The organism is Thermostichus sp. MS-CIW-26 (genome assembly GCF_054059115.1).
Genome location: NZ_JBSSBV010000006.1, coordinates 1 through 57,671 on the forward strand (window position 1 = coordinate 1; position 57,671 = coordinate 57,671).

The 57,671-nt window shown below is 56.6% G+C and carries 46 protein-coding genes and 2 pseudogenes; 23 read left to right on the forward strand and 25 right to left on the reverse strand.

Features of this window, described 5'->3' with window-relative positions; translation table 11 throughout:
* Positions 1 to 108 precede the first annotated feature (108 nt).
* The 9 genes from rlmD to ACVWZU_RS03605 form a co-directional block, all read right to left on the reverse strand.
* On the reverse strand, positions 109 to 1,503 hold the full coding sequence (rlmD, locus tag ACVWZU_RS03565) for a 23S rRNA (uracil(1939)-C(5))-methyltransferase RlmD (RefSeq protein ID WP_011432153.1): 1,395 nt from the start codon (positions 1,501 to 1,503) through the stop codon (positions 109 to 111).
* A 151-nt stretch (positions 1,504 to 1,654) separates the two neighbouring features.
* On the reverse strand, positions 1,655 to 2,842 hold the full coding sequence (locus tag ACVWZU_RS03570) for a GNAT family N-acetyltransferase (RefSeq protein ID WP_414329285.1): 1,188 nt from the start codon (positions 2,840 to 2,842) through the stop codon (positions 1,655 to 1,657).
* A complete protein-coding gene (locus ACVWZU_RS03575; protein ID WP_457443404.1) occupies positions 2,827 to 3,015 on the reverse strand; it encodes a DDE transposase family protein in 189 nt (62 codons plus the stop codon). Before ACVWZU_RS03575 ends, ACVWZU_RS03570 begins: the two co-directional genes overlap by 16 nt.
* 68 nt (positions 3,016 to 3,083) lie before the next feature.
* Positions 3,084 to 4,142 carry an ATP-grasp domain-containing protein gene (locus ACVWZU_RS03580; protein WP_457443406.1) on the reverse strand — a complete coding sequence of 353 codons (1,059 nt, stop codon included), beginning with the start codon at positions 4,140 to 4,142 and terminating at the stop codon, positions 3,084 to 3,086.
* 36 nt (positions 4,143 to 4,178) lie between these two features.
* The gene (locus ACVWZU_RS03585; protein WP_457443408.1) at positions 4,179 to 4,934 is read right to left on the reverse strand and encodes an alpha/beta hydrolase-fold protein; all 756 of its coding nucleotides are present in this window, start codon (positions 4,932 to 4,934) and stop codon (positions 4,179 to 4,181) included.
* Between the two features lie 129 nt (positions 4,935 to 5,063).
* Positions 5,064 to 5,717 carry an LON peptidase substrate-binding domain-containing protein gene (locus tag ACVWZU_RS03590; protein WP_011432147.1) on the reverse strand — a complete coding sequence of 218 codons (654 nt, stop codon included), beginning with the start codon at positions 5,715 to 5,717 and terminating at the stop codon, positions 5,064 to 5,066.
* A 95-nt stretch (positions 5,718 to 5,812) separates the two neighbouring features.
* Positions 5,813 to 6,361 (reverse strand): crossover junction endodeoxyribonuclease RuvC, encoded by a 549-nt coding sequence (ruvC, locus tag ACVWZU_RS03595; protein ID WP_457394499.1) that lies wholly within the window; start codon positions 6,359 to 6,361, stop codon positions 5,813 to 5,815.
* Positions 6,336 to 6,854: a CDP-diacylglycerol--glycerol-3-phosphate 3-phosphatidyltransferase gene (pgsA, locus tag ACVWZU_RS03600; RefSeq protein WP_414329287.1), complete on the reverse strand. Its 519-nt coding sequence runs from the start codon at positions 6,852 to 6,854 to the stop codon at positions 6,336 to 6,338. Before pgsA ends, ruvC begins: the two co-directional genes overlap by 26 nt.
* Before the next feature lie 78 nt (positions 6,855 to 6,932).
* A complete protein-coding gene (locus ACVWZU_RS03605; protein WP_457443410.1) occupies positions 6,933 to 7,868 on the reverse strand; it encodes a nucleoside hydrolase in 936 nt (311 codons plus the stop codon).
* Positions 7,869 to 7,989: 121 nt separating this feature from the next.
* Here ACVWZU_RS03605 and ACVWZU_RS03610 point away from each other — a divergent pair, with 121 nt between their 5' ends.
* The 7 genes from ACVWZU_RS03610 (at position 7,990) to ACVWZU_RS03640 (ending at position 16,113) form a co-directional block, all read left to right on the forward strand.
* On the forward strand, positions 7,990 to 8,994 hold the full coding sequence (locus tag ACVWZU_RS03610; RefSeq protein WP_457388389.1) for a circadian clock protein KaiA: 1,005 nt from the start codon (positions 7,990 to 7,992) through the stop codon (positions 8,992 to 8,994).
* A 2-nt stretch (positions 8,995 to 8,996) separates the two neighbouring features.
* Positions 8,997 to 9,299 (forward strand): circadian clock protein KaiB, encoded by a 303-nt coding sequence (gene kaiB / locus ACVWZU_RS03615; protein WP_011430723.1) that lies wholly within the window; start codon positions 8,997 to 8,999, stop codon positions 9,297 to 9,299.
* A 28-nt stretch (positions 9,300 to 9,327) separates the two neighbouring features.
* Positions 9,328 to 10,953: a circadian clock protein KaiC gene (gene kaiC / locus ACVWZU_RS03620; RefSeq protein ID WP_011432142.1), complete on the forward strand. Its 1,626-nt coding sequence runs from the start codon at positions 9,328 to 9,330 to the stop codon at positions 10,951 to 10,953.
* A gap of 180 nt (positions 10,954 to 11,133) precedes the next feature.
* Positions 11,134 to 12,291, forward strand: a complete 1,158-nt coding sequence (gene pilM / locus ACVWZU_RS03625; RefSeq protein ID WP_457443412.1) for a type IV pilus biogenesis protein PilM — start codon at positions 11,134 to 11,136, stop codon at positions 12,289 to 12,291.
* Between the two features lie 60 nt (positions 12,292 to 12,351).
* Positions 12,352 to 13,059, forward strand: coding sequence for a PilN domain-containing protein (locus ACVWZU_RS03630; protein ID WP_457388386.1), 708 nt, complete (start codon positions 12,352 to 12,354; stop codon positions 13,057 to 13,059).
* Positions 13,059 to 13,760 (forward strand): hypothetical protein, encoded by a 702-nt coding sequence (locus ACVWZU_RS03635; RefSeq protein WP_011432139.1) that lies wholly within the window; start codon positions 13,059 to 13,061, stop codon positions 13,758 to 13,760. The genes ACVWZU_RS03630 and ACVWZU_RS03635 overlap by 1 nt, the downstream gene beginning before the upstream one ends.
* A gap of 262 nt (positions 13,761 to 14,022) precedes the next feature.
* A complete protein-coding gene (locus ACVWZU_RS03640; protein WP_457443414.1) occupies positions 14,023 to 16,113 on the forward strand; it encodes an AMIN domain-containing protein in 2,091 nt (696 codons plus the stop codon).
* A gap of 193 nt (positions 16,114 to 16,306) precedes the next feature.
* Here the strand turns inward: ACVWZU_RS03640 and ACVWZU_RS03645 are convergent, their stop codons facing one another.
* Entirely contained in the window at positions 16,307 to 16,873 is a 567-nt protein-coding gene (locus ACVWZU_RS03645) for a DUF2854 domain-containing protein (RefSeq protein WP_011432137.1), read from the reverse strand.
* A gap of 122 nt (positions 16,874 to 16,995) precedes the next feature.
* On the opposite strand from ACVWZU_RS03645, the gene ACVWZU_RS03650 reads away from it, so the two are divergent.
* Positions 16,996 to 18,537: an aminotransferase class I/II-fold pyridoxal phosphate-dependent enzyme gene (locus ACVWZU_RS03650; protein WP_457443416.1), complete on the forward strand. Its 1,542-nt coding sequence runs from the start codon at positions 16,996 to 16,998 to the stop codon at positions 18,535 to 18,537.
* A gap of 15 nt (positions 18,538 to 18,552) precedes the next feature.
* Here the strand turns inward: ACVWZU_RS03650 and ACVWZU_RS03655 are convergent, their stop codons facing one another.
* Together ACVWZU_RS03655 and ACVWZU_RS03660 are read right to left on the reverse strand one after the other, a co-directional pair.
* Entirely contained in the window at positions 18,553 to 19,995 is a 1,443-nt protein-coding gene (locus tag ACVWZU_RS03655) for a hemolysin family protein (protein WP_457443418.1), read from the reverse strand.
* Between the two features lie 211 nt (positions 19,996 to 20,206).
* A complete protein-coding gene (locus ACVWZU_RS03660; RefSeq protein ID WP_457443420.1) occupies positions 20,207 to 20,461 on the reverse strand; it encodes a PepSY domain-containing protein in 255 nt (84 codons plus the stop codon).
* A 674-nt stretch (positions 20,462 to 21,135) separates the two neighbouring features.
* On the opposite strand from ACVWZU_RS03660, the gene ACVWZU_RS03665 reads away from it, so the two are divergent.
* A complete protein-coding gene (locus ACVWZU_RS03665) occupies positions 21,136 to 22,056 on the forward strand; it encodes a branched-chain amino acid transaminase (RefSeq protein WP_011432133.1) in 921 nt (306 codons plus the stop codon).
* A gap of 65 nt (positions 22,057 to 22,121) precedes the next feature.
* Positions 22,122 to 22,640 carry a phosphoribosyltransferase gene (locus ACVWZU_RS03670; RefSeq protein WP_011432132.1) on the forward strand — a complete coding sequence of 173 codons (519 nt, stop codon included), beginning with the start codon at positions 22,122 to 22,124 and terminating at the stop codon, positions 22,638 to 22,640.
* Positions 22,641 to 22,663: 23 nt separating this feature from the next.
* On the opposite strand, the gene ACVWZU_RS03675 is transcribed toward ACVWZU_RS03670, so the two are convergent.
* Positions 22,664 to 23,992 (reverse strand): hypothetical protein, encoded by a 1,329-nt coding sequence (locus ACVWZU_RS03675; protein ID WP_457443422.1) that lies wholly within the window; start codon positions 23,990 to 23,992, stop codon positions 22,664 to 22,666.
* Positions 23,993 to 24,053: 61 nt separating this feature from the next.
* Positions 24,054 to 27,008 (reverse strand): O-linked N-acetylglucosamine transferase family protein, encoded by a 2,955-nt coding sequence (locus ACVWZU_RS03680; RefSeq protein ID WP_457443424.1) that lies wholly within the window; start codon positions 27,006 to 27,008, stop codon positions 24,054 to 24,056.
* A 285-nt stretch (positions 27,009 to 27,293) separates the two neighbouring features.
* Between ACVWZU_RS03680 and ACVWZU_RS03685 the strand changes: the two are divergent.
* The 4 genes and pseudogenes from ACVWZU_RS03685 to ACVWZU_RS03700 form a co-directional block, all read left to right on the forward strand.
* A pseudogene (locus tag ACVWZU_RS03685) lies at positions 27,294 to 27,422 on the forward strand (MerR family transcriptional regulator); the annotation flags it as partial.
* Positions 27,423 to 27,825: 403 nt separating this feature from the next.
* Positions 27,826 to 28,479 (forward strand): type IV pilin protein, encoded by a 654-nt coding sequence (locus ACVWZU_RS03690; protein WP_457443426.1) that lies wholly within the window; start codon positions 27,826 to 27,828, stop codon positions 28,477 to 28,479.
* A gap of 703 nt (positions 28,480 to 29,182) precedes the next feature.
* Positions 29,183 to 30,139: an O-linked N-acetylglucosamine transferase, SPINDLY family protein gene (locus ACVWZU_RS03695; RefSeq protein WP_457443428.1), complete on the forward strand. Its 957-nt coding sequence runs from the start codon at positions 29,183 to 29,185 to the stop codon at positions 30,137 to 30,139.
* 466 nt (positions 30,140 to 30,605) lie between these two features.
* A complete protein-coding gene (locus ACVWZU_RS03700; RefSeq protein WP_041436166.1) occupies positions 30,606 to 31,094 on the forward strand; it encodes a hypothetical protein in 489 nt (162 codons plus the stop codon).
* Here the strand turns inward: ACVWZU_RS03700 and ACVWZU_RS03705 are convergent.
* Positions 31,091 to 33,331, reverse strand: coding sequence for a serine/threonine protein kinase (locus ACVWZU_RS03705; RefSeq protein WP_457443430.1), 2,241 nt, complete (start codon positions 33,329 to 33,331; stop codon positions 31,091 to 31,093). The two genes, ACVWZU_RS03700 and ACVWZU_RS03705, sit on opposite strands and share 4 nt — an antisense overlap.
* Before the next feature lie 242 nt (positions 33,332 to 33,573).
* Between ACVWZU_RS03705 and ACVWZU_RS03710 the strand changes: the two genes are divergently transcribed.
* The 5 genes from ACVWZU_RS03710 (at position 33,574) to ACVWZU_RS03730 (ending at position 37,673) form a co-directional block, all read left to right on the forward strand.
* The gene (locus tag ACVWZU_RS03710) at positions 33,574 to 34,791 is read left to right on the forward strand and encodes an RNA-guided endonuclease InsQ/TnpB family protein (protein WP_457443432.1); all 1,218 of its coding nucleotides are present in this window, start codon (positions 33,574 to 33,576) and stop codon (positions 34,789 to 34,791) included.
* A 206-nt stretch (positions 34,792 to 34,997) separates the two neighbouring features.
* Entirely contained in the window at positions 34,998 to 35,966 is a 969-nt protein-coding gene (locus ACVWZU_RS03715) for an NAD(+) kinase (protein WP_457384971.1), read from the forward strand.
* A 45-nt stretch (positions 35,967 to 36,011) separates the two neighbouring features.
* Positions 36,012 to 36,650, forward strand: a complete 639-nt coding sequence (locus ACVWZU_RS03720) for a histidine phosphatase family protein (RefSeq protein WP_457384955.1) — start codon at positions 36,012 to 36,014, stop codon at positions 36,648 to 36,650.
* Between the two features lie 64 nt (positions 36,651 to 36,714).
* Positions 36,715 to 36,990, forward strand: a complete 276-nt coding sequence (locus tag ACVWZU_RS03725) for a patatin-like phospholipase family protein (protein WP_457384957.1) — start codon at positions 36,715 to 36,717, stop codon at positions 36,988 to 36,990.
* Positions 36,991 to 36,998: 8 nt separating this feature from the next.
* On the forward strand, positions 36,999 to 37,673 hold the full coding sequence (locus tag ACVWZU_RS03730; RefSeq protein ID WP_457384958.1) for a patatin-like phospholipase family protein: 675 nt from the start codon (positions 36,999 to 37,001) through the stop codon (positions 37,671 to 37,673).
* Positions 37,674 to 37,776: 103 nt separating this feature from the next.
* On the opposite strand, the gene ACVWZU_RS03735 is transcribed toward ACVWZU_RS03730, so the two are convergent.
* Entirely contained in the window at positions 37,777 to 38,820 is a 1,044-nt protein-coding gene (locus ACVWZU_RS03735; RefSeq protein ID WP_414398416.1) for a DUF58 domain-containing protein, read from the reverse strand.
* A 261-nt stretch (positions 38,821 to 39,081) separates the two neighbouring features.
* On the reverse strand, positions 39,082 to 40,239 hold the full coding sequence (locus ACVWZU_RS03740; RefSeq protein WP_457443486.1) for a DegT/DnrJ/EryC1/StrS family aminotransferase: 1,158 nt from the start codon (positions 40,237 to 40,239) through the stop codon (positions 39,082 to 39,084).
* Between the two features lie 194 nt (positions 40,240 to 40,433).
* Between ACVWZU_RS03740 and ACVWZU_RS03745 the strand changes: the two genes are divergently transcribed.
* Positions 40,434 to 41,447, forward strand: coding sequence for a glycosyltransferase family 9 protein (locus ACVWZU_RS03745; protein WP_457443435.1), 1,014 nt, complete (start codon positions 40,434 to 40,436; stop codon positions 41,445 to 41,447).
* Between the two features lie 379 nt (positions 41,448 to 41,826).
* On the opposite strand, the gene cysK is transcribed toward ACVWZU_RS03745, so the two are convergent.
* Positions 41,827 to 42,783 carry a cysteine synthase A gene (gene cysK / locus ACVWZU_RS03750; protein ID WP_011433569.1) on the reverse strand — a complete coding sequence of 319 codons (957 nt, stop codon included), beginning with the start codon at positions 42,781 to 42,783 and terminating at the stop codon, positions 41,827 to 41,829.
* A 243-nt stretch (positions 42,784 to 43,026) separates the two neighbouring features.
* On the opposite strand from cysK, the gene dxs reads away from it, so the two are divergent.
* Positions 43,027 to 44,973 carry a 1-deoxy-D-xylulose-5-phosphate synthase gene (gene dxs, locus ACVWZU_RS03755; protein WP_011433570.1) on the forward strand — a complete coding sequence of 649 codons (1,947 nt, stop codon included), beginning with the start codon at positions 43,027 to 43,029 and terminating at the stop codon, positions 44,971 to 44,973.
* A 13-nt stretch (positions 44,974 to 44,986) separates the two neighbouring features.
* Here the strand turns inward: dxs and ACVWZU_RS03760 are convergent, their stop codons facing one another.
* The 4 genes and pseudogenes from ACVWZU_RS03760 to fbp form a co-directional block, all read right to left on the reverse strand.
* Entirely contained in the window at positions 44,987 to 45,898 is a 912-nt protein-coding gene (locus tag ACVWZU_RS03760; protein ID WP_457443437.1) for a tetratricopeptide repeat protein, read from the reverse strand.
* 123 nt (positions 45,899 to 46,021) lie between these two features.
* A pseudogene (locus ACVWZU_RS03765) lies at positions 46,022 to 46,354 on the reverse strand (zinc ribbon domain-containing protein); the annotation flags it as partial.
* A gap of 73 nt (positions 46,355 to 46,427) precedes the next feature.
* A complete protein-coding gene (gene zwf, locus ACVWZU_RS03770; protein WP_457443439.1) occupies positions 46,428 to 47,981 on the reverse strand; it encodes a glucose-6-phosphate dehydrogenase in 1,554 nt (517 codons plus the stop codon).
* Positions 47,982 to 48,025: 44 nt separating this feature from the next.
* Positions 48,026 to 49,024, reverse strand: a complete 999-nt coding sequence (gene fbp, locus ACVWZU_RS03775) for a class 1 fructose-bisphosphatase (RefSeq protein WP_457441979.1) — start codon at positions 49,022 to 49,024, stop codon at positions 48,026 to 48,028.
* Between the two features lie 358 nt (positions 49,025 to 49,382).
* Between fbp and ilvD the strand changes: the two genes are divergently transcribed.
* Complete coding sequence (gene ilvD / locus ACVWZU_RS03780; protein ID WP_457441978.1) at positions 49,383 to 51,080, forward strand: dihydroxy-acid dehydratase; 1,698 nt, start codon at positions 49,383 to 49,385, stop codon at positions 51,078 to 51,080.
* A 114-nt stretch (positions 51,081 to 51,194) separates the two neighbouring features.
* On the opposite strand, the gene ACVWZU_RS03785 is transcribed toward ilvD, so the two are convergent.
* Positions 51,195 to 53,195 carry a PhoX family protein gene (locus ACVWZU_RS03785; protein WP_457443441.1) on the reverse strand — a complete coding sequence of 667 codons (2,001 nt, stop codon included), beginning with the start codon at positions 53,193 to 53,195 and terminating at the stop codon, positions 51,195 to 51,197.
* 159 nt (positions 53,196 to 53,354) lie between these two features.
* Here ACVWZU_RS03785 and ACVWZU_RS03790 point away from each other — a divergent pair, with 159 nt between their 5' ends.
* The gene (locus ACVWZU_RS03790) at positions 53,355 to 54,509 is read left to right on the forward strand and encodes an RNA-guided endonuclease InsQ/TnpB family protein (RefSeq protein ID WP_457443443.1); all 1,155 of its coding nucleotides are present in this window, start codon (positions 53,355 to 53,357) and stop codon (positions 54,507 to 54,509) included.
* 336 nt (positions 54,510 to 54,845) lie between these two features.
* Here the strand turns inward: ACVWZU_RS03790 and ACVWZU_RS03795 are convergent, their stop codons facing one another.
* Entirely contained in the window at positions 54,846 to 56,294 is a 1,449-nt protein-coding gene (locus ACVWZU_RS03795; protein ID WP_457443445.1) for a DUF2079 domain-containing protein, read from the reverse strand.
* Between the two features lie 218 nt (positions 56,295 to 56,512).
* Positions 56,513 to 57,646: an anhydro-N-acetylmuramic acid kinase gene (locus tag ACVWZU_RS03800; protein WP_457443447.1), complete on the reverse strand. Its 1,134-nt coding sequence runs from the start codon at positions 57,644 to 57,646 to the stop codon at positions 56,513 to 56,515.
* Positions 57,647 to 57,671 lie beyond the last annotated feature (25 nt).

Genomic DNA, 57,671 nt, shown 5'->3' on the forward strand with positions numbered 1-57,671 from the left:
CACATGGCCGACACTGCGTTTTTAAAGGGCGTCGGCTACGGTCGGCGCTATCCTTCCCCGCCCTGAAGGACGGGGCTTGCCGCGCCTTTTGGTCAGGGTGCGTACTCTTCAAACTCGCTCCAAAAAGGCCACCCCCTCCACATGCCCGGTTTGGGGAAAGAAGTCAGCCGCCCGCCATTGGGTAAGGCGATAGGATCCCTCTGCCAGTAGGATCTGCAAGTCTCGCGCCAAAGTGGCAGGGTGACAGCTAATGTAGACGATGCGTGGTGGTCGTCGCAGCTTTAGGGTCTCGAGCACTTGGCGGTCGCAGCCGCGCCGCGGCGGATCCAGCACCACAATGTCGGCAGGGGGCAGGGTCGGCAAAACCTGTTCCACCGTGCCCTGGAAAAATTGGGCTGAGGCGATACCGTTGAACTGGGCATTGTAGCGGGCTTGGGCGACCGCTTCCGGCAAAGCTTCCACCCCCATCGCCCGTTTCGCCCGTTGCGCCAGCAGCAAGGTTAAGGTGCCGATGCCACAGTAGGCATCCAGGATGGTTTCCTCTCCCCGCAGGTTCAGTTGGTCGGCTATCCAGGTAAAAAAGGCTTCTGCTTGCTCTGTGTTGACCTGGAAGAAAGAGGTGCTGTCGATCCAGAGGGAAAAACCGGCAAATTCCTCCCGCAAAGACCCCCGACCGGCAATCACCTCAGTCTCCGGGCCGAAGATGGCATTGGTGCGGGCCGAGTTGAGATTGAGACAGACCCCCACCAGGTCAGGGTAGCGCTGCATCCAGCGTTCGGCCCAGCTTTCCAGATGGGGCAGGCGACGACTGCAACTGACCAAGGTCAGGAGCACCTCGCGGGTACGGCGACCGATGCGCAAACCCAAGTGGCGGAGATGACCTTGGTGACGACTTTCGTCGTAGACACTCCAGCCCGTTTCTTGGAGATCCCGCTTGATTTCCCTCAGGAACACATCCAGCCGCTCGTCTTGCACGGGGCATTGGTTGAGGTTCACCAGGCGGTGGCTGCCCCGTTGGTAGTAGCCCATGCGCAAGGGCTGGCCCTCTGGTTTGGCCATGGGGTAGGTGACCTTGTTCCGATAGCGCAGCGGCTGCTGGGATCCCAAAATAGGGACAGGCTGCGGCAGAGTCAGACCGCCAATCCGCTCCAGTGCATCCCTGAGGATTTGCTGCTTGGTGGCCAACTGCTGGGCATAGCTGACATGTTGCCATTGGCAGCCACCACATTTGTCCGCCACAATGCAGGCTGGTCGCACCCGTTGGGGAGAGGGAGAAATCAGCGACCGAATTCGCCCGACCAAGTAGTTGCGCTTGATCTCGGTTATTTGGGCCACCACCTGATCCCCGGGCACCGCCTGGGACACAAACACCACTCGCCCTTGTCCAAGTCCTACCGTGTGGGCAATGCCATCTCCCTGGGGGGTCAGGGCCGTGACCTCCAACGCCAAGAGATCCCCAGGTTTAACGGGATCAGGAAGGCCGGAAGGGATCGGATGTTCCATTAGGCTGTTTCGCCGAAATTCGAAATAACTATAACCATAGGTCAGGTCGTGTTGGCTGGAGTCAGCATTGCCGGAAAAAGCTGTAGCAAGGCAAAAAGCATGTCAGCGGCCAACTGCTTACGGGATTGAAAACCCCATCCAATGAAGTGGTTCACTCCTTGGTCAAAGCAGATAGAGAAGGCAAAACATCTTCTCGAAAAGGAACCTCGTTTTGATTCACATTCTCCAGCTCGGCCAACATGAGAGGGTTAACCCGGTTCAGGTAGGGCACCAAAACCTGTTGCAGCCTTCGGCTATAGAAGCGGTGGTAGCTGTACACAGGCGTGGCCGGAAATCCCCGTCGAATCTTATGGGATCCCCCTGCGCCGGGATCAAAGTTGCGGATCCCTTCTCGGATGGCGAGGGCAATGGGCTCGTAGTAGCAAACGTTAAAGTGCAAAAACTTCACCTCCTCCCGACAACCCCAGTAGCGCCCGAACAGGCGATCTCCCTTACGAATACAAAAAGACATCCCCACAATTTCTGCATTCCGTTCCCCGGCCACCAGCACAACTCGCTCCCGATAGTTGGGATAGAGAGACTCGAAAAAGCGGCGATTGAGATATTTGCTCCAGTTCCAAAATTGGGCGCAGGTGTTGCTGTAAAAGTCGTACATGAGAGACAACAGGCGGGGCGTGATCTCCTCTCCTGTGTAAATCTTGAGTTCTAGGCCGCTTTTTTCCATTGCAGCCCGCTCTCGCTTGATGTTGCGCCGCTGGTTGGCATTGAACTGGCTCAAAAAGTCTTCGTAAGAGCGGTAGCCGGGGTTGTGCCACTGGTAGTTGTGGGTGATCCGGGGCGTAAATCCATCCGACTCCAATTGAGTCCGCCAGTCCAGATCTACGTAAAGCAAGCTAAACACCGAAATATCCTTCTCTTGGCAAAACCGGTCAATGGCTGCCAGCATCAACGACCACACCTCTGCTTCTGAATACTCGGGATGGACGAGAATGCGATAGCCCGTGGCCGGGGTGAAGGGGGCCATGCCGATTAACTTCGGGTAGTAGCGTTCCCCCAATTGGCCGGCAACTGCAGCCCATTCTTGGTCAAAGACAAACTCCCCCTGGCTGTGGCTTTTCAAATACAAGGGGGCAGCAGCAACCAACTGGCCGTCCGCCTCCACCAACAGGTGACAGGGCAGCCACCCTGTCCTGCGGCTGGCACAACCTGAGCTCTCTAGGCTGTGCAACCATTCGTATTCCAAAAAAGGAGAGGTGCGCTCCGTTTGCAAAGCGTGCCAGGCCACTGCCGGGATCTCGCGAATATCGTGGCACCAGCGCCATTTCAACCCGGTTGACATTTGCCTGCCTGGATCAGATCAACCCGCCGTGCAATTGCCTCAGCTTGGCCGGGAAAAGGCCCCCAATGCTCTTGCCGACTCAAGAGGGGATCCCCCGCCGCCAAATGCAGCACCTGGCAGGATCCCTGCGCCTGCTTGATCACGTACCACCCTGAAACGGGGTCGGAAACCACGCTGCTGCTCCTTTGCCCGTCCACAACTTCTCCGGCGGAAAACCACACTTTTGGGTTCTGGTTTGATTTTAATCGGGATCCCTGGGCTCGTAGTAACGGTTGGCCAAATCCAGAGCCATCTGAAACTTCTGCTCGCGGGTGAGATCGGCCCGTCGGGCAATGTGGGCAAAGCGGTTGATATCTGGGGGCAGGAAGTCGAAAGGACGCTGTTCCCGCACGATGTCCAAGACCAAATCGCAAAGGGCCTGCTGGTAATCGTTGTAGAAGATCTCTCCCAAAGCCTTGAGCCGCCCATCGGGCACCGGATTGTTAAAGTCGATGGCCTGGAGCTCTCCCTGCTCGTCGATAAATAGCTCCACCGAGTTCATTTCATAGCCCAAAACTCGATTGATAATCCGACAGGTATTGATGACTTTCTGGCCCATTTCCGGCGTGAGAAATTCTGGATCGAACAGATACTCGCTGGCATCGAACTTGCGAAAGATATACTTGATCGGAATGATCTTTCGGCCAATGCAGAGGGCGCGAATCTGCCAAGGGTAAGGGGTTTTGACCTTCTCTTGGATCATCATCACCTGAGATCCAGAGCGGTCGTAAAAATAGAGGAGCTGCTCCATGTTGTGGGCTATTTCTACTCCAATGGCCTCTCGCCCCTCCGCCGGCTTAATCACAATTGGCCAGCCCAGATCTTCCGCCATCCCCTGCCAATCGAAAAACTTGTGATACTTAAAGTCCTCTGCTTTCAATGCGGGGGCTTCTTTAGGGGGCAGAATGTAAGTTTTGGGGATGGAGATCCCCAGCTCTTTGACCACCATGTAGGCAGCATCTTTGTTGCGCAGGTAGTAATAAAAGCTAAAGGGGTTGTTGATGAGGTAAACCCCCCGAAAGGCAAAGCCCATGAACAGGCCGATGGCTTGGGGGTAAAGGTAGCTGAAACGATCCAGGATCAGGCGATACTTGGTGCGGTAATCCAGGTTCACCTCGTGAATGGTGACATGTTCGGCCCGGATCTTGTAAGTTTGGCCGTTGCGAGCTTGAATAGGGGGAAGTGCGTTGAGGCGGGCCAGAGTATCGTCCCCAAAAGGCTCGCTGAAGTGCAGGCTGCCAACCCAATAGTCTTCAATCATCAAAGCTCTCTCAAAAGCTATTCCCTGCAAGGGATCCTACGCGAAGGCGCGGATTTGCGCTTGCCAAGTGGGCCAGTCGTGATCCCCCTCCCATACCTCCAGTTGATGGGGGATGTCGTTGCGGCTGAGCACTTCTGCCAGGCGCAGGTTGTCGCTGAGGCAGTGGTCGCGGCGAGCGGTGAGCAACTTCAGCTCGGTGTTGCGCCCGCCCAACTGATCCCAGAGTTGCCGGCTCATGTTGGACATATAGGCCAGCGGGTTGATGAAATACAGCTCTTGCTCTGCCTGTTGGGGATCCCAGCCGGTGACAGAGCCGAGAGCGGCCACATCGTAGGGCCCCCCCAGAGCCAAACAACGGCGCACTAGGCCGGGATGCCGACAGGTGAGGTTGACAGCATGGGTAGCTCCCAGGGAAAACCCAGCCACCACCAGAAACTCATTTTGCGCCTCGGCCTTGGCGTAGGGGATCAGCTCTTCTACCCAGTGCTGCTCCAACAACAGCCAACGCTCCCGCCGTTGGGGCAAGTCCAGCTGGCGGTTGAACAAGGTCTCCCAATCCAGGGTTTCCACGCAAAAAGCCTGCAAATAGCCCTGCTCCAGATGATGGCTGAGGCTGGCGATGATGCCGCGATCTTCCACGTCAAAAAAACGCCCGTTGCTGGTGGGCAGACAGATCAGCGGGTAGCCGTGATGCCCAAAGTGGAGCATCTCCATTTCCCGGCCCAAGATCTGAGAGGGAAAGCGCAAGTAGCGGCGAGCGTAGGCCATGAAAAACGGGGAAGGGATCCTCAAGAAATACCCAACCTTTCCGGGGGAAGCATTCTGCTCTGCCTGGTCGAGAAAGGCAAAGGGCACTCTCTGGAAAGGTCCACAAGAGCCACCAGAACAGATGGGAGCAGACCTGACCAACTGACAGGAACCTCAGGAAATTTCCGTGAACAGATCCTTGAGGGCCGTGCGGGCGGCCAAGTGCTTGCGGGTGGACTCGAGAATTTCGGCTTCCCGGCGCAGCCGCCTTTCGGTACTGACCATTTCCAGCAGAGCTTGCTGCTCTTGGGGGGCCCCATGGAAGTGGCTAGCCACCCAGTAGGACAGTTCTATGGGGGTGGTGGGGAGCTGCTCCGGCAACTGTGCATCCCGCTCCATTAGCTTGCCCGAGAGACGCACCACATCTTGAAGGAGAGTGGTAACCTGGCGCACCCAGCTCTGCAGGTCATCGGAAGGGGTGGTCGGCTCATCCTCAATCCATTCCACCAGCCCCACCCGGAAGGGTTTTTCCCGCACGTAATCCAAGACGCGGAAGCGCTGCTGCCCCAAGGTCAAAATGTCCATGCGGTCATCCGGCAATCGCTGCACCTGCAACACCTCAGCACAACAGCCCACCCGCACTGGGGATCCCGTCTGGGGATTGAACATCAGCACCCCAAAGCGGCGATCCGTCTCCAGAATGGTGTTGATCATCATGCGGTAGCGGTACTCGAAAATGTGCAGCGGCAGAGGTCGGCCCGGAAACAGCACCACCTCCGGCAAGGGAAACAGCGGTAGCTCGCGAACATCCACGGAAGAAGAAGGCATAGGGCTTGTGCTTCTCGCTGTACTGAGTCTAGCCCATCTTTATTGGCCAATCTTTATCTCTGCTAAAGGTAGGGGATTGACAGGGAGGGGATCCCTCAAGAGAAGCGGTGGTGCCAGACTGTGATGGCAATCGCCAAGGCATCGGCGGCATCATCCGGGCGGGGCAAGCTGGGCAGGTTGAGTTCCCGGGCCACGGCAGCTTGTACAGCCTGCTTGTCGGCGCGTCCGTAGCCTGTCAAACTTTGCTTGACTTGGGCGGGCGTAAACTCCACCGGCAACAGATGATGCTGGGCCAAGGTGAGCAGGATCACGCCACGGGCTTGGGCGATGGCAATGGTATTGCCCATTTTGTAGAAAAAAAGTTTTTCCAGCCCCACCTGATGCGGGCGCAGTTGGCGCAGCAACTGGCTCAAATCCTCGTGCAGCGTTTGCAGCCGCTCCGGCATCGAGTGTTGGCTGGGGGTGCTGATCACCCCATAATCCACAGGTTTCAACCCCGCAGATCCCGCCAGAATGCAACCAAAACCCATGGTTCCCAGACCTGGATCTAGGCCGAGGATGCGCTGCTCAGGTGGGGTGTCTCCTCTGTCGGCGAGGGGCGGGGGGATCTGACAAGGGCTATGGCCTGCCGGGTGACTGCGCATGATGGGGATGATCGGTGTGCAGGTAGGTCAGGCCCGAGATCAGGGTGAGAACCACCGCCACCCAAAAACAAGGGATCCCTCCCGGCCACCCCAAAATCAGCAAAGCAATGGCCAGGATTTGGGTTACCGTCTTGGCTTTGCCCCAGAAATTGGCACCGCGGATTTGGCTTTGGTTGACCCGCCAGCCGGCGATGGCCAGCTCCCGCCCCACCAGCAAAAACACGCCCCAAGCGGGGATCCGCCCCAGTTCCAGCAGGCCCAGCAGCGGCGCCAACACCAGCAGCTTATCCACCAGAGGATCCAAAAACTTGCCCATATCGGTTACCAAGCCATAACGGCGGGCCAAATGGCCATCCAGCCAATCGGTTGCCGCCGCCAACAGGAACGCCCAGAGGGCCAACCTCTCCCCCAGTGGGGATCGCAGGCTCAGGCCCAGCAAAACAAAAGGGATCCCTGCCAGCCGCAGCAGGGTGACGGCGGTGGGCAGGTTCACCCACTCCAGCTTGGCACGTTGGACGGCGCTGGGATTCTCCACCTTCGGATCTGGCCTCAAGGATCAGAACTATCAGAATTATCGGTAACGGCCCAGGCGCTCGGTGAGCAGGTGGTAAAACCCCTGGGCATCCACCCCAAAAGCCACCTGAACATTGGCAGGGCGGCCACTGGATCCCCAGCGATCCACCACCGTCCGGCCCAGGTTCAAGGGGCTAGCCGTTTCCACCTCGACGTAGCAGGGCTTGAGCTCGAACAACTGCGGCTGTAACAGATAGGCAATCACACAAGGGTCGTGCAATGGCCCTCCCGGTAGCCCGTAGCGTTCTACGTCGACCTTACCGTAAAAGGTGAGCATATTGGCCACCGTCTGCCCAACGCGGGTGCCCAGGGCGCGGATGCGCTCAATCCGCTCCGGCGTGCTGAGGACCTGTTGGGTGACGTGCAAGCCCAGCATCACCACCTCCGGGATCCCGGCGCTGAGCACGATCTGGGCGGCGTGGGGATCGGTGAGGATGTTGAACTCGGCTGCCGGGGTAACATTCCCCTCAAAGGCGGATCCCCCCATAAACACCAGCCGCTGGATGCGCTCCACAATCCGGGGCTGCTGCACCAGGGCCACTGCCAAGTTGGTCATCGGGCCCAGCAAAGCCAAGGTAACCGGCTCAGGGGCAGCCATCAGCGTCTCGATGAGATAGGGCACTGCATGCTGGGATCCCAAAGGCATCTGGGGCTCCGGCAGATCCGCTCCGTCGATCCCGGTTTTGCCATGCACCTGCTCGGCGGTTTCCAGAGGGCGCAAGAGAGGTCGGGGGCAGCCAGCATACACCCCCATCTGCGGCTGACCGGCCAATTCACAGATCTGTCGAGCATTGCAGCTGGTTTTGTCCAAGGAGACATTGCCAGCCACCGTGGTAATGCCCAGCAATTGCAGCTCTTCTGGCGACGCCATAGCCAGCAGCAGAGCCACCGCATCGTCTTGGCCAGGGTCACAGTCGATGATCAGGGGCACCATAGGGATCTCGGCAGCAGCTCACTCACCCCTAGTTTAGGTTTTTCTCCCGCTCTTTTCCTCTGGCCGGTGAGCGCGGATCCCGGTCAGATTTAAGATAGGAAATATATCTTCATCCTTTGTCTTGTTGCCTGACACCCATCCACTGCGCATCAACCTGTTGCTGGATTGGGAGCCGCCAGCAGGAGAGCCCCTAGCTTGCGAGGACTGGCTACCCCCTGAACGCTTTGTTGTCGAGTGTTTTCAGGATCAAGCTACCTTCCTAGAGGCTCTCAGGAGACAAGACGGCCATGTCGATTGCTTGGTGCTCCTGGTGGATCCCACTCGGCTGCAAGAGCTGCACGATCTGGGCAATCAGCTCTGCGCGTGGGGACTGCTGCTGCCGACGGTGTTGGCGATTGTGCTGGAAGAATCCCACCTGCAAAAGGAAACACCGGAGACGGAAGGAGAGATCCCTGCCACCTCATCTTTGGTGAAAGCATTGCTCAAGCGAGAGCAGTTTTTCTACCACAACGCCACCCTCGTCCGTCCCATTTCGCCACAGGAGCTGAAGGGGCAGGTGCGGGCCGACTGTACCGCTTCGGGATCCCCTTCCGTCTTGGAGCTGCTGGTGGATCGGGCCATCGCCTTGTTTCTGCAGATGTCTCCCACCTGCGGCCTCCCGCAGGGCCCAGTGCATCCCAGCGATCAGCCCTACCTGGCCTACAGCAACCAACAACAGCGACGGCTGGCGGAGAAATTGCGGGAACGGCTGGGCTACGCCGGAGTGTACTATCATCGTGACCCAGAGCTGTTTTACCGTCGCCTCCCGCCCCACGAGCAGCAAGCCCTCATGCGACGGCTGCGTAACCTTTACCAGGCAATCGTCTTGGACTATTTTCAATCTCCCGAGACCGTCAATGCCCGCATCGACGAGCTGGTGGCCTTGGCCTTTTTTGCCGATATCGGCGCTGCTCAACTGCTGGAGCTGCACATGAACTTGATGGAAGACTTTGCCAAACAATTGAAGCTGGAAGGCCGCAGCGAAGAGATCCTGCTGGATTACCGCCTTACCCTGATCGATGTGATGGCCCACCTGAGCGAAATGTACCGCCGCTCCATTCCCAAAACCGCTCCAAGGGATCCCTGATTATGTCCACTCGCAAAGCCTATGTTCTCAAGCTCTACGTGGCGGGCAACACCCCCAATTCTCTGCGTGCCCTCAGCACCTTGCAAGACATCTTGGAAAAGGAGTTCCGCGGCGTGTACAGCCTGAAGGTGATCGATGTCTTGAAAAATCCGCAACTGGCAGAGGAAGATAAGATCTTGGCAACGCCGACCTTGGCCAAAATCCTGCCGCCACCGGTGCGGAAGATTATTGGCGATCTGTCCAACCGCGAGAAAGTGCTCATCGGCCTGGATCTGCTCTACGAAGAATTGGACGAAGAGGCTTGAGACAGGCTGCAGGAGCAAGGAGAGTGGGATGAACCAGTCATTGGGGCCTTCTGAGCCAGAAAAGCCACAAGATAACACCGCAGAGGACTCCACCGAACCAACCCCAGACAACCACCGGGCGGATCTCTCAGAGCTGCGAGGGATCCCCAAAAAACAGACGGGCATCGAGGGCTTTGAAGACATCAGTCACGGTGGGCTACCCCTGGGACGCACCACCTTGGTCAGCGGCACCTCCGGCACCGGCAAAACCCTGTTTGCCATGCAGTTCCTCTACAACGGCATTGTGAAGTATCAAGAGCCGGGGATCTTCGTCACCTTTGAGGAAACCCCCGCCGATATCATTCGCAATGCCTCCAGCTTTGGCTGGGATCTGCAGGCCCTCATCGACAGGGGCCAACTGTTTATCCTGGATGCCTCCCCCGATCCCGAAGGCTATGAGGTGAGCGGCAACTTTGATTTGTCGGCCCTCATCGAGCGCATCCAGTACGCCATTCGCAAATACAAAGCCAAGCGGGTCTCCATCGACTCAGTGACAGCCATCTTTCAGCAATACGACCCTGCCGGTGTGGTGCGGCGGGAGCTGTTCCGCCTGACGGCCCGCCTCAAGCAGGCCAACGTCACCACCGTCATGACCACGGAGCGCACCGACGAGTATGGTCCCATCGCCCGCTACGGCGTAGAGGAATTCGTCTCCGATAACGTGGTGATCCTGCGCAACATCCTGGAGGGAGAGAAACGGCGGCGCACCATCGAGATCTTGAAGCTGCGGGGCACCACCCACATGAAGGGGGAATATCCCTTCACCATCACCAACGACGGGATCAACATCTTCCCCTTGGGAGCCATGCAACTGACCCAGCGCTCCTCCAACGTGCGGGTCTCCTCCGGCATCGAGAAGCTGGACGAAATGTGCGGCGGCGGCTTCTTCAAAGACTCGATTATTTTGGCCACCGGCGCCACCGGCACGGGCAAAACCTCGCTGGTGAGCAAATTCCTGGAGCGGGGCTGCCTGGATGGGGAACGCTGCATTCTCTTTGCCTACGAAGAGTCGCGGGCGCAGCTGTCCCGCAACGCCTCCTCCTGGGGCATTGACCTGGAAGAGTTCGAGCGGCAGGGCCTCCTCAAGATCATCTGCGCCTACCCAGAATCTGCCGGCCTGGAAGACCACCTGCAGAAGATCAAAACCGAGATGATGGCCTTCAAGCCCTCCCGCATGGCCATCGACTCCCTGTCAGCCCTGGCGCGGGGAGTGAGCCAAAATGCCTTCCGCCAGTTTGTAATCGGGGTAACTGGCCTGGCCAAGCAGGAGGAGATCACCGGCTTTTTCACCAACACCACCGACCAATTCATGGGATCCCATTCCATCACCGAATCCCACATCTCCACCATCACCGACACGATTATCCTGCTGCAATACGTGGAGATCCGCGGAGAGATGGCCCGCGCCCTCAACGTCTTCAAAATGCGGGGATCCTGGCACGACAAAGGGATCCGCGAGTACCTGATCTCCAACGCAGGCATCCAAATCCGCGATTCCTTCCGGGGCTACGAGCGCATCATCAGCGGATCCCCGACCCGCATCAATGTGGATGAGAAAAACGAGCTCTCCCGGATTGTGCAAAACGTCCAGGCCCTCGAGGAAGAAGGGTTGTGAGCGGTTACAACAGTTCCGTGAGTGGGCGCGGCAACAGACCCGTTGAGTCAAGCGAATTTCCAACACCGCTCAACACCGCGCAAGCCCTGCACTTGCGGCTGGCAGGGAGGGATCGGCCCAGACAAGGATTTCCCCGCGGCCAATGGCGAACAGTGGTAACCCACCTACAAATTGGGTAGTATGCCTCTAGCAGTAGCGCAAAGGGCGGGGTTTCCCGGCGTGTTTAGCTTTCTCGGTGGCTCCAAAACCCGAACCATGCTTGGGGTGGACATCAACCCCGAGCGCATCGCCGTTGCCCAACTGAAAAAGCAGGGCAATGGTCGCTATCGTCTGGCCCACTACCACAGCGTGGACATGCCAGAAGGGGCGATGGTCGAAGGGCGCATCCTCGATCCGAGCACAGTTGGCTTGATCCTGATGAATTTGCTCAATGAAAACAAGGTACCCACCAACCTGCCGGCAGCCACAGCAGTGCCCGTAAGGGAGGCCATCGTTCGTCTCATTCGCCTGCCTGCCGACCTGCCCGCCGATGAGCTGCGCCGGGTGGTTTTGGAGCAGGAGGCCGAACTTTACATTCCCTATCCGCGGGATCAGGCGGATGTCGATTACCAACCCTTGGGTCTCGATCTTTCCCAGGATGGCATTGAGCGCATCGAAGTCTTGCTGGTGGCCATCCCCAAAGAGGTGGTGGACAACTATCTAGAGGTGCTGCAGGCGGCTAACTTGCAGGTGCGCTGTGTGGAGCTGGCCAGCTTCTCCCTCATTCGCACCATCCGCGATCAGCTAACCCAGTACGGCCCCCAAGAGGCCGTGTTGCTCAGCTCCATCGGCTACGACAGCAGCGAGATCAGCATTTTGGTGAACGGGATCCCACAATTTACCCGCACCGTCAACATCGGCACCATCCACATGCGGCAGGTGCTGGCCCAGTCCCTGAATTTGCCGGTTAGCCGCACCGGCGACCTGTTGCGAACTCTGAGGCTACCCTTACTCAACCCCACCGATATTTTGGCCACGGGAGAACAGCCAGCGCCCAGCAATCCCGGTGTAGCAGCAGTAACGCGCGTTGTCTCCGATTTGGCGGATGAACTGAAGCGCTCCATCGACTTCTTTACGAGCACAGAAAGCAGCTCGCCTGTGGTGAAAGTACTGCTGGCCGGAACTGGGGCAAGCATCGGCCAAATCGACGGCTTCTTATCTCAGTCGTTGAGCGTGGCGGTGGAGTTGGCGGATCCCTTTGGCAACATTGTCGTGCCGGATTCAGTGGAACTGCCCCTGGAGGAACGCCCAGCAATGGGAGTGGCCCTGGGGTTGGCGCTGCGGGAAGACACCAAGTAGCGGCAGCAGGCAGCGCAAGCTCGCCCAACCGATGGAATAGCGCACAAGGCGGTTAAAGAGATGTACACACCGGAGATCAATTTCCTCAAAGAAAGGCCGGATGTCCTCACCACAGCTCGAACAGGTGGGGAAGCAGTAGTCGCAGCTGAGGCTGCAGAGGGATCCCAGAATTGGATCCCGGCCATTGGCCTGGGGGTTGCTGTTGCTGCTGTAGCGATGGGAGCTTTTTGGTATTTCCAAGACAGCTTTTCCCGCCAGAGAGAAACCTTGAGGGCGGAGCGGGCTCGCCTTGACAGTGAGCTCAGCACAGCCAATGCTGAGTTGTCCCAGCTGCAGAATGCCAATCAAGAGCTGCAAACCATTCGCGCCCAAACGGAAGGGTTCCGCTCCTTTCTGAGATCGGTCCAGCCTTGGTCGGCCATCTTGGAAGAGCTGCGGCGCAAGATCCCCGGCCAGGGGGTATGGATAACCAACATCAGCGCTTCCGGGGATACCGTCAATATCCAAGGAGGGGCGCTGGACTTTCCCCTGGTGAACGACTTTTTGCTCACCCTGCTGGATTCCAACTTTGTTACCAGCGCCGTCCTGAACAGCAGCTCCCGGGTGGACGGCACAAACCTAACCGAGCCCAGCGTCACCTACGGCATAACCGTAACCATCCGTACCCTGGGGGATCCCGACCCAGAATTTACCCGCGAGCTGGAGCAGCGGGGAGCGATAGGCTTGGTTGAAAAGATCCGCATTTTGCGTCGAGTGGAGGCGAACTGATGACTGGATCGGTTGAAGGTTTTCCCGACGAACAACTGGTGGTTCCCCCGGCAGGGCCGCCGGTACTGCTGGGCGTGGAGCTGACCCCCATTCGAATTGGTCTTTTGATCGGGATCACAGGGTTAGCCGCGGCGGGGTTTCTGGCCTTCACCCAACTTCGCCCCTTGATCGAGGAGGTACAGGCTTTGGAAAGGGAGGTAGCCAACAAAACCACCCAGTTGCAGGACATAAAGAGCCAGATTGCCAGTTTGCAAGATGTGCCCAATCAGGTCGAGAGAGCTCGCGTGGAGCGGGAACAGATCAGTGCCCTGCTCTCCACCCCCGAGAATGCCGACACACAACTGCTGGATCTCAACCGGCTGGTGCAGGGGCAGCCCAACAGCGAGCTGCGCAGCTTTAGCCCTTCTCCACTGACTCCAGCGTCTTCGGCCAATCCGGAAGTGCCTGGGATCATCGCTCCCGCCATCCAAGTGCAGACCACCCGTGTCGCTCTGCGTGGCCCCTATACGGAGCTGATCAATCTGATGGGAGATATAGAACGTCTGCGCACGCTGTTCCGGGTGAGCAACATCAGCTTAAATCCTGTTCAAGACACAGGGGAACTGGACGCTGCTTTTGATTTGATTGCCTACATCTACAACAAAGACGTTCCGTTGGGCACTGCTCCTCCACCTGAAGGGCAAACGGCACCTGGTCAGTAGCCCAGCCATGCCTTGACTCAGGGGGGGATCCTGCCAGTGCGGGATCCCCTCTGGTTTTCAGAAGACGGGAACAACCGCCGGTTCAGCACGGATAGTGTTGCCGAATCGAAGATCTGGGAAAAATTTCTTCCGAAACGGCTACAGGTAGTGGCAAAGTCCGAGATTTCGGCTTTGATTAGGGAAGTACGGGGTGAACGAGGCCAAAGGCACCCGTGGCGAGGTGAAGCAAGAATACGACTGGGTGAAGGAGTGAGGTGTGAGGATGATGAACCGTCGAGTTGCTTATGGGTGTGCGTTGGGCTTGATCCTGTCCCTGCCCCCATTGGCCTTAGAAAGCCGGGTCAATGAGGCAGCCGCTCAACAGTTGACCTCCGCAAACCCGCAACGCCTCAGCCGCATCACAGATATCCGCCTGGTGCCCAACGGCAACCGCATGCAGTTGGAGATCAACACCGAAGGGGGCGCTCGCCCACAGGTGTTCTTTACCCAGCAGGGACAATCTTGGATCGGGGACATCACCAATGCTCAATTGAGCGGAAGCCAGGGCCGCTATCGCCAAGAGTCTCCCCTACCAGGGGTGCGCTTCATTGAGGCCCGCCAGTTGAGCAACGACAGCGTGCGGATAGAAATAGCCGGTGTGGCCGCAGCTCCCCAAGGCTTGCTGGCTCGGCGCAGCCCGACGCAGTTGGTCTTCGACTTTGAGGGCCTACCCTCTGCCCCACTGGCTCCCCTAGCGGCGGTTCCCCCTCAACCCTCGTCCAACCCAGTAGCGCCCGGCCAACCGGCGTCACTAAACCGACCTCAGCCCGTGGCTCCTGTTCCTCAGCCCGCAGCTCCTGCCCCTGCCTCCCAACCGGTCGCTCAAAACCCTGCCCCTCCGCAGACAACTCAAGCGGCTCCTCCTGCACCTGCTGTTCCTGCTGCACCCGTGATTTCTCAGGTCCCCCCTGTGGGCCAGCTCAACCAACCTCAATTGCCGCCGGGAAGTTTGCCCACCGAATCTCCTTTTCAGGGGAGAGCTGTGGCTCCTCCTGCTGGCGATATTGCCGTTGGCACAATCCTGCCTGATCCACCTACAGTGGATCTCGGATCCAATGCCAGGATTAGCTTGACCTTGAAAGATGCTCCTGTGGGCGATGTGCTGAGCTTGTTGGTGCGGCGAGCAGGGTTGAATGTGGTGCTCAACGACGTCCCACCCGATCTAACCATCTCTCTGGATGTGCAAGACTCGCCCTTACAGGAGACATTCAACTTTATCTTGCGGCTAAAACAGTTGCAGGCCCAGCGAAGGGGCCAAACCGTATTTGTTGGACAAAACCTGCCAGGGGTGACTGGGATCCTGGTGCGCAATTACCGCGTGAATCAGGCAGTCGCCACCGATTTGGCCAGTCGGCTGGAAGGAGTTTTGAACGCCGTTGCTCCCGGTGCCCAATTCGTTGTGGACGAGCGCACCAACTCCATTACGGTGATCGGCAACTCGCGGCAGCAGGACATCGCGGCTGCTCAGATTGCCCAATTGGATGTGCGTCGGCGACAGGTTTTGATTTCGCTGAGGGCAGTTGATATTCGGCTAAATAACAACGAGAGCCTTTCGATCAACCTAGGGGGAGCTTCTGGCAACTTTGCTGTCGGAACTTTAGGGGACGCCAATTTTGGTGGTCAACCGCTCAATCAACCTGCGGGATCCTCGGTAAGCTCTATCGGCCCTGCAGGCCCATCAGGATCCATCACGGGAATATTTAACACTCTCAACCGGCTGCAGCAGTCTTTGGCTCTAAGAGTGCAGTCTGCAATACGAAATGGAACTGGAAAAATTCTAACTGACCCCAAAGTTGTGGTGGCAGATGGCGGATCCAGTCGAATTAGCATTGCAACCAGCGTGCCTGTTAACGTTGAAACCATCACCATACCCCAGGGCGAAAACCAGCCTCCAGTTGTTACTCAGCGTTTGCAGCGAGAGGATGCTGGGGTTATCCTTGACGTCTCAGAAGTTAGAATAGATGACAATGGGTTTGTTACCCTGACCATTCAGCCGGAAATTTCTATTCCTGTACCCAGTCAAATATTGGCAAGCGGAGACTTTGCAGGCATTCTACTTTTCAATATTGACAGGAGGCGGCTGGAAGCATCTCAGCTCAGGTTAAGAGATGGGCAAACCTTTATTATTGCTGGCCTCATTCAAGACAGGGACATCGTTGACGTTCAAAAAGTGCCTTTCCTAGGCGACTTGCCTCTTTTGGGTGCTTTGTTCCGCTCTCAGAGTGTGAGCAACGAGCGCAATGAGGTGGTCTTCATGCTAACGCCCTACATTATGGATGATAATGTTGCTTTTGGTCTTCCTCCCAATCCGTAAAATTCCCAATCCGTAAAATAGGGTTATGCCGAACTGCCAAGTTTCGTGACATCCTCCCAACACTGATACTATAGGCACAGCGCAGGACCCATAGCTCCCCACACCCCTCATGAGTTAACTCTCGACAGTCCTGAGTTACTGGCTGCATTAGCTTCGGGATCCGTTGAGTTGCATTCAGCAGCTAATGGCTTCTTCAAGTGGCCTGGGATCCACCTCGGGCAACAAGCGCCAATTCCACCTGATTTTCTTGGGGCTGCCCCAGTTGCACCTCCACATCTCGGCCAAAGAAGCCTTGCATTTTTTTCTGGTAGCTTTCCTGCCATTGTTGGAAGGGAACCTTGGGGGAATCGAACAGAAGCACCAAGGTATACCGGCCATCTCGCAGCTCTTCTCTGTACCCTCTCACCTTGGGCAGATCTGCTTCCAGAGGGCCGCGCAGACCCAGAAACTCCAGGGCATCTTCCAGGTGGGCATTAGCCCCGTAGCTATATTTGGTGATATCGGCGCGGACTTGCTTTTGAATTTCCGTGGCCTGCTGGGCGCGGGCTTGGATCACCTCGAGAGAAGGGGCGGCCAGGGCAGGTACCGGCTTGAGTTCCACTACCTTCATGGTCACCCCTCCCAACAGCAAGGGGATCCCGGCAAACAGGCCAATGAGATTGAGGGTGGGATCGTTGTAGTGGGCAAAGCCCCAAGCCGTGGCGGCAACGCCGGCCAGCAACACGAGAGTGCTCAGGGGGAAGGGCAGTTTTTCAAACATACAGGAGAGGAAGAAAGGCCACCTGAAAACCCAGGCTAGCAGGAAAAGCGCCAGCGGTGGACTTAGCCTCCATTGGGATGGATAATCACAAAATGCCCACCTGGTGTGTTGAGGAGTGGTCTGTGGTTCTGTCCAATCTGTCCAAAACCTCTCGTTGCTTGCGCTCGCTGGATCGCAAAGCCCAGGAGCGAGCACCTCTGTTTGAGGCCATCCGCCACTATTGCAGCTTGGATAAGGCTCCTTTTCATACGCCAGGCCACAAACAGGGACGGGGGATCGCCACCGATTTGCGGGAGTTTTTAGGAGAAAACGTCTTCCGAGCGGATCTGACGGAGCTGCCAGAGGTGGACAACCTCCACGATCCCGACGGCGTGATCCGGGAGGCGCAGGAGCTAGCCGCAGCGGCCTACGGCGCCGATCGCAGTTGGTTTTTGGTCAACGGCTCCACTTGTGGCGTAGAAACCCTGGTGATGGCGGTGTGCGACCCAGGGGACAAGATCCTACTACCGCGCAACTGTCACAAGTCGGCCATCGCCGGCGTGATCCTCTCTGGGGCCGTGCCCGTCTACATTGAGCCAGATTTTGACTTGGAGCTGGGCATTGCCCACGGGATTACCCCAGCCGGTTTGGAGGGGGCCTTGGCGGAGCATCCCGATGCCAAAGGCGTTTTGGTGGTCAGCCCCACCTACTACGGGGTCTGCTGCGATGTGCAGGCTTTGGCCTCCATCGCCCATGCCCATGGCCTACCGCTATTGGTGGACGAGGCCCACGGGCCCCATTTTGGGTTTCATTCGGAATTGCCCATTTCGGCCTTGGAAGCCGGAGCCGATCTGGTGGTGCAGTCCACCCACAAGGTGATCTCCGGCATGACGCAAGCCTCGCTGCTCCACCTGCAGGGATCCCGTATTGACCCCAACCGGGTGCGCAACATTCTGCAACTGCTGCAATCGACCAGTCCCAGCTATGTGCTGATGATGTCGCTGGATGTGGCACGGCGGCAGATGGCACTGGAGGGAGAAGCCCTGCTGGGCCAAGCCTTGGCTTTGGCGGATCAGGCCCGCGCCCGCCTCAACCGTATTTCCGGGATCTTCTGTTTTGGCCCGGAACGCATTGGCTCCACTCCCGGCTTTTTCGATTTGGATCGCACCCGCTTGACCGTGACGGTGTCGGGGCTGGGCCTCTTTGGCTTCGACGCTCACGACTGGGTTAACGATCACTTCCACGTGCAGCCGGAGATGTCCACCCTGCACAATGTGGTCTTCATTGTCAGCATCGGCAATACCCAGCGAGACATTGACCGCCTGGTGGAAAGTTTCGCCGCCCTGTCGCAACATTTTCAGGGATCCCGCCCATCCAGAGCGGCAATGGAAAAAATGCAGCGGCTGGCACAACTGCCCCGTCCTTGCTTGCCACCACAACGGCTATCACCCCGGGAGGCTTTTTTTGCTCCCATTCAGCGGGTGCCTTTCCAAGAAGCAGTGGGCCATATCTGCGCCGAGATCATCTCCCCCTATCCACCTGGGATCCCGATTTTGGTGCCGGGAGAAGAGGTGACTCAAGAGGCGGTGAACTATCTGCTGTTGGTGCATGAGGCAGGCGGCTTTATCAACGGCCCAGAGGATGTGCGCCTACAAACCCTGAAGGTGGTCAAAGCAACGGCCTAGTCCTCTCCAGCAGGTTTATGGACGGGCTTTTGCCGTTTGCGCTGGGGGGAGCAGCGGTAGGGAGTTTGCCGGGGTGCCGGGGCGGCGGGCTACCTTCACCCGATCCACCCGTGGCCCCTCCATGCGCACCACCTGAAACTCCATCTCTTTGTAGGTGAACTTTTCCCCAGCACGTGGGATCTTCTGCATGTGGTAGATCAAAAAGCCCCCCAGCGTTTGGTAATCCTTGTGCAGAGGCAGGTTGAGGCCACAGCGCTCGTTGATCTCTTCAATATCTAGCTGAGCCTGGATGAGCAAGGTATTTTCGTCAAGTTCTTGGATGTCCGGCTCCTTGGTGTTGGGATCCGGGCCATCGGAGAGCTTGCCGACGATCTCCTCCACCAAGTCTTGAACGGTGATCAGGCCCGCCGTGCCGCCAAACTCATCCACCACCACCACCATCGGCCAGTGGTGCTGCCTCATTTCGGGCAACAGTTCGGCAATTGGCTTGTTCTCCGGCTCAAAGTGGGCCTCGCGGATGAAGTTGGTGATGGGGCTGTGGAGGTCGATGGATCCCTTGGCCAACTGGCCGATCAACTCCTTAACGTGGATCAGCCCGCGGATGTCATCCAAAGACTCGCCGTAGACCGGGTAACGGGAGTGTCCTGATTCGGCCACCTCGGCCAGCACCTCTTGCACCGTTGCAGTTTCCGGCACAGCGTCGATGCTGGTACGCGGGATCATCACCTCGCTGGCCACCGTCTCGCCAAACTCGAAGATGTTGCTCAACAGCTCTCGCTCTTCCGCCTCGATGTTGCCCGACTCCACCGAAGAGGCGATCAGCAGTTGCAACTCCTCCACCGTCATGGTGCTGTAAAAGGAGCTGGCCTCCGGAATCTGGACTCCCAAAAGCCGCAGCACACACCGAGAGGAAAAGCGGGGCAGCTCTACAAAAGGTCTTAGGATACGGCTGACCAAACGATTGAGCCAGGCCAGTTTGAGCGCAATCGGCTCCGAATAGAGGATGGCCAGAGTTTTGGGGATCAGCTCCCCCACCACAATCTGAAAGTAGGTGAGCAGCGAAAACACCAGCACCACTGCCACCCCTCGAATAAGGGCCGGATCCAGGTTCTGAAGCCAAGCCAACTGCCTCAAGGCCAGAAACAGCGTCGGCGCCACTTGCGTAGCCCCGATCCAGCCCAGCAATACACTGGCCAGAGTAATGCCCAACTGGGTGGTGGAGAGGGCATATTCCAGTTGCTCTTGGGCTTTTTGCACAAGAGCTGCCTGCCGGTTCCCTTCGCTGGCCAACTGCACTATCCGGGAGCGCCGCGCCGATACCAAGGAAAACTCGACTGCGACAAAGAAAGCGTTGATGACCAGAAGACCGATGACCCAAAGGAGACTAAGCGACGCATCTCCCCACGAAAGCTCAGTGTTGGGGAAAGTAGCCGCCGAGGCTAAAGGGGGGTCGTCCATCAGGGGGAGCAGCAAGACGGATAGACAGCATTCTAGCTCAGCCTGACCCCGCCACCTGTCCCTAGCCAGCTGTCGAACCGGCTTCAGCCATCAGGCAGCTACCGTGTAGACGCTTTCCCCATGCCCAAAATGCAAGGGATCCCCGGCTTTCGCAGTTCTCATTCATCAAGCAGTAACAGCTACAACCTTTTCCGGCAACGCTCACCCCCGCCTAGGCAAGGGCACCTCCTGAGTGCTGGTTGTCGATATCGACAATATTGCCGGTAGTGGCGTCGATCTTGACTTTAATGTCGTTGGTAAATTTCACTTCCCAAACTAGGCGCCCATCTTCGCGCTCCAACTCAACTTCTTTAATCACGGCATTGGGCACGGCAGATCGAGCGATCCGAATGGCTTCCTCAATGGGGATACCCAGAGCAAAAGATTGGGCAAAAGCAGCCCTCCGGCTCCCACCCGTCGACAGCATCGGGCTAGCGGGGGACAAAATGCCAAGCAAAAGTAAGGCAGCAATCGAAAGTTTTGCAGGCTTTATTTACAGCTGCTTGAGCAACCACCTCCTTACCCTACCACCCTGAGACCAAAGAAGCCTTGCCACAAGGAGCATTGCTGCCTTCACAAGGAGTTCACCCCCTTTGCGTCATAGGGTGTAGCTGCTCGGCCCCTCTTCAGCTACGAACTGTTTGCTTCTCCAATCCAACCCTCTCGGAAACTGACTGGCTAAACAACGCTGCTGCGGGGGAGGAATACCTGATACATTCACGCTGAACTCTCCTGAACATGGTTCAGGAAAGAAGCGATCGCATCCTGCCTATCTCTGAGCAGGAAGGCGGTATCCCGCAAAGCCCTGAGGAATACCCCCCGAGCGCTTTCCCCCTTCACTTCCCGGCAACCGTTGCGGTGGACTCAAGGATCAGGGGGAAACTTGGTCTACTATATCCCTCTCAATGACTTTTGCCAAACCGCCTAAAGCTCAGTAAATTCAGCAAAGTTCAGGGTTTTGGGGGTTAGAGGCATGCTCTACGCCTATCCCGCGTGCTGCTACTACAGGCAGGGAAGTCATGCCGACGTTGGAGCTCCCGGCACTGCACGAATCGGTGATAATATTCCTACCTCTCATTCCTACCCCGGTGGGTGCCGACCATGCCAGATTTTCTGCCCTACGCCTACTTTCAGGGCCAGATTGTCCCCTTTGCTGAGGCGAAGATTTCCATTGCCACCCATGCTCTGCACTACGGGACAGCGGCGTTCGGCGGCCTACGCGGGATCCCTGATCCGCAAAACCCGGATCAAGTTCTGGTGTTCCGTCTGGATCGCCATTGCCGACGACTGAGTCAAAGCGCCCGCCTGCTCTGTTTTGATCTCCCTGCTGAACGGATTGAGCAGGTGATCGTCGAGCTGATCCGAAAAAACCGTCCCTCCACGTCTTTCTACATCCGCCCCTTGGTGTACACCTCCGACCTAGGCATCTCGCCGCGGCTGCACAACATTGAGAAAGACTTTTTCGTGTACGGCTTGGAACTGGGGGACTACCTCTCGCCAGAGGGAGTCAGTTGCCGCATCAGCTCTTGGGCCCGGCAAGAGGATCGCAGCCTACCATTGCGGGGCAAGATCACCGGCGCCTACATCACTTCCTCTTTGGCCAAAACCGAGGCGGCGCAGGCTGGCTATGACGAGGCCATTTTGATGAACTCCCAGGGCAAAGTGAGCGAAGCCTCGGGCATGAACATCTTCATCGTGCGCAATGGCGTGCTGATTACCCCCAGCTTCGACCAAGATATCTTGGAAGGGATCACCCGCGACAGCGTCCTCACTCTGGCCCGCGACCTGGGGATCCCTACCCAAGAACGGCCCGTTGACAAATCGGAGCTATTGATTGCTGACGAGGCCTTTTTAACCGGCACTGCTGCCAAGATCACCCCCATTCGCCAGATCGAGCAGTACGTCCTGCCCCCCTCCCGCCCCATCACTGAGCAGTTGCGGCAGAAGCTGACGGCAATTACCGAAAATCGGGATCCCGTCTATGCCCATTGGGTGAAGGTGATCCCTCTGAAAGAAAGCTAGTCCCTAGTCGAGGGGAGAAGCGTCATTATTAAACTGAGCACTCTAGATGGGTAGAGGGGGATCCCTTGCACGAAATTTCCATTACCTGGGCCGACTACCACCGCAAAATCGAGGAGTTGGCCGTCAAAGTCTACGAAAGCGGGTGGGAATTTAACCAAATCGTCTGTATTGCCAAGGGGGGGCTGCGCATCGGCGATACCTTGGCCCGTCTTTTCGACCTGCCCCTGGCCATCCTCTCGGCCTCTTCTTACTCCGGCCCCGGCAACCGCCAGCGGGGGCAACTGACCTTCTCGCGGGATCTAGCCATGACCACCGCCAACCTGGGCAGCCACGTGCTGTTGGTGGACGATCTGGCAGACTCCGGCATGACCCTGAAACGGTCTGTCCATTGGCTCAAGCACCACTATGGCTTCTACGTGGAGGAGATCCGCACCGGCGTACTGTGGTACAAGGCCGCCTCCGTCTATCAACCCGACTACTATGTGGACTATTTGCCGGATAACCCTTGGATCCACCAGCCCTTTGAGCCCTACGAGCAGATGACGCCTCAGCAGCTGATGCAGTTGCTACGCTCTTCCGGTTAACTTTTCTTTATCACCTCAGGGCTCTAACCAGTAGGAAACTCGAAGCGGGGCAGCTTATCCAGGGCAGGCTGGATCCCTGCGGGGATTCGCTCGTGAGTAAGGGGGTAGTAGTAATCAACCCGAGCCAGTAGTCGCTTCCACTGCTCAGAGTTAAGAGTTTTAACCAAAGAAATAGACGGCTCAACGCTTAGCTCGTGTCCCAAATCCATAAGCTCGATAGTAACGTTAGCTGCTGCGGCTTCCAGAACTGACTCCGCCATCCCGTAGTCTGGCTCTGCAGACACGATCAAAGCGTAATGCTGAGGATTGGAACTAAGCAGAATAGACTTTAGTAAAGGCTCCAAGCTTGCAGTAACTGATTCCCGAAGATTTGGATCCCAATCGGGAAAAAGAGCTAGATTAATCTGGCTTAGATAAATCCCTAAAGTAGTAAAACTCAGTTGCTCTGCGGAAGCAGGCGTCAAGCTTTGCTTCTGGTGTTCCAGCGAGGCATCGCTAAACTTTAAGCTCATTTCAATTTTCTCATCTTCAGTGGTCAATAGTACATGCCTTCCCTCTCTTTTACTATGGCTGGTTAGGTGTATGATAGAAATAGGAGTGTGAGGTAGGTAAGGCTCAACAAGTAGGTTTTGCCTTGGATCCCATTTTGGCAGTCCGTAGTGACAAGTCCAATTGCAATAGGCAGGTAGAAGTTCTGTTTCCTTAAGTAGCCCATCTAGATAGACCGCTACATTTAGAGCGAGTTGATCGGTTATGATAGAAGGTCTTCTAGCTAAAGCTTGAGAAAGCCGAAAGTCCCAAAGATCCCAGTGCTTGGCAGTATAGGACATTGCAAAAACACCAGCATTAAGGAGGGGGTACGTATGTAAGTCCTCGACACTCAGACTGGGAAAGTGGTATCTGTAAGCTTCACTAAGATCAATTAGGTAATCTTTTGGGCCATAGAGTAATCTATTCCCTCGGTCAATCTCCGGAACAATAGCTAGCCCTCGCTTTTTGCTTCCCTGGATGAGCAAGTCAATCCCGAACCAATCCTGAACCCAAGCATCTGCGTCAATCCAAATATAAACTTCATAGTCTGGAAAGTACCTACGTAGCCGGGGCCGAGCTAGTAATCCCCGCAGATAAGAAGGCACACTCTCAACTCCAGCAAAGTTATAGTTCCAATCCGGCTCAACAATGTAATTGACGTGTTTTGAAAGCCAGTCTACTTGCTCAGGGGTACAGCCCAAATCGAAGAAGCCTATCTCAACAGATTTACCCTGCTCCTTACCTCGGATGGAAAGAACAGTTCCCTGCACTAGATCGAAGAACTTGGAGTCGGCTGCAGTGATAATAACTACTGATTTCATACCAAAAGATAGTTAGGGAGGTAGGAATTGCCTAGAACCAGACAACTTTTTTTATTTTAATTTACTTGGTCGCAATTATGTTTAGACTAACAGGTTTACCGAAAACAACCATTTCACTACAGTCATTAAATAAGCCGAACCGATCTACCTTGCGGATAATCCGAAAGCCTGCCTGAGTCAGCAACATGAACAAATATTCCCACGAGAGACCAACTTTGTGATAGTCATACTCATCTGTCTGTTCACCAAACATCATGCGCATAATACTAAATCGCTGCTCGGCGGAAGCTCCTTCCTCCATATAAAGGTGACAAAGAGTAGGTAAGTCAGGAACACTAATCATTAACTGGCCACCGAAATGTAAAACTCGATGCCACTCTTTGAGAACAACAGGCAATTCTCGCACATAGTCGAAGTGCTCCAGAACGTGGGAGGCGTAGATGGCTTCTACGGAGTTGTCTTCAAATTGACTGAGATCCATAGCGTTGCCAACGTAATCCACGTACTCTCTTGGTTGGATGTCTAGGATCTTCCAGTCTGGATGGGGATCTTTTCCCCCGATATGAAGGCGGATACGCTGACTGACCTGGAGTCTAGGTTCACCCCCGTCTAGAGGAGGAACCTGGTCGATAATCTGATGTTTATGAGCCAGATCAAAATAGGTTTTTTCAATAGCCATAGCCAAACGTTTTGGATCCCAGATGATCGACTTACTGTAGGACTCTCGAATAGTCTGTTTGGCCTTGGCCAGTCGCTCTGGATTGTTAGCCAGCTGGATTCCTCGCTCAATAAATTCTTCAACTGACCAGGTAATACAGTCATCAAGACCTATATTCCTAAGTAAGCTATAGCTCATTCGACCAAAATAATGTCTGCCAACCAAGGTCAACACCGGCAAACCCATATACAAGGCCTCCATCGTGTGAGTGGCGCCTGTGTATGGAAATGTATCTAGCATTAGATCAAACAGCCCCAGCTGACCGCGGTGTAGACCCGTATACTCCGTTCTAGCTAGAAAGCGAACTCGATCCTCCACTCCTAGCGCTCTAGCTCTTTTCCGGTACATTTCAATCATTGATGGAGCTTCTCCCTTGCCTTTCACAACCAGTATCGAGTTAGGGGAGTTTAGCAAGACTTGTAGGTGAGCTTCCACACATTGATCATTGCGCTTGTATGCATGAGCAGCCGTAAAGAGAAGAACATTTTCAGAGGTAACACTCAGGGCTCTAGAAAATATCTGATGATCTTGAGGATCTACAGCAAAGTGATTGACAGCTGCATAAGCAGGCAATCGAACTAATTCCTCGCGATAATCATCTTGAGCTTCATCGGGAAGCAGGTATGGATCAACAAAGAAATAGTCTAGGGATTGCAGGCCAGAAGAATCTCCCCCTAGCCAACTGCACTGGATAGGCGCACAACGGTATGCCATAACGTAGTTACTAACTCGATCTGTCAACGAGTCAAGGTGAACAAGAATATCGAGATTATCACCTCTTATTATTTCCAGAATTTCTTTTATGCTCAGGTTTTTAGAAAGATGACGGAAGTGAGCTTTGTGAGATATAAAGCTTTGGTAAATAGGGTCAATAGAGAGAAGTTCTTCTGTTGCCAGGCCCATCAAGTAGTAATAGTAGACTTCTACTCTCTCAGGATCATGAGAAGCTAGCACCTGATGAGACATAACGCCCACTGAGTGGCTCATGAAACATATGCCCAGATAGCCTATCCTTAGCTTTCGGAAAGACGCTCCTCTGTGCTCAGTGGCCAGACTTCTGAGTTCGCTGTTGAGTTCGCTGTCTAAGTTATCCAAGCATAAATCTTTTCGATACGATAAGAGAATAAGTTGAAGTATATCTGCAGAGAGGTTGGTTAGCTTTCGTATAGCTTTCCTGTCATCACTGATGTAGTTGATAAAAAAGCATACAGAAAACATGAAAGCTCGGGCAAGATTCTGAATGTTATCATCTACCGGTTCTTGGTTGAGAAGCTTGTCCCTTATAGATTGCAGACTTTCCAATGGCCATAGGTTTAGAAACTTGTCAATCACAAGCCTTACTTTGTCTGTGAGAGCGGCTTTAGCAAACAGCGCCATAGCATTTTCTAGTAAGTAGATAAAGCTGGCAGATCTTTCATCTTCTTCCGAGGCAAGCGAAAGCAGCTTTTCAGCTACAACTGAGTAGGCTAGGCTTGTCGATTCTTCCATTAGCATGGAAATTAACTGGATCCCACAGCCAGTTAGCCAATCCTTTGGTGTAGAGAACTTCTTGTAAGATTCGGATCTTTCAGGAAGGTAAATTTCTGATAGCAGAGACAATGCTGCCATGATCGAGCGGTGCTGTGGCTGCGGAGTCTTTTGAGCAAAAGCTTCTAAGAGATCAAAAAAGATCTCAAGATATCCCTCATCTAGTAGGTTGCGAACAACATCTAGAAAGAGAATTTCTTGCGATAAGTCAGTAATTTCTAAACCAGAGCTTATGCTTTCAGCTACTGCGGAAGAGTAAGCAAGAATTGCTAGTTCGTCTTCTCGTTTAATTGCGTCATAGAGCAAAAGTAGGTTATTGGATTTTTGCAGGGGATCTAGCTCAAAAATAAGTTCTCTTATTTTTAGCGACTGGTCATAAGTGATCTTTGATTGGTAAACAGGCTGCTTGCCAGATAAGGAGGCAATTTCTTGCGCTGCCTCGAGCATTAGTGAGATCAGCTCCTCTCGGCTGATTAAAGAAACATTCAATAAAGCCATGTAGAGGGAGTAGGCTTTTCTAGGCTCCACGTATAAAAGTCTACGAATTGCCATTTGTGTGGCTTCTTGGTGCGTTTCTAAAGTCTCTTCCCAGACAATGTTGGATTTGGGGTAGATAACTTTTGTTAGGGCTTGCCCCCATTCTGAAGGAGAGAGAGTGCCGACATAGACCCTAACCCAATCTCGGAAGTCTATTTCAGAGCAAGCAAGGGCAGCTCGTCCCTGAGCAGCAATCTCATCTATAACAGCGGAGTTAGAGGGTAACATTGACATAGGCAGGCAGTAGGACTGGTTGGCCCAATTATGCCACGACTGTAGGAGTTGGGCTAAGCGGGTTTAGCTAGGCTGGTTATGGCCTTCCCTGGCTTTCAGGCCAGCTCTGTGGCTAACCTGACCCCCATGCTGCCCTGGGCTGTCCTGGAGATCAAACGCTGCAGGAGACGCACTTGGCAGGCAGTTGCCTAGGGCACAACCCCACCAGGCGAGCATGACTCTAGTCAATGATACGCTGGACTATACTGAAAATAATGTACAGTATGTTCAGTATGGCTGCTTGGTATGGCTAGGTATGTAAAACCGAGAGAAGCGGCGGATTATTTTGGGGTGTGTCTCCACACTTTGAGGCGATGGGAACAGAAAGGCTGGATCAATGCAATACGTACACCATCCAGTAGGGCGAGCATGTTTCTAACCTTCAAAATCCTGAACTTTGCTGAATTTACTGAGCTTTAGGCGGTTTGACAAAAGTCACTGAGAGGGATATACCAGACTAAGCTCCCAATCCTTGAGTCAACCGCAACGGTTGCCGGGAAGTGAAGAGGAGGTGCTCTGGGGTATTCCTCAGGGCTTTGCGGGATACCGCCTTTCTGTTCGGACTCCGTCCCGCTAACGCGAACGGAAATGGACAGAATGCTATCGCTTCACCGCTGAGCAGTAATGCTCAGCAGTGTTCGGCGTAAATGTATCAGTCCTCCTCTGGAAGTGCTCGCAGAGATTTGTCTTTAGGATGTTATGAGCTCGGCTGACAGTGGGTAGGCTAGTACTGGCAAGTGAAGGCCAGCATAAATCTAGCAAGGAGAGGTACTGGATCATGAGTGCAAAGCTTCGTCAATCTCTGCTCCGTGCGAAAATCTCGCAGTTTCTGCTCTCTAGGGCTAAGGGCTTTACCCTGATCGAGCTATTAGTCGTCATTGTGATTGTGGGTGTCTTGAGTGCAATAGCAATTCCACAGTTTCTCAACCAGATTCGTCGCTCTCGTGTGGCAGAGGCGCAGGCTGCCCTGACTGATGTCTCTCGCGGCTCAGAGGCCTATCGCCTGGACTGGACCAGCTACCCTACAGCGTATGCAGTGATTGCTCGGGGTTGTAATACCAGTTGGTGCGGCCCAACCAAAGACAAGTACCAGAATGATCCCTGGTCTGCCCCCAACTACGGCGCTCCTGCTATGAGAGCCGATAGTCCTGCCCAGCGCGGCCTGATCCTTGCGGTTCTGGGTAATACAGCGGTGAACCCTGCTTATGTAAACGCGGGTGGGAACCCCATTCTCTGCGAGCTTGGCCTTGGGAGGGGGGAGAAGCTTGTAGCCACTGGCAGCTCCTACTACGTTGGAAAGTCTTGTAATGTCTTCGCTACTAGCAGTTCAGGTGTAACTATGGGCAGCTTGACGATGGATCCCTATGGTGAAGGCAGTGTCACGTATGCCCTGACTGGGGGGACCGCTACAACATTCCCATCCGCTGAGTAATTAGTGGTCTATCTCCAATTCCTAGGGCTCCAGAAAGGGGCCCTTTTCTGTTTCTAAAGTCATTGTCTCTCTAGTTTGCTCGGCTCTAGAATGAGACAGGGTGAGCTAGAAGTAAGACGGTTGGCTTAACAGTCCGGAGGGTTTGAAAACAGGGAGCGAAATGTTCTGTCTTGTGCATCTGCTGCGTCTGTTGAAGTAAGATAGCCAAAGAATTCATCCTTGGATGATAAAAGCTACAGATGATTTGGATGTAAACTACCCGACCCTGACTGCTTCACAGTACGGGACAGGCTTTTAGTAGCCCTGCAGTTGGCAAGCCAACCACGGACCTCTGGGGTGGTTTACTGCACCCCCAATCGACTGTTACCAGTGCCCTAAACAGCTGTTTCTGGTGTCCGCAATATTAGTGTAACACAAAGCAAATAAAGTTGTACATTCTCCCAACACTGACTTTATGAGTACAGCGCGGGGCTCCTGCGATTTCTAGCTGAAAGCGAAGCTCCACAGCCTCGAGTCCTTCTCAGCTGGCCAATTGCCCCCGACTATGTTCCACCTCCTGTTTTCTCTCGTCGGCAGGTGACTTTATGTCCGAAAGGAAAGCTCGGAAGGCGTGTGGGATTCTCCCCTGCTCCACAGGATTTAGTTAACTGCCCAGCGGAAGTTTCAAGTTTTCGCTTATCACTTGGATCCCAGAACCGACTTCATGACAGACCGGTATCGTCAATATGCCGATGTGTTTCGACACATTCCCACCGGACTTGAGGATGCAGCCCGACAAATCCTGCAGGATCAGCTAGATATTTTGGTGTATTTGGAGATTGGTCTTTCACCTCTTATTCTGCAACTGGCTTCCCTGCGACTGGCACCGATACAGTGCTCCACTTGGGCTCATCCTATAACTTCTGGACTTTCTACGATTGACTATTTCCTCTCCAGCGATTTAATGGAGCCAGAGGATGCTCAAGAACATTATAGTGAAACCCTGATTCGTTTACCTCATTTGGGCACTTGCTTTGAAAAGCCGGTTTTGCCGCAGCAAAAGCGCTATCGTGAGGATTTCGGCCTGCGTGAAGATGCAGTGGTTTACCTAACTTGTCAATACTTGGGTAAATATCTGCCCCAATACGACTATCTTTTTGCCGCTATTGCCCAACGAGTGCCCAACGCTCAGTTTGTCTTCTTGGCTCTGCCCAATGCTGCCATTGCTCGACAATTTCAGCAACGGCTCACCCGGGCTTTTTCCCTGTACGGTCTCAATGCAGAAGACCACTGTCTGGTTCTGCCTGGATTAGACCATCAAGACTACTTGGATCTCAACCGCTGTGCGGATCTCATGTTGGATTCCTACGGCTGGTCAGGTGGGATCACCACCCTAGAAGCCGTTGCGGTCGGATTGCCTGTGATCACTTGCCCTGGAAAGCTGATGCGGGGGCGGCATACCTATGCCATTCTCAAAAGAATGGAGCTGGACAGCTTAATTGCCTCGGATCTGAAAAGCTATGAGGATTTGGCCGTAAAACTGGGATCCGATTCTGAGTTTCGCTACCACATGGCTGAGGAGGTTCGGCAGCGATGCCACCTACTCTTCGAAGATCGAGAATGTGTGGCAGCCCTGGCCCATTTCTTCCTCACCAGGAAGCCCGACGCCAGTAGTGGTTAGCCCACTGCGAAAAAGGGTTTTGCTCTGGATCCCTTCCTGAGGACAAAATTGGCTCAACGGCCCCACTACGCCCTTGAAGCTCCCTTCTCGAGGTCAACAGCGGAACAGCCCCCCCAAGCCGGTGCAAGCCTAAACGTGGGAAAATCCTGTCAGTGATCTGCATTTTGCTGAGAATTGCTCAGAGCATCGTAATCTAGAGGAACATTGACATCCGGTGTCCGGAGGAGTGCTTATGCCAGGGCCAGCATCGAATGCTTCTAGAGCTCCGCAGGCATCCCTGCAGAGGGTTTTCTTGGGCCTTTTGGCCTCAGCTGCGGTTTTGGCAGGCTGTGGAGGAAGTGGAGGGAGTACAATACCGCCTCTGGTGAACGTCTGCGAACAAGCCTTCAGTCCAGGCCTTTTTGCATCGATTGGTCTGCGCCGACAGGGGGATAGGCGCAGTGGAACCTTGGGGCCGAATAGCCTTTTGGAGTATTATTTTGATGAGAGGGGCAATATTCAAAATGCCCGGGAATTCCCACCCCCTCCCGGCACGTTTACCTTCTATTCAGATGCGTTTCTTTACTTTCCCTCTGCAGCCAACGTTACCGGGGTTACAATCCGGCTGACCAGCCCGGTTTTCGACCCGCTATTGGTCATCGGCAGCTATGACAGCAACCGGAGATTGGATCCTGACGTTTTTGTAAATGATGATGCTGCCCCTGGCAACTTTACCACCTCTCAGCTAACCATCCCCGTGCGGCAAAACCGCTGCTACTTGCTCCGGGTGGAAAGCTACTGGGCGCAAAATGCCTCTCCAGCCGCTGGGCCGGGCAGCCCTGGGCGAGGCCCTTACACCATCGAAGTTGTGAGCGAAAGCTTTGCTGCTCCTCCTCCACCGCCTCAACGGCAACAGAAACCGGACGATAGGGAAGACGGCGGCGGCGGAGACCGAGGGGGGGGTGTCGGCCTCTAGCTCTGGCGGGTGAGCTTGATGGCAAAGTCAGCGCTGCCACAGGTGGCTCTGCCGCGAATCACGCGCCCGTCAGGGCTGACCGTGCCACTCCAAGCAACGGTTGGGGTACCGCTACCCCCTATCCTGCCGCTAACAGAAAGTTGGTTGCCGATGAGCTGGCCGCTGCGCTCAGAAAAGCTGGGGGAGGAAACGCTGATCTGGTTGCCCTCCTGACGAATGGAGACGGTTTCCTGGACGCCAGCCGCAACATTGACCTTGCACAGGGATCCCTGCCAGATAAAAGATCCTCCCTCGTAAAGCCACTCGCCGCTGAGGGCCAGCTCTGCCGCAGGTGTTGGCGTTGCTGGGGCAGGTGTGGCAGTGGGAGTGGGGGATGGAGTCGGGGTGGGGGTAGGAGTACGAGGGACAAGCGGGGTGAATCGAGGGATAGGGGTAAGCGTCGGTGTCGGAGTGGGTGTTGGTGCTGGAGTCGGGGTGGGTGTCGGTGTCGGAGTGGGTGTTGGCGCTGGAGTCGGGGTGGGCGTCGGCGTCGGGGTGGGCGTCGGCACCGGAGTGGGTGTTGGTGCTGGAGTCGGGGTGGGTGTCGGCGCTGGAGTTACCTCAGGGGTAGGCGTGGGGGTTGCTTCGGGCGTAGGGGTAGGCGTAGAACCGGGAGTTGGGATCCCTAGGATTGGTTTTACGGGTATAGGCTCTATGCGTATGGGCTCTACCTTGGGTTCGGGAGTTGGGGTGCGATCCGGCTGTTCCTGGGTATCGCGAACCGCTGGACGTGGCCACAGCAAAAAGGCGGCCAGCAAAGCCATAACGCCCAGGGATCCCCCGGCCAAGACCCACTTCAGACTGCTGCCGGAAGGCTGTAGAACCGTTTGGGGGGCAGCTTGTGGCAGAGGGCGGGTGCGGGGAGTATTAGTTCGTGGTGGTGTAGCAGGGCGAGCGACGGGGGGATCCTGAACGGTCGGGAGAGCGTTGCTGGCTGGGATCACTGTGGAGGGCGTTTTGGGAGTTTCGCCCCCACTTTGGGGAGAGGGATCCGGTGTTTCCGGCGAAGCTTCTGCTGAGGAGGGTTCCCGCTCGGTGATGTAATAGGGGATCCCTGCACCTGGGGAGGGGGGAGAGACCGGCTCATCTTCGATGAGATCCAGATCCTCATCGCGGATATCTTCAAAGGCTCCAGAAGCTGATCCTGTATTGCGGGTGGTTTGGATTGGTGGCTTGGGGTCAGAAGAGGGTGGAGCATCCCGTTGAGCCTTAGCGCTGCCGGTGGGCAGGATCACAGTGCTGGCTTGGCCACTAGAGAGTTGGGTGGTTGCCGTCAGGTCATAGGCTTGCAGCAGTCGTTCCCCCAGCTCCCGCATCGTTTGCGGTCGTTCGTCTGGGTTTTTTTTCAGGCAATCCATCACCACGGCTGCTAAAGGGGGTGGGATCGGCTGGGGGGCTGCCTTCGGGTTGATCTCGATTGGGCTTTCGTAGCAATGGGCGTGGATCCAGCTGTGCAGGGAGTCGGTTTCCAGCTGAAAGGGCATGGATCCCGTCAGCATCTCGTAGAGCACTACCCCAAAGGAGTAGATATCCGAGCGGGCATCCAAGGCTTTGCCCCGCATCTGTTCGGGAGAGGCGTAGCGAGCTGTGCCGATAAATCCTCCCCCTTTTTGGGTGCCCAGGCTGAGGGTGTGATCCGCCAGGGTTTTGGCCACGCCAAAGTCGAGGATTTTCAGTTGGGGGATAAGCTTGCCATTTTGAAAAACTTGCTCGATGAAGAGGTTGCTGGGTTTGATGTCGCGATGGATAACGCCTCGAATCTCGCGACCCTCTACCTTGGCCTGAAACGTGTGGGCAAAGTGCAGCCCCTCACAGGCCTGCAAGGCTAGTCGAACGGCTTGTCGAACCGGCAAAGCCCCTTTTTCTCGGATCAGCTTGCCCAGATCCTGCCCCTTGAGGTACTCCATCACCAAGTAGGCCTGCTCCCCCTCTTGGCCGTGATCCAAAACCTTGACGATGCGAGGATGCTGCCCCAGAAGGGTGCTAACGCGGATCTCTTCGGCAAAGCGACGGCGCAAGTCTGTCTGGAAGTCGCCCCGGCTCAGCAGCATGGGGGCATATAAGATCTTGACAGCTACCTCTTGGCCGTTGTTGTGTAAGTCTAAGGCGCGGAAGACGGATCCCATACCACCGCTACCAATTTCTTGAATCAGCTGGTAGCGGTTGCCCAAAATGCGGTTGGTGAGATCTGCGGTCATGGGTTTGCAGCTTGGAGAAGAGGAATTGCAGGGGGAATGTCCATACCATAAACCGAATTGCTGAGGTCTGCACCAGCCTACGCCGGTGGCTGAACTCAGGGATCCGGATTGGGGCCATCTGTTGGAAATGGCGGGGTTTTCGGTTGATTCTTCAAGGTGACTTCTCAGCTAGAAATCGCAGGAGCCCCGCCCTCTGTCCGTAGGACGAGGGTCGGGAGGAATGCGGAAGTTATGATAGAACCATGACCCAAGTCCTGACCGTCTCCTGCAAGCTCAAGGTGTCCCAGTCGCAAGCTGCAAAGTTGGATGCGACAATGGATGCCTTTGTGCAGGCGTTGAACTGGGTCAACCAGAACACACCCGAGAAAGTCGCCAACGCCGTTAAGCTCCAGTCTCTGTGCTACCGCGAAATCCGTGCTCGGTTCGGCTTGTCCAGTAACTTGGCCCAGCAGGTCTGCAGACGGCTGGCCGGCGCCCGTAAAGTTGCCCGACAGAAAAACCGCCCCGTCAAAGTGTTCAAGGGTGGCTTCGCTACCTACGATGCACGTATCTTTTCGTTCCGCGAGAAAGACTGGACGGTGTCGCTGACCACGGTGGAAGGCCGAGAACGCTTTGAGCTGGCGATTGGCCGTTACCAGAGAGAACAGTTGGCGGGCTCCAATCCAAAATCTGCCACTCTGGTCAAGCGCAAAGACGGTTCCTACTTCATTCAAATCTGTGTGGAAGCGGAGCCATCCCCACCGCAACGCACGGATAGAGTGCTGGGGGTGGATTTGGGAAGGACGGATATTGCTCATACATCGGAGGGAGATAACTGGAATGGACAGCAGTTAAACAAAGTCCGAGACCACTACTCCCGGTTGAGGGCGGTACTTCAACGCAAAGCCAGTAAGGGCACCCGCAGTTCGCGGCGCAGATGCAGAGAACTGTTGCAACGGCTGTCTGGCAAGGAGAGACGCTTTCAGTCGCGTCAGCGTTGCGTAGCAAAAACGTGGGTCAATCATCGCATCTCCAAAGCTATTGTCTCTAGGGCAAAGGCGACAAACAGCGCTATTGCTCTGGAAGACTTGACAGGGATCCGGAAAAGAGTCAATCAACAGCCACGCAGCAAAGCCGAACGGCGCAGGGCCAACAGTTGGGCGTTTTATCAACTCCGTCAATTTTTGGAGTACAAGGCTCTGCGTGCAGGGGTTGCTTTGATTCTTGTTCCGCCTGCCTACACGTCGCAGACCTGCCACCGGTGTTTGCACATTCATCCCGATCCTGCGCAATCCTACCGCAGTGGGAAGCAGTTTAAGTGTGGACACTGTGGATGGGAAGGGGATGCGGACTTGAATGGTGCGAATGTGATTGCGCTTTTGGGGGCTGCCGTAAACCAGCCTAGAGGCTCGTGGTTGGCTTGCCAACTGCAGGGCTACCGAAAGCCCGCCCTGTGCTGCGAAGCAGTCAGGGTCGGGTAGTTTACATTTACTTAACTGTTACTTAAAAGTTGTAGAAGAAAGCTCTGGCGGGGGCAGTGACGCTCAAGGGAGAGCTGCGGTGATCGGTTTCACCGTCCAAGAGAACATTTTCTGGTTAACTTTGGGGGGGATAGTCTGGATTATCCTGAGCAATCCCCAGTCTGAAGAAGGGGACAATCGACAGGGATCCCTTGATGAGGTCAGCCATGGACTTGGGCTTGGTGGTGATTGCCTACAAAGAGGGGGATCGGGAGAGCAAAGCCGCCTGCCAGAGGTGTGCGGAGCAGTTGCGCCGGCGCGGTGTTACGGTGTTGACAGCTCCCACTGGCTTGCACCACAACCCCTATCCAGTCTTTTTGGAGGCCACCTCGGATCCCATCGATCTGGCGGTGGTGCTGGGGGGAGATGGCTCGGTGTTGGCGGCGGCACGATACCTAGCCTCCTATGGGATCCCGATTTTGCCAATCAAAGTGGGGGGTAGGCTGGGGTTTTTGGCCCAGTCGGAGCGGGTGCTGCAACAGGATCCCTGGGATCGCATTCAGGCAGGGGATTTTTTCTTGCAAGCCCGCATGATGTTGCAAGCCCAGATTTGGGAACAGCCGCAGTTGGGGCAAGGGGATCCCTTGGCCGCCCGTGGAGAGGGAAAACCCCAGGGCCGCCCGGCCAGCGAAGTCTACTATGCCCTCAATGAGATCTGCCTGAAGCCAATCAACCGAGAACGGCTGCCTGCCGCGATCATGGAGATCGAGGTCAACGGAGAGATTTTGGATCAGTACCACGGGGATGGCGTGCTGGTGGCCACACCGACGGGATCCACCTCTTACACTCTGGCAGCCAATGGCCCCATCCTCGAGCCCACCCTCGACGCCATCATCATCACCCCTATTTGTCCCCTGAGTTTGTCTAGCCGTCCTATTGTCATCAGCGGCACAGCCAGGGTGGACATTTGGCCTCTTGCCGATCCCGAAGGGTTGACCCGCCTGTGGACAGATGGCGTGTTGGCTCAGTCGGTGAATCCCGGCCAGTGGGTTCACATTCAGCAAGCGCCTACACCGGCCAAGCTGATGATCCTGGAAAAAGAGCTCTCCTACTTTCGCACTCTGCGGGAAAAGTTGCAGTGGGCAGGTAGCCGCATTTACATCCCCACCACCAACCACCGCCCCGAAGGGGGATAAGGAGAGCTAGAGTGGCGAAGTTCACCACCCATCCGCACATCTCCCATGAGCCTGAAACTTTACCTCCTCAGACACGGCGAAACCCCCTACAGCCGTTCCGGCAGCTTTTGCGGCGCTCTCGATCCCGACCTCACCCCCGAAGGCAAACAAATGGCAGAAGCCTTTGCCGCAGCCTATGCTGGGATCCCTTGGCAGGCCCTCTACGTCAGCCCAATGCGGCGTGCCTTGGCTACCTTGAGCCCCCTGGCCGAGAAAGTTGGCTTGGAGATGCAGATTCGAGAGGGCCTAAGAGAAATTCACTACGGCGAGTGGGAGGGCAAAACCCACGCCGAGGCGCAAGAAGCCTACCCAGAAGCCTATTGGCGCTGGATGACCGAGCCGGCCTGGAACGCCCCTCCGGGGGGCGAAACCGCTGTGCAAATTGCCAATCGGGCCATGCCGGTTGTGGCCGAGATCCAGGAAAAATGGACAGGCGGCCACGTCTTGATCGTCTCCCACAAGGCCACCATTCGGGTTATTCTCTGCAGCCTGCTGGGCATCGACCTGGGTCGCTACCGGGATCGCATTGAGGTTTTGGCCGCCTCGGTCAGCGTGGTCAAGTTCGACCGCTATGGCCCCCTTCTGGAAATCTTGGGGGAACGCAGTTATCTGCCTTCCGATCTGCGGGAAAGGGCAGGTACCTAATTGTTAGAGGGAGCAAGGTTTAGGATTCTTGAGGTCTTTTGGGTCTCTTTTTGAGGGAGCAATCATGGGCAAAAAACTGGGATTAGCACCGGGCAGCGGCGGAGCGAGGGGATGGACTCATATTGGTGTGATTCGAGCTCTAGAGCGGGCTGGGATCTCCGTTGACTACATTGCTGGGACGATCATTGGCGCTTTTGTGGGAGCCATTTATGCAGCGGGAGAACTGGATGAGCTGGAAGACTTTGTGCGAGATCTCAACTGGAAGATGATCCTGTCTTTGTTTGATGTGGTCTTTCCCACCTGTGGCCTGCTGGATGGCAACAAAATTATGAGCTGCTGACAGAACATTTGCAAGAGCTGTGTATTGAAGAGGCCGGGATCCCCTTTTGCTGTGTGGCTACCAACTTGATCACAGGCCAGGAGGTGCTGTTGCGTTCGGGCAAAATGGCAGATGCCGTGCGGGCCAGCATCTCTATCCCAGGAATTTTCACTCCCTTTCACCACGAAGGGCGCTATCTCGGAGATGGGGGCATTGTCAACCCGGTGCCAGTGCGGGTGGTGCGAGAGATGGGGGCCGATGTTGTTGTTGCGGTCAATCTCAACCATGTGGATCCCGCGGATGTGGAGTCGCAACTGGAAGAAACAGAGGTGGAAGAAACCCTTCAACGGCGACAGCGCTTGAATGCTGAAGGAGAAGTGATCGAAGAAGAAGCCAACTTCATCACCCGCATTCGCAAACGCTATCAATCCCTACAACAAGGGATCCAAGAAAAAATTAGCCAATGGTTTCCAGATGAGCCCTCTGGTCCCAATATTTTCGACGTTATTGGCAAGACGTTGAACGTGATGGAGCAAATCGTTACCCGCAGTGTTTTAGCCGAACATCCGCCGGATTTGCTCTTACAACCCAAGCTGAGCCAGTATGGGATCTTCGATTTTCATCAAGCAGATCCGATTATTCAGGAGGGCTATCGACAAATGCGGCGGGCCATTCCAGAATTTCGACAAAAGTTGGAGCAGTGAACCACCACTTCTTCAGCAGTTTAACCTAAAGCTTTGCAAGGATCTGCGCCCAAGCTTTCCAAACAATCTCAGATGGATCCTGCTATCAAAATGGGTCTGAAGCTCACTCAATTGGGATAAATTGCAACAGCGATCCCGTGTGGATGAGATGGGCCGGGGCAGATTTTCCATCCTGGTCGGGATGGGCCAGCAGCACACAGCGATCTTGAGGGGTGAGGTCAAACTTGACAGAGGGATCAGGTTCTCTTTCCAGTGGAGGGCTGAGCTGGGGATCCCCGACAAAAGTAAGTCGTGCCAACACGGTCAGCAGGTGATCTTGATGGGCCAGGTCTGACCCAAAAGGAGTCCGCTCTTGTAACGTAACAAGTGCTACCGGGTAACCTTCTCGCATCAAGTAGAAGAGGATCCCGGCACAGCGCTCTACAGCTCGCTCCAACTTGTCTCGATGGATCTCGGGCCTCTCTTTCTGGGGCTGCCAGCGGTTTTCAAAACAGAGGGTGATGGCCTGGGCTCGTGGACGCTCCAACTCCCGCACGATCAGTTGATCCCGTTTGGCCGAGATCTTCCAGTGGACAGAACGCACATCGTCGTGGGGTCGGTAGGGCCGTAAGCTCAGGTAGTCTCCCTCTCGACCGGGCTGGGGGCGCAATTGGTTGCCGCTGCTGAGCTGATCCCACAGCGCCAATCCTTGAACCGGGGCGAGCCGCGGAAACACGATCACCGTTTGGGGATCCCTAATCTCTACCGCCTTGCGGAAGAGTTCAAATGGGAAGCTGGTGGCAACTTCAAAACCCTGCAACTGCCAGGCTCCCCGCCTTGAAAAAGTATGCTGGTAAAAAGTGTCCACCTTGGCACCGGGATCCACCCGCAAAACATAGCTGGAAGGCCAATCTTCCCGCCTCAGCCCCTCAATGCGTTCGCTCACCTGCAACGAGAAGCTGGGCAGGCGCCGTTTGCGATTGACCAGCGTGAGACCCACTAAGACAGGCTGGCCGGCGAAAATGCGGCTAGGCAACTGCCGGCTGACCTCCAGATCTTTGAGGGTGAGATCAGAGAGGGTGCCACTGATGAGAATAAGGCTGAGCAGCATTCCCAGCAACAAATACAGGGGATTGTTGCCGGTGTTGAAAGCAGCAATACTTACCAACAGGGCGATCCCGACAAACCGCCCCCCAATACGGGTGAAGCGGAAGCGGCGCAGAAAACGAACCTGGCGCCTTGATTCCTGCTCTGAGGAGAAGATCCCCAGGTTTCCCGTCCGTTGAAGTAGTGGAACTAGTTTTCGGCTTCGTTTCCACAACACCGCAGTCCCCTCATCACTCCTTCATCCCCGGCCCCTCTCCAAAGGAGAAAGAGGTCTGGAATCTACAAGCTGCTTCAGTGTAATTTGAAATCACCATAACCAGTGCTACGGGCAGGTTTTTTCTGAGAGGATTTCAGCAATGGCCGCAGCCACCCGCTCTTGTTGACAGGTGGTCAACTCAGGAAAACACGGCAAAGACAACACCTGAGCCGCACATAGCTCGGCATTGGGCAGATCCCCCCGCCTGTAGCCCAGCCCTCGGTACACCGGCTGCAGCGGCAACGGCAGAGGATAGTAAACCCGACTGCCAATGCCCCGCTCCTTCAGACCCTGCTGCAAATCGTCCCGCCGCCGCCCATCCGTCGCCTCAGAACCCACCACCCGCACCGTGTACTGGTGCCACACCGAGCTCCCCCCCACCCCCACCTGAGGCAGAATCAAACCCGGGATCCCTTGCAGCAAGCGGTGGTAACACTCCGCAATCCCCTGCCGCCGCCAGTTCCACTCCCGCAGATGGGGCAGCTTCACCGAGAGAATCACCGCCTGCAGCGCATCCAAACGACTGTTGAGACCCAAATACTCGTGGTGGTACGGACGGGTCTGCCCATGCTCCCGCAGCGCCCGCACCCGCCTGGCCAGTTGGGGATCCCGCGTCACCACCGCCCCCCCATCCCCAGCCGCACCCAGATTCTTGCTGGGAAAAAAGCTGAAGCAGCCCACCTCCCCCCAAGTGCCCACCGGCCTGCCCCCCCAGCAGGCCCCCACCGCCTGGGCACAATCTTCCACCACCGCCAAGCCGTGCCGCCGGGCAATAGCCAGAATCTGGGTCATGTTGGCCGCCTGCCCAAACAAATGCACCACCACCACCGCCTTGGTGCGGCAGGAGATGCTCCTTTCCAGCAGCTGCGGATCCAGGTTAAAGGTGCACGGATCCACATCCACAAACACCGGACGCGCCCCCACCCGGCTGATGGCGGCAGCCGAGGCAAAAAAACTGAAGGCACTGGTGAGCACCTCATCCCCCGCCTGGATGCCCAAAGCCTGCAAAGCCAACACCAAGGCATCGGTGCCGGAATTGCAGCCGACGGCCTCCAAAGAGCCACCCCCCAAAAACTGGGCAAACTGCTCCTCAAAGCGCTGCACCGCCGCCCCGCCGATGTACTGGCCAGAGGCCAGCAGCGCTTCCACCTGCGGCTGCAACAGCCCGGCCAAAGCGCGGTACTGCCCCGTCAAATCCAACAGCGGAATCGGCTCCTCCGTCATGGTGCTGCCTTTGGAGAAGGTGGCGGCCACAGCCCATCATCGCGGATGAGAGCCTGGGTAGACAACGCTCTGGGCCAGCAGGGGGCTGGAACCGGTCTGCCCAGCCTGTCCTGAAGGTCTGCAATCTGAGATAGAGTAAGCGCGGGATGTCCTGAGCCAGGGATCCCTGGATACCGCTTTCTACAGGATGCTTTATGCAGGTGGCTTCTCGAGCAGTTGGCGGCACAGCGCCTTTGGCCCCCCGCCTTTTGGCTCTGGTGCCGGGGGGGATTGGGGATCAGATTTTGTTTTTTCCCACCTTGGCCAGTTTGCGGCAGCGCTTTCCTGAGGCGGAGCTGGAGGTGCTGGTGGAGCCGCGGGCGGCGGCTGCCTACGAGGTTTGTCCTTCGGTGAGTCGGGTGCTGACTTTTCCGTTCAAAGAACAGCTGTCGTTGGGGGATCTCAGCGACCTGCTGGGGCGCATTCGGGAGCGGCAGTATGACGGGGTGCTGAGCCTGGGCCGAAGCTTGGGGGTCAAGCTGTTGTTGTGGCTGACCGGCATTCCCAAGCGGGTGGGCTATGCGCCGCCGGGGCCGGGGCGACCTTGGCTGACCGACCCGGTGCCCCTGAAGCCGGCCCAGTATGCGGCCCAGATGTACCACGACCTGGTGCAGGGGTTTGGCATTGCTGCGCCGGCGGGGTTGCCCCAGATTCGGCTGAAAAAAGCAGACCTGGAGTGGGCAGAGCAGGAACGCAAGCGCCTTTTGGGGGATGCCGCTCAAGATTATGTGCTGTTGCATCCGGGGGCCAGCCAGCTGTCGCAGGAGAAGGGAATTCAGAAGATCTATCCCTCTGCCAACTGGGTCAAGGTCATCAAGGGTTTTCGGGAGCAGCGGCCGGAGCTGCCGTTGGTGCTGGTGGTGGGGCCGGAGGATGAGCAGCTGGCGGAGGGCTTTCTGGCGCAACTGCCGGAGCTGCCGGTGAGCCGTCCTGTCCGGCTGGGGCAGCTGGCGGCCTTGATTGGTGGGGCAACGCTGCTGTTGTGCGCCGATAGCGCTCCCATGCATTTGGCGGTGGCGGTGCAGACGCCGCTGGTGGCGTTGTTTGGGCCCACCGACCCGCTGCGGTTGCTGCCTTCAGAGGGGCCGTTTCGGGCGGTCAAGGGGGCCGATGGGAAGGTGGAGTCGATTGCCCCCGAGCAAATTCTGCAGGTGATCTTTCCGGCCTAGAGCCAAGGTTTTCGTGGCAGCAACCCAGTCCAGTTTCTCTGCAGGCGGACCGAGAAGCCTTCTAGCCTGGGAGATGTGTCCCTGTCTGCTTTTAGCCGGCGGGAGAGCTTGCTTTGTCACCTTGGCTCTCCTAGGCTTGCTGGCGAGCGACCGTAAGGCAGTCAGCATTGCTGTTGACCGGGGGAACTTCTGCCCTCTTGGGGGAAAGGGGCTGGGGAAGTAGGGGATTCTCATGCGGACGAAGGGACTTGAACCCTTACGCCTTGCGGCACTAGATCCTAAGTCTAGCGCGTCTGCCGTTCCGCCACGTCACTCTCACCCATGCTAGCTCGCCCTCTGGGCCAGGGCGACCTGTAGGGCAGCAGTCTCAGCATCATCGTCATCTCGAATCGGAATCCCGCTCCAAGTCGCGAAAAAGAGGTGTGCTCAGGTAGCGTTCCCCAAAACTAGGCTGGATCATTACAATCCGCTTGCCAGCGTTTTCCGGTCGCCGCCCCACCTGGATGGCTCCCGCCAAGGCAGCCCCAGTGGAAATGCCGGAGAGGATCCCTTCTTCCTTGGCCAGGCGACGGCTGTAGACCATGCTCTCTTCATCTTCCACTGGGATCACCTCATCCAGCAGGTCGCGCCGCAGCACATCAGGCACGAATCCCGCTCCGATCCCTTCAATGCGATGAAAGCCGGGCCGTCCACCACTCAAGACGGCACTGGCCTTGGGTTCAACGGCCACCAGTCGAATGGCTGGGTTTTTCCCCTTCAAAAACTCGCCCGCCCCCGTGATGGTGCCGCCGGTACCTACCCCTGCCACCAGGATATCCACTTGACCATCGGTATCTTCCCAAATTTCCGGGCCGGTGGTTCTGGCATGGATCCGGGGGTTGGCGGGATTGGTGAACTGGCCCAACATGTAAGCGTTGGGAGTGCGGCGGACGATCTCTTCAGCCTTCCAGATGGCTTCCCCCATGCCGCCGGCGCTACTGGCCAGGTGCACCTCTGCTCCGTAGGCTTTCAACAGCAGTCGCCGCTCCAGGCTCATGCTCTCAGGCATGACGATGATGAGCCGGTAACCCTTGGCAGCAGCGGCCATGGCCAGGCCAATGCCGGTATTGCCAGAGGTGGGCTCCACCAAGATGGTCTTGCCGGGGGTGATCAAACCGGCCTGTTCGGCAGCCTCGATCATGCTGACGGCAATGCGGTCTTTCACCGAAGCGGCAGGGTTAAAGCTCTCCAATTTCACCACGATCTCGGCCAGGCACCCCTCCGATTGCGGGATCCGATTCAACCGCACCAGCGGGGTGCGACCGATGAGCTGGGTGATGTTGGCGGCGATTTTCATGGCTAACAAAAAGGAAGAAACCATCGCGGCAGTGGGCCCTAGCCCTTAACTCCGGAGCAACCGAGGGCCTTACGCGAGGCTAACCCTTGAATAAGCTCCTTGGCGTGCCCCTTTCAAGATCTCACTGCCCTTGGCCCAGCATTGAGGGGATCCCTGCATTCCTTGAAGTTTTGAGAGGGAGGGCTACAAAACCCCTCCTGAAAATGAATTAGAGTGAGATCACACCGGAAGGACGAGTCCATTATGCACCTGAGTGACATCACTCATCCCAACCAGCTCCGAAACCTGAACCTGAGCCAGTTGCGCAGCCTAGCCCGCCAGATTCGCGACAAACATCTGCAGACGGCTGCCAATTCCCCGGTCGGCTGTCATCTGGGGCCAGGGCTGGGGGTGGTGGAGCTGACCTTGGCCCTCTACAAGACCCTCGATCTGGATCGAGACAAGGTGATCTGGGATGTGGGGCACCAGGCTTATGCCCACAAAATGCTCACCGGCAGGTACCACAATTTCCACACATTGCGCCAGAAGGGGGGGATTTCCGGCTACCTGAAGCGCAGCGAGAGCCGCTTCGATCACTTTGGGGCGGGGCACGCTTCCACCAGCATCTCGGCAGCTTTGGGCATGGCCATCGCTCGGGATCGGCGGGGAGACAACTTCAAGGTGGTGGCCATCATTGGGGATGGTGCCCTAACCGGAGGCATGGCCTACGAAGCCATCAACCACGCCGGGCACCTGCCCAAGACCAACCTGATGGTGGTGCTCAACGACAACGGCATGTCCATTTCCCCCAACGTGGGAGCGATCCCTCGCTATTTAAACCGCCTGCGCCTCAGCCCGCCGGTGCAGTTTTTGGCCGATAGCCTGGAAGAGCAACTGAAGAATCTCCCCCTGCTGGGATCCAGCCTCAGCCCAGAAATTGACCGCCTCAAGGAAACGGTGAAGCTGGTTACCGCTGTGCAAAACAACAAAGCCGGCATTATCTTTGAGGAGCTGGGCTTTACCTACGTGGGGCCGGTGGACGGGCACAACCTGGCGGAGTTGTTGGATGCCTTTGAGTTGGCCCACGGCATCTCCGGCCCGGTACTGGTGCATGTAGCTACCGTCAAAGGCAAGGGCTACCCGCCTGCCGAAGCGGAACAGGTGGGGTATCATGCCCAATCCCGCTTCGACCTGGCCACCGGCAAGCCCTACCCGCCCACCAAGCCCAAGCCCCCCAGCTACAGCAAGGTCTTTGGCCATGCCCTCTGCAAGCTGGCCGAGCGGGATCCCCGCATCATCGGCATCACCGCCGCTATGGATACGGGCACTGGCCTGGATAAGCTCAAGGAAAAGCTGCCGGATCAGTTTGTGGATGTGGGGATCGCCGAGCAGCACGCTGTAACGTTGGCGGCTGGCATGGCCTGTGAGGGAATGCGGCCAGTGGTGGCCATTTATTCCACCTTCTTGCAGCGGGCCTACGACCAGATCATCCACGATGTCTGTATCCAAAAGTTGCCGGTCTTCTTTTGCTTGGATCGGGCGGGAGTTGTAGGAGCCGATGGCCCCACCCACCAAGGCATGTACGACATCGCCTATCTGCGCTGCATTCCGGAAATGGTGCTAATGGCTCCCAAAGATGAAGCGGAGCTGCAGCGCATGGTGGTGACCGGGATCCAGTACACCCAGGGCCCCATCGCCATGCGTTACCCGCGCGGATCTGGCGTGGGGGTGCCTCTGGCAGAAGAGGGATGGGAACCCCTGCCCATCGGCAAAGCCGAGGTGTTGCGCAGCGGCGGCGAGGTGCTGATCCTGGCCTATGGGTCGATGGTGCATCCCAGCCTGCAGGCGGCGGAGATCTTGAAAGAACACGGCATCTCAGCCACGGTGGTCAATGCCCGCTTCGCCAAGCCTCTGGATACTGAGCTGATCCTGCCTTTGGCCGAACAGAGCCGCTTGGTGGTGACGGTGGAAGAAGGTTGCCTCATGGGTGGGTTTGGCTCGGCAGTGGCCGAAGCCCTGCTCGACGCCGACCTGGCAGTGCCCTTGTTGCGCTTGGGGGTGCCGGATGTGTGGGTGGAGCACGCCACCCCCGAGGAATCCTTGGCAGAACTAGGCTTGAACAGTGCCGGGATTGCCGAGCGGATTCGGGCCAAGTTTCAGGCACGAGTTCTCAAGGGATCCCCTGCAGAACTTCCCACTGTCAATTCCTAAATCTATCCTGAATCTATTCTGAGAGGCCCATCCGCCGGTTGAACTGCTCGATAGCGGCTTGCTGCAGAGCTTCTGCAACAGGGCGGGTGCGCAGGAGGATCTGCACATCTCGCAGCAGGTTTTCTCGCCACAGGTTCTCCCGCAACACCTGCAGGCGGGCGTAGTTGGGATCCAAGCGCATGGCCTTTGCCCCCAGTTCCTCAGCCCGTTCGGTTTCTCCCCGAATGTAGAGGGCAGTCGCCAGGGCCAAATAGGGCTCTGCTACGGCATTGTTCATCTCTATCGTGCGTTCCCAGCGATCGATGGCGGCGTCGAGATCCCCCTGCTCATAGTCCACCAAGCCCATGTTGTTCATGGCCGGCCAATAGGCGGAATCCAACTCCAAGGTCTTCTCATATTCCTGCCGGGCCGCATCCCACCGATCCAGCATGAGGTAGGCATTGCCCAGTTGGAAGCGAGCGTTGGGGTTATCCGGTTGCAGGGCCACAGCTCGTTCCAGGGTTTCAGCAGCGGCAAAGTAGCTGCCCTGCCGCAAATAAGCCGATCCCAGCGAGTAGAGAACAGCCCCATCTTGAGGAGACAGGGCGCGGGCCTTCTGCAACGAGGCAATCGCCTGCTCCAAGTCCCCCAGTTCTAGGTGGACGTTGCCCAAAACATAGAGCAGCTCTGAGGAGTTGGGCACCATGGCCACGGCCAGTTGCAGGCGGCGCAGCGCTTCTTCCGTTTGACCAAACTGGGCCAGCCGCAGCGAGTCGGTGGCCAGTTGTAGCGCTTGGGCCTGCATCAAGCCCCCATTGGGCAAAGGGATGTGCAGCAACACCTGGGCCTGGGCAGAGCTCCACCCTCCCATCCCCAACACAACTGCCAGGCCCACCGACAAGGCTCGCCAGGGCCGGACGGATAACCGGAACAACAGTGGCGGCATGATACCCACGCAATAAACAGGCCATGCCCATGTTAGCTGCAACAGCCGGGGATCCCTACGTCTTGGTGTTCTCTTCTGCAGCGGCCATTTGAAAGGGCTCTTGAGCTGCTCATGCTGATACATTTACGCTGAACACTGCTGAGCATTACTGCTCAGCGGTGAAGCGATAGCATTCTGTCCGTTTCCGTTGTCACTACGCGATGCTGACGCGACCGCGTTAGCGGGACGGAGTCCAAACAGAAAGGCGGTATCCCGCAAAGCTCTGAGCATAACACCCAGAGCGCCTTGCCAATCTCGTGGTAGCCTGTGGTCGCACTTTGGGCATCTAAACACCTTTGCGCCACCCAACTTAGTGTGGATGTGCCCGCACTTGGTACAGGTTTTGCTGGTGTACGCTTCCGATACTTCCACGACAACCACGTTCTTCTTCTTGGCTTGAAACTTCAGGAACTCTTCTGCCTGTTGCTGAGGGTGCCCCGGCTTACACAGAGGTGGATAGGCCATGGTTTACCAGCCGAGAGCAGCCAAATCAGAGGCGCCGCCACCGCCGCCCCGATTGGGTGAGCAGATCTTCGGCAGCCTTTGGCCCCCAAGTGCCGGCCTCATAGGTGAACAGAGGCGGTGCAGCACCGCCGCCATTGCCGCTGCCGGGCTCAGACTCCCAGGCCGATAACACCGGCGTCACCACCCGCCAGGCCGCTTCAACCTCATCGGCACGGGTGAACAGCGTTGGATCCCCCAGCAGACAATCCAGGAGCAGGCGATCGTAAGCATCCGGTGTACTCGCTCCAAAAGCCGTCCCATAGCGGAAATCCATATCCACCGAGCGGGTGCGGATCTCTGGCCCCGGCATCTTGGCCTCAAAGCGCAACGAGATGCCCTCATTGGGTTGGATGCGCAGTACCAGGATGTTGGGACTCACCTCCCGAGCTGCCGATTGGAACAGGGAAAGGGGCACCTGCTTAAAGTGAATGGCCACCTCCGAAACCTTCTTGGGCAGGCGTTTCCCAGTGCGCAAGTAGAAGGGCACCCCCTTCCACCGCCAAGTATCACACTCCAGTTTCAGAGCGACGTAGGTGGGGGTTTTGGACTGGGGATTGACATTGGGCTCCTGCCGATAGCCCAGCACCGGCTTGCCGGCAATCCAGCCAGGGCCGTACTGCGCCCGCACCGCTGCGGCTGCCACATTGCGGGGATCCGCTAGGCGGGTGGCCTGCAGCACCTTGGTCTTTTCGTTGCGCACCCCATCGCTGCGCAGTGAGACAGGTGGCTCCATGGCCGTCAGGCAATAGATCTGCATTAGGTGGTTTTGCACCATGTCTCGCAGGGCGCCGGCAGTGTCGTAGTAGCCGGCCCGATCCTCCACCCCCACCGTCTCCGCCACGGTGATCTGCACATGGTCGATGTAGTTGCGGTTCCAGAGAGGCTCGAAAATGGCGTTGGCAAAGCGGAAGACCAGCAGGTTTTGCACCGTCTCTTTGCCCAAGTAGTGATCAATGCGGTAGATCTGCTCTTCCTGGCAAATTCGCTGCACAAGGCGGTTGAGTTCCTGGGCCGAGGTGAGGTCGTGGCCAAAGGGCTTTTCGATCACCACCCGCGTTTTGGTCGGATCGGCCACCATGCCAGCTGCCCCCAGCTGTTGGATGGCCTGGGCATAGAAGTCCGGCGCCACCGCCAGATAGAACACTCGGTGGCCGCGGGTGCCCCGCTCTTCGTCCAGCTGGCTGAGCAGCTGCTTTAGGCGCAGATAGCTCTCAGCATCTCCGATATCGAGGCGGCAATAGAACAGGCGGCTGGCGAAGTCCTGCCAGAGGGCCTCCGGCCCCAAGTCCTGGGGGGCAAACTCCTGCACGGCAGCCCGCATCTTTTCCCGATAAACCTCGTGAGTCCAATCGCGGCGGGCCACCCCCACCAAAGTAAACTCCGGCGGCAGCCGCCGCTGCCCAAACAGCCGGTAGTAGGCCGGGAGCAGCTTGCGGGCGGCCAGATCCCCAGAAGCGCCAAACTGCACCACAATACAGGGATCCGGAATGCGCTCTTGGTTGAGACCAACGCGGAGGGGGTTTTCAGCCAGGGTCACCATAAAGTCGGTTCAGCTTGGGTGGATAGGGTTGGGGAAAGGAGGGGCTAGGGGGTCAGAGAACCTTCCAGGCAGCGCAGCACTTCGGCCACATTCTCACGGCTGCCGATGATGAGGGGCACCCGTTGGTGGAGAGATTGGGGAACGATGTCCAGAATGGCCTCGGTGCCGGTGGTGGCTGCCCCGCCCGCCTGCTCGGCCAGAAAAGCCAGGGGGTTGGCCTCGTACATCAGGCGCAGCTTGCCCTCCGGTTTTTTCTGGGTGCCGGGATAGAGATAAACTCCGCCCTGGAGCAGAATGCGGTGAAAATCCGCCACCAAAGCGCCGCTGTAACGGGAGACGTAGCCATCGCGGCGGTGGACATAGCGAACGAAGTTTTGGATCCCTTCGCTCCAGTGGCAGAAATAGCCCTCGTTGAGGCTGTAGACGGAACCGCGTTCAGGAATGCGGATGTCGCTGCGGGAGAGGATAAATTCCCCCAAGCTGGGATCCAACGTAAAACCGTGTACCCCCTTGCCGACGGAATAGACCAATTGGGTGCTGGGGCCGTAGAGAATATATCCCGCAGCCAGTTGGCGACGGCCCGGTTGCAGCAGGTCTTGGTTGTCCGCTTCCGGGCGATCCTCAAGAGGGTGAAGGACGGAGAAGATGGAGCCGACGCTGAGGTTGGCGTCAATGTTGGAGGATCCATCCAGGGGATCGATCATCAGGGCCAGGCGGCTGAGGGAGCAGTTTTCCGGCAGGCGAGCCGGGGTTTTCATCTCTTCCGAGACCAGCCGACACACCAGGCCCGTTTGCTCCAAAGCGCGAATGAAGGCCCGGTTGGCGTAGTCGTCCATCTGTTGCTGTTCTTCCCCTTGGACATTGACGCTGCCGGTAACCCCCAGCGCCCCTTCGATCAGTCCTGCCTGACTCAGCCGCCGGGCGATCATCTTGCCGGCCAGGGCAATGCGGTTCATCAGGGCGCTGAAGTCTTGGGCCTCTGCCGTAAAACTGCCAAACTGCTGTAAAACATGACGGGAGAGGGTGAGCACATCCCGCAACATCTCCCGTGAGGACTCCGTCCCGCTAACGCGGTCGGCACTGCTGGGCACTGCAGGCGAGGGGAGAGGAGAGCTGAGAACCATACGAGGCTTCGCCAACACGAAGGGGAAACACCAACACCCAGGATCCCTGGCCCCCATGTCTTGACTCGGTCTCGCTAACGCGATTGGAACCTGGGATCCCTTCTATTAGGTAGGCTGGCCGATTCCTGGCGCAGGTGCAGACAACTTACAGAGTTGCTTCAGATTTGGTTTGGATCCCTCTTTCCGGGAAAGCTCATGTTCCCCCGAAGAAACGCGGTAGGATGAGTTCTACCCCTTTTCTCCTCTCCCTACTTCGTCCCGGTTTCCTCTTGCAATGATGGCCAATTCCCCTTTCCCGCTGCGCAGCCAAGTGGTTACCCAGGGAGTACAGCGCTCCCCCAACCGCGCCATGCTCAGGGCCGTGGGCTTTCGCGACGAAGATTTCGGCAAGCCCATCGTCGGCATTGCCAACGCCCACAGCACCCTCACCCCCTGCAACATGGGGATCCAAACTCTGGCGGAGCGGGCGGAGGCGGCTTTGAGAACGGCGGGCTGTATGCCCCAGGTGTTCGGCACCATCACCATTAGCGACGGCATCTCGATGGGCACGGAGGGGATGAAATACTCGCTGGTGTCGCGGGAAGTGATTGCCGATTCCATCGAGACGGTGGTCAACGGCCAGAGCATGGATGGCCTCTTGGCCATTGGCGGCTGCGACAAGAATATGCCGGGGGCGATGATCGCCATGGCCCGCCTCAATGTACCCTCGATCTTCGTCTACGGCGGCACCATCAAGCCGGGTCACTACAATGGCCGCGACCTCACCATCGTCAGCGCCTTTGAAGCGGTGGGGGAGTTCAGTGCCGGGCGCATCTCCGAGGAAGAGCTGCTGGCGGTGGAGCGCCATGCCTGTCCCGGTGCCGGATCCTGCGGCGGCATGTACACGGCCAACACCATGTCCAGCGCGTTTGAGGCCATGGGGATGAGCCTGCCCTACTCCTCCACCATGGCTGCAGAAGACGAAGAGAAAGCCGAAAGTGCAGCCCAATCGGCCAAGGTCTTGGCAGAGGCCATCAAAGCCAACATCCGCCCGCGAGATATCATCACCCGCAAAAGCATTGAAAATGCCATCTCGGTGATCATGGCCGTAGGGGGATCCACCAACGCCGTGCTCCACTTTCTGGCCATTGCCCATGCGGCAGAAGTGCCCCTGACGCTAGATGATTTCGAGACCATTCGTGCTCGCGTGCCTGTCCTCTGCGATCTCAAGCCTTCAGGGCGGTTTGTGGCCACCGACCTGCACCGGGCCGGCGGGATCCCCCAGGTGATGAAAATGCTGCTCAACCACGGCCTGCTGCACGGGGACTGCCTCACCATCTCCGGCCAGACCATCGTCGAAGTCCTGCGGGATGTGCCGGACGAGCCTAGCCCGGATCAGGAGGTGATCCGCCCTTGGCACAGCCCCCTGTATCCCCAAGGGCACCTAGCCATTCTCAAGGGAAACCTGGCCAGCGAAGGGGCAGTAGCCAAGATTACCGGCGTCAAGAACCCGAAAATTACCGGGCCGGCGCGGGTCTTCGATTCAGAGGAGTCCTGCCTGCAGGCCATCCTCTCCGGCCAGATCCGAGCAGGGGATGTGGTGGTCATCCGCTACGAAGGCCCCAAAGGTGGCCCCGGCATGCGGGAGATGCTCTCGCCCACTTCGGCCATCATCGGCGCCGGCTTGGGGGATAGCGTTGGCCTGATCACCGATGGCCGCTTCTCCGGCGGCACCTACGGCATGGTAGTGGGCCATGTGGCTCCCGAAGCCTATGTGGGGGGCACGATTGCCCTGGTGGAGGAAGGGGATCTTATCACCATTGATGCCCCGGCTCGCCAGTTGCACTTGCATGTGATCGAAGAAGAGCTGGCCCGCCGCCGCGCCCGCTGGTCTCCTCCTGAGCCTCGCTACAAACGGGGCACCCTAGCCAAGTACGCCAAGCTGGTCTCCAGCAGCAGCCTGGGGGCAGTGACGGATTTAAACCTGTGGGATTAATTCCTCGTAGCCCTGGCGTCTCAACCTAACCTGAAGCGACTATGAGTGCGAGAAAGCGGCAGAGATGAAGGATCCCTGCCGCTGGGTTTTATGGGCTGACGGCCTCAGAGACAACTAGGTACCGATGATCCCGCCGTCATTTTTGGTGATCACCACCACCGCCGAGCGGGGGTAGAGATTGGGGTCGTAGTCGGGCCAGCGGGAGAGGATCTTGCCGGCGGCAAAGTCGTCCTCGCTGGTTCTGGCTCCCGGATGTTGCACGTTGATGAACATGGTGCGCTGATCGGGAGTGGTGACCACACCGGTGATCTCTTGCCCAATCGGCCCGGTCAAGAAGCGGCGAATTTCCCCTGTATCCGGATCGGCAGCCAACATTTGGTTATTGCCAAAAGGAGCAAAATCCCCTTGGTTGAGATTGCTGTCGCTGGTGTCGGTCTGGATCCAGAGGCGACGGCTGGCATCGAACCACAGACCATCGGGAGAGTTGAAGATGTTGTCTTCATTGAGGGGCTGGCCCGATAGCTTGCGGCTATCTTCAGGCGGCCCGGCCAAGACAAAGAGATCCCACTCGAAACGGGTGGCTTGAGGCCGGTCGTTGGCTTCCTTCCAACGGATGATGTGACCCCACTTGTTTTTGGGACGGGGGTTGGCAGCGTTCACCTGGTCTTGTTCCCGACGGCTGTTGTTGGTCAGGGTGAAGTAGACCATGCGGGTTTGCGGATCCACCGCTCCCCACTCGGACCGATCCATCTTGGTGGCGCCGACAAAATCCGCCGCCGTGCGGGTATTCACCAACACGTCTGCTTGGCTGGTGAAGCCGTTTTCCGGGGTCAGGCCGTTTTTCCCAAACACCAGCGGCAGCCACTCGCCCGTGCCATCTTCGTTGAACTTGGCCACATACAGGGTGCCATTGTCCAACAGATGTCCGCCCGCCGTTTCCTTGCGGTAGGGCTCGGCAGAGACGTACTTGTAGATGTACTCAAAGCGGGCATCGTCCCCCATATAGGCCACAATCGGCTGGCCTTCCACCGGCGGCTGAAACACCACGCCTTCGTGGGCGAAGCGGCCCAGAGCGGTGCGCTTCTTGGGAGTGCTGCTGGGATCAAAGGGATCGATCTCCACCACCCAGCCAAAAGTGTTGGGCTCATTGCGGTAGTCTTGAGTGGCATCCGCAGCGGTGGGGGTGGCATTGAAGCGGATGAACTCGTCCGCCTTGTTGCTGGCCAGCTCCCAGCCGTAGCGGGAAGTCTCGGTGCTTACGCCGTAGCGCTTGTGCTCCCGGGGCAGGTTGGGCTTTTGGTCGGGGCCTTTGCTGGTGTTGCTGAAGTAGCCCGCCCAGTTCTCCTCACAAGTAAGGTAGGTATTCCAGGGAGTGACGCCGTGGGCGCAGTTGTTCAGGGTGCCACGGGTCATCGTGCCTTCGGGGCTGAACTTGGTTTTCACAAAGTCGGATCCCCGCACCGGGCCGTGGATCTCCATGAGGGTAAGACCGGTGATGCGGCGGTTGAGGCGATCCCGCACCACTTCCCAACTGCCGTCTCCCTGCTGCTTGATGTGGACAATGCTCACCCCGTGGCCATTCAGCTCTTTCAGCACCTGATCGGGATCGCGGGTGCCGTCAGGATTGGTGGGATACAGGTCGGAATCCAGCTTCTGGCCCACAGCCGCAGCATGCATAAACCGAGGCTCAACGTACTCGTGGTTAAACACCAGCAAACCCTCGGTGGAGCTGCCCTGCCAGGGATCCTTCCCTTCGATGGGGAAGAGGTGCATGCCATCGTGGTGGGTACCCACCTGCATTCCCTGCTCGGCACCGGTGTTTTCCAGCTTGAACTGTGGATAGGTGCCGGTGATGGGAGTACCCCAAGCCAGCAGCGGTCGGGCAGTGTAGCCTTCGGGCACCACCAGTTTGTCTTCCGCGCTCACAGGAATTGCCTTGAAGCCCAGCAAAGCACTGCCACTGGCGGCTTTTGCCGATTTGGAAGCACTGTTCAGCGTAGGCAAGCCAAAAAAGGTGGCCACCGCTGCAGCAATTCCCCCCTGCAACACTTGACGCCGCTGCAAACGGCTCTCCAGGATGCTGCTGAAAGTGGGGTTGGGAGAGTGGTTACACATAGGCTCGTCTCCAGGACGAAGCTTAGGGCCATGCGAATGGATACTCACCAAATTTTCGGGCTGGAGGCCCGCACCATAGCCGCAGGCTTGGTGTCGGGAGGAAAGCCCTCCTCCATATAGGTTTGCTGGTCAAAAGTCTGGATAAACTACAATAAGCCCATGAGCCAGACTATCTCTGTACGTTGCAAGCTGATAGTCCCACAAGAGTTGCGTCAAGAAATTGACCGCACTTTGCAGGGCTTTGCGAATGCTTGCAACCAGATTCTCGACACCGCCAAACAAAAGAACTGCTGGAACACCGCCAAGCTGCACCACTTGGTCTATCGGCCGGTAAGGGCAGCAACGGGGCTGAAAGCCAACCACGTCTGTCAGGCGCTCCGTCGGGTGATTAGCAATGCCAAGGCGGTGAAGCAAGTCCACAAGTTCCGCCCCACCAGTCTGACTTTGGACGCTCGTACTTTTAAGTACCGAGAGTCCGACCAAGCCGTGGGCGTGACCCTGATGAGCGGACGGGTTTGGCTCAAGCTCAAGATCGGTGGTTACCAGATAGCGCTTCTGCTAGGCCAGGAGCCAACAAGTGCAACCCTGTCCAAGACCAAGCAAGGGGACTACTACATCAACATCGCTGTTGAGCTGGACACTCCCCCAACCGGCAAAACTCCCAAGGTAATCGGAGTTGACTTGGGCAGGCGGGATATCGCCACCGCTAGCAACGGACGCTCTTGGAGTGGAGAACACATCCAGGCCGTCCGTGACCGGTTCAGCCGTGTACGCGCCAAGGTTCAATCCAAACGCACTCGCAGCTCTAGGAGGCTGCTGAGAAGGCTCTCTGGGAGAGAACGGCGCTACCAGACATGGCTGAACCATAACATCAGCAAAACCTTGGTCAGGGATGCCCAGGCTATTGGTGCGGCACTGGCTTTTGAAGACTTGACAGGCATCAGAGATTGCCTGAATCAGAAGTCTCGAAGTAAGGCTGAGCGGCGCAGGACTAACAACTGGGCGTTCTACCAGCTCAGGATGTTTGTAGCCTACAAGGCTGCCATTGCTGGGGTGTCTGTGGTGCTGGTGCCGCCTGCCTACACCAGTCAGACCTGCCATAAATGCCTGCACATCCACCCTGAGCGGGGTAAGTCCTACCGCAATGGCAAGTCGTTCAAGTGTGGACATTGTGGGTGGGAAGGGGATGCTGACCATAACGCTGCTCAAGTAATCTCTCTCCTTGGGGCGACTGTAAACTCGCCTGAAATTCCGAAACTTAGCTGTCCTCTGGGGCCGCTAGGGATTGGGATAAAGCCTGCACCCTGCGCGTAGCGCGGGTGTCGGGTAGTTTACGTTGACTTCTCCTCTTGTCTTGACAAGTTTTGTTTAGAAACTTGGCGAGTCTTATAAAACAGCACCTAACCCCTGCGCTACTCTATTCGCGCATGAGGATAGGCACTACAAAGTTAGTGGCTTGAAGTTAAGAGAAGACTAAGCTCAGATTAAGCCTTGCAAGTGTAAACAATTTCTTTAGTTAGATTGAAGCAGCAGTTTCTTAATCATTTGTTGCAACGAGAAGAAGACTTGGTTTAAGTCAATTAGATTCAATTAGATCAAGTGCCAATAAAGTAGTCTGCAGTCCTTAGAATTGCGATTCTTATGCGATTCTTAGAGGTCTTTTCGTAACCTAGAGAACAAATACACCCCATCTTGATGGTACAGAAGCTGAAACTGGGTTTCCTTCTGTAAAGCTTCGATCAGGATGCGGGAGAACTCTGGAGTGCTGCGCCACCCCGGATGACGGGTGTTGAGCAACACATAATCAAAGGGATCCCACTGAGAGGGCGGGGATCCATTGAAGCGGCCCTCGTCTGTAAAGTAGATTACAGGTCGCTGGGTGAGGTGAGGGCTGATCTCGTGGGTGGTGAGGACGCCCCCTTGGGTGGTGATCTGGGCAAGAGCCTGTCGGGTTGCCTGCCAAGTGTCCAGGGAGCTGAGATAAATCGAGCCGAAAAAGGTGTATTTCCCCAAGGCCAAAAAGGCCAGCGAAGACCAGATCAGGGGCAGTTTTCCATCTTTTATAAAATGGCTCTGCAAGGGATGGTTTTTCACATTCTCGATGACGGCCAAGAACAAGAAAGGAACGATAGGCAAAGCGTACTGATGCACCAGATCTCGATAGGTGGGGTTGCTGGAGAGTATATTCAAACCCAGGGTAGGCAGGGCAGGGATCCAGGGATCCCAATGCCGCCAAGAGAGACCCCAAGCCAAAGGCGCAACCAATAAAAATCCATAAAACAGGGTGTCCAGAGAGAAGACTTTGCTCAAAACCAACATCGGTCTCAAGATTAAACCTTGAACAATTTCCGCAACAGAATTCCCTAGATAGTCGTAATGAGAAACGGCTGCCGGCTCGCTGCCGCTGAAGTAAGGGATGATCCCAAAAGTGGCTATCCCAAACCAAGCTGATCCTGCTGCAATTGCCGTCCAGCCGCCCACTTGGCAGCGCCATTGCCAGCGTTCTTGAATTCGTCCTCTTTCCCAAAGCAACAGCCAGGCTCCCAGGGCGACAACATTGAGAGACAACACTGCTTTACAGCCGAGGATGCCGCTCAAACAGAGAAGGAATCCCCACAATTTTCCAGAGCGAATGCAGAGCACAGCCGCCAAGAAAAGGGGAACGGCCAAAACCTCTGGATGAAAATCAAAAAGGTTGGCGTTAAAAATGGCCGGATAGAGAAGATAGGCTGTGGCAATCACCATCACTTGGCTGGGATCGACCTTGGCCTGAAGTGCAAGGTGATAAATAGCCAATGCTCCCAAGGTTAACGCCAGGGATTGGAGCCCAAATAGCCAATAGACCGAGGGGACAATGCGGTACAAAAAGCTGATGGGATAGAGAATAAAGGCTGCGTGGTCTCCCAAGATGTGGATCCCTCGAATGGTCGAAAACGGAACCTCTCCCCGACTGATTAGATAGATGGATTGGTCGAAGATGCCAAGATCATATCCTCCAGACTGAAACAGGTGATGCCGGACAACACTACAGCCAAAGAGAATGAAGAAATTAAAAATCATGATTGCCAGCAGAAGTGGAGGCAGAGGACGATCCTTCATAAGAACTAGGGCTTTTGATTTATAGATCTTGGCAAGGTAACTTTATCGCTTTTCTCAGATAGATCTTGGCAAGGTAACTTTATCGCTTTTCTCAGCCTTGCGTGACATCCTAGCGAGATCTGGATTCGGCAGAGGCTCCGCCGCAATTCCGGACATTTCTCTTTCCTCGGGAGTATGAGGAATGGCTCAAGCTTGTTGGAGATAACGATACAGATGAGTTAGGACTGGTTACGACAAGAGGGTGTGATTTGGCCCAAGATGGCAGCATGTCTTGCCCCAGTTGCTTCCGGTAGATTATTGGTCTCACCTTGCCAGGTTTTATAGGCCAATACCGCGAAGGCAAGGGCCTCTTTGGCCTTAGAAGGGATCCCCACTTGGTCGGAAGTCAACAGGGTTGTGGTCGGCAGTTGCTCCTGCAGCAGTTGCATGAGAACAGGGTTTTGGGTGCCGCCACCGCTGAGAATAACTTGATCTGGGGTCGCGGGCAAAAAGTCCCTATAGGCTTGGGCAATGGAGCAGGCCGTAAACCCTGTGAGGGTGGCAATACAGTCGTGAGCAGATATAAATTGGGTCCAAATTTGCTCCAAATAAAGGGATCCAAAATACTCCCGACCAGTGGTTTTGGGCGGTGCCTTTTGAAAATAGGGATCCCGCATCCATTCTGCAACTTTTTCCCAGTGGACTTGGCCTTGGGCAGCCCATTTTCCGTCGCGATCAAAGGCTTGATGTCCCTGACTGGCCCGCATCACCGCCAAATCAATCAAAACATTGCCGGGGCCGGTGTCGAAAGCCAAGGGGGATCCCCCACTGTAGAGGCTGGGGAGATAGGTAAGGTTGGCAATACCGCCGATGTTCTGGGCCACACGATGAAGGTGGGGATGCCTCAACAGCAGCCAATCCACAAAAGCTACCAAAGGTGCGCCTTGACCTCCTGCCGCCATGTCCCGCGCCCGAAAATTGCTCACCACCGGGATCCCGGTCAGCTCGGCAATCACCGCAGCTTCACCGATTTGCAAAGTCGAAGCTTCTGGCCCACTGGGGTTATGCCAAAGGGTTTGGCCATGGCTGCCGATGAGATCGATCTGTTGGGGGGTAAGATGGGCCGCCTGGATCCCTTGCAAGGCCGCTGCCGCAAAAGCTCGACCCAAGCGAAAGTTCAAGGTGCAGATGTGATCTACCGTGCCGGTTTTGGGATCCGCAGCCCGCAAAATCTCTGCCCGCAGCGTTGGGGAATAGGGGATCGTCTGGAAATGCATTAACTCCCACTGTAGGGGATCGTCACCCTCCAGGTGGACGATGGCTACATCGATCCCGTCTACCGAAGTGCCCGACATTAGGCCGACGACGATCATCTTGCTGGGGGCTCGCACCAGAGGC

What these genes read in the sequence shown, in the direction of transcription:
- ACVWZU_RS03680 (WP_457443424.1), bottom strand. Translation starts at nt 27,008, where the DNA reads ATGTCAATGTTACCCTCTAACTCCGCTGTTATAGATGAGATTGCTGCT.
- ACVWZU_RS03790 (WP_457443443.1), top strand. Translation starts at nt 53,355, where the DNA reads ATGAGCCAGACTATCTCTGTACGTTGCAAGCTGATAGTCCCACAAGAG.
- zwf (WP_457443439.1), bottom strand. Translation starts at nt 47,981, where the DNA reads ATGGTGACCCTGGCTGAAAACCCCCTCCGCGTTGGTCTCAACCAAGAG.
- ACVWZU_RS03725 (WP_457384957.1), top strand. Translation starts at nt 36,715, where the DNA reads ATGGGCAAAAAACTGGGATTAGCACCGGGCAGCGGCGGAGCGAGGGGA.
- kaiC (WP_011432142.1), top strand. Translation starts at nt 9,328, where the DNA reads ATGAACCAGTCATTGGGGCCTTCTGAGCCAGAAAAGCCACAAGATAAC.
- ruvC (WP_457394499.1), bottom strand. Translation starts at nt 6,361, where the DNA reads ATGCGCAGTCACCCGGCAGGCCATAGCCCTTGTCAGATCCCCCCGCCC.
- ACVWZU_RS03590 (WP_011432147.1), bottom strand. Translation starts at nt 5,717, where the DNA reads ATGCCTTCTTCTTCCGTGGATGTTCGCGAGCTACCGCTGTTTCCCTTG.
- ACVWZU_RS03740 (WP_457443486.1), bottom strand. Translation starts at nt 40,239, where the DNA reads ATGACGGAGGAGCCGATTCCGCTGTTGGATTTGACGGGGCAGTACCGC.
- ACVWZU_RS03745 (WP_457443435.1), top strand. Translation starts at nt 40,434, where the DNA reads ATGCAGGTGGCTTCTCGAGCAGTTGGCGGCACAGCGCCTTTGGCCCCC.
- ACVWZU_RS03760 (WP_457443437.1), bottom strand. Translation starts at nt 45,898, where the DNA reads ATGCCGCCACTGTTGTTCCGGTTATCCGTCCGGCCCTGGCGAGCCTTG.
- ACVWZU_RS03570 (WP_414329285.1), bottom strand. Translation starts at nt 2,842, where the DNA reads ATGTCAACCGGGTTGAAATGGCGCTGGTGCCACGATATTCGCGAGATC.
- dxs (WP_011433570.1), top strand. Translation starts at nt 43,027, where the DNA reads ATGCACCTGAGTGACATCACTCATCCCAACCAGCTCCGAAACCTGAAC.
- kaiB (WP_011430723.1), top strand. Translation starts at nt 8,997, where the DNA reads ATGTCCACTCGCAAAGCCTATGTTCTCAAGCTCTACGTGGCGGGCAAC.
- rlmD (WP_011432153.1), bottom strand. Translation starts at nt 1,503, where the DNA reads ATGGAACATCCGATCCCTTCCGGCCTTCCTGATCCCGTTAAACCTGGG.
- ACVWZU_RS03645 (WP_011432137.1), bottom strand. Translation starts at nt 16,873, where the DNA reads ATGTTTGAAAAACTGCCCTTCCCCCTGAGCACTCTCGTGTTGCTGGCC.
- ACVWZU_RS03795 (WP_457443445.1), bottom strand. Translation starts at nt 56,294, where the DNA reads ATGAAGGATCGTCCTCTGCCTCCACTTCTGCTGGCAATCATGATTTTT.
- ACVWZU_RS03675 (WP_457443422.1), bottom strand. Translation starts at nt 23,992, where the DNA reads ATGAAATCAGTAGTTATTATCACTGCAGCCGACTCCAAGTTCTTCGAT.
- ACVWZU_RS03720 (WP_457384955.1), top strand. Translation starts at nt 36,012, where the DNA reads ATGAGCCTGAAACTTTACCTCCTCAGACACGGCGAAACCCCCTACAGC.
- ACVWZU_RS03690 (WP_457443426.1), top strand. Translation starts at nt 27,826, where the DNA reads ATGAGTGCAAAGCTTCGTCAATCTCTGCTCCGTGCGAAAATCTCGCAG.
- ACVWZU_RS03785 (WP_457443441.1), bottom strand. Translation starts at nt 53,195, where the DNA reads ATGTGTAACCACTCTCCCAACCCCACTTTCAGCAGCATCCTGGAGAGC.
- ACVWZU_RS03630 (WP_457388386.1), top strand. Translation starts at nt 12,352, where the DNA reads ATGTACACACCGGAGATCAATTTCCTCAAAGAAAGGCCGGATGTCCTC.
- ACVWZU_RS03710 (WP_457443432.1), top strand. Translation starts at nt 33,574, where the DNA reads ATGACCCAAGTCCTGACCGTCTCCTGCAAGCTCAAGGTGTCCCAGTCG.
- ACVWZU_RS03695 (WP_457443428.1), top strand. Translation starts at nt 29,183, where the DNA reads ATGACAGACCGGTATCGTCAATATGCCGATGTGTTTCGACACATTCCC.
- ACVWZU_RS03580 (WP_457443406.1), bottom strand. Translation starts at nt 4,142, where the DNA reads ATGATTGAAGACTATTGGGTTGGCAGCCTGCACTTCAGCGAGCCTTTT.
- ACVWZU_RS03800 (WP_457443447.1), bottom strand. Translation starts at nt 57,646, where the DNA reads ATGATCGTCGTCGGCCTAATGTCGGGCACTTCGGTAGACGGGATCGAT.
- ACVWZU_RS03635 (WP_011432139.1), top strand. Translation starts at nt 13,059, where the DNA reads ATGACTGGATCGGTTGAAGGTTTTCCCGACGAACAACTGGTGGTTCCC.
- ACVWZU_RS03605 (WP_457443410.1), bottom strand. Translation starts at nt 7,868, where the DNA reads ATGGTGCCCCTGATCATCGACTGTGACCCTGGCCAAGACGATGCGGTG.
- fbp (WP_457441979.1), bottom strand. Translation starts at nt 49,024, where the DNA reads ATGTTGCGGGATGTGCTCACCCTCTCCCGTCATGTTTTACAGCAGTTT.
- cysK (WP_011433569.1), bottom strand. Translation starts at nt 42,783, where the DNA reads ATGAAAATCGCCGCCAACATCACCCAGCTCATCGGTCGCACCCCGCTG.
- ACVWZU_RS03640 (WP_457443414.1), top strand. Translation starts at nt 14,023, where the DNA reads ATGATGAACCGTCGAGTTGCTTATGGGTGTGCGTTGGGCTTGATCCTG.
- ACVWZU_RS03665 (WP_011432133.1), top strand. Translation starts at nt 21,136, where the DNA reads ATGCCAGATTTTCTGCCCTACGCCTACTTTCAGGGCCAGATTGTCCCC.
- pilM (WP_457443412.1), top strand. Translation starts at nt 11,134, where the DNA reads ATGCCTCTAGCAGTAGCGCAAAGGGCGGGGTTTCCCGGCGTGTTTAGC.
- ACVWZU_RS03705 (WP_457443430.1), bottom strand. Translation starts at nt 33,331, where the DNA reads ATGACCGCAGATCTCACCAACCGCATTTTGGGCAACCGCTACCAGCTG.
- ACVWZU_RS03660 (WP_457443420.1), bottom strand. Translation starts at nt 20,461, where the DNA reads ATGCTGTCGACGGGTGGGAGCCGGAGGGCTGCTTTTGCCCAATCTTTT.
- ilvD (WP_457441978.1), top strand. Translation starts at nt 49,383, where the DNA reads ATGGCCAATTCCCCTTTCCCGCTGCGCAGCCAAGTGGTTACCCAGGGA.
- ACVWZU_RS03655 (WP_457443418.1), bottom strand. Translation starts at nt 19,995, where the DNA reads ATGGACGACCCCCCTTTAGCCTCGGCGGCTACTTTCCCCAACACTGAG.
- ACVWZU_RS03715 (WP_457384971.1), top strand. Translation starts at nt 34,998, where the DNA reads ATGGACTTGGGCTTGGTGGTGATTGCCTACAAAGAGGGGGATCGGGAG.